The sequence below is a fragment of the Microlunatus kandeliicorticis genome, from assembly GCF_014137855.1.
Classification (GTDB): Bacteria; Actinomycetota; Actinomycetes; order Propionibacteriales; family Propionibacteriaceae; genus Microlunatus; species Microlunatus kandeliicorticis.
On record NZ_JACGWT010000003.1, the window covers coordinates 631633 to 689303 of the forward strand.

Annotated in this window: 51 protein-coding genes (2 of these 51 only partly in view); 32 read left to right on the forward strand and 19 right to left on the reverse strand. The window is 73.2% G+C overall.

Features of this window, described 5'->3' with window-relative positions:
* The 5 genes from xdhB to FHX74_RS12050 form a co-directional block, all read left to right on the forward strand.
* Positions 1-311 carry the 3' portion of a xanthine dehydrogenase molybdopterin binding subunit gene (xdhB, locus tag FHX74_RS12030; protein ID WP_182560339.1) on the forward strand. 2167 nt of this gene lie to the left of the window's left edge, so the window shows 311 of its 2478 coding nt (coding positions 2168-2478); the start codon falls outside the window, past its left edge; it ends in the stop codon at positions 309-311.
* Positions 312-321: 10 nt separating this feature from the next.
* Positions 322-1326, forward strand: coding sequence for a xanthine dehydrogenase accessory protein XdhC (xdhC, locus tag FHX74_RS12035; RefSeq protein ID WP_182560340.1), 1005 nt, complete (start codon positions 322-324; stop codon positions 1324-1326).
* Positions 1323-2675: a guanine deaminase gene (guaD, locus tag FHX74_RS12040; RefSeq protein WP_182560341.1), complete on the forward strand. Its 1353-nt coding sequence runs from the start codon at positions 1323-1325 to the stop codon at positions 2673-2675. Before xdhC ends, guaD begins: the two co-directional genes overlap by 4 nt.
* On the forward strand, positions 2672-4075 hold the full coding sequence (locus FHX74_RS12045; protein WP_182560342.1) for an NCS2 family permease: 1404 nt from the start codon (positions 2672-2674) through the stop codon (positions 4073-4075). The genes guaD and FHX74_RS12045 overlap by 4 nt, the downstream gene beginning before the upstream one ends.
* A 187-nt stretch (positions 4076-4262) precedes the next feature.
* Positions 4263-5123 (forward strand): DUF559 domain-containing protein, encoded by an 861-nt coding sequence (locus FHX74_RS12050; protein WP_182560343.1) that lies wholly within the window; start codon positions 4263-4265, stop codon positions 5121-5123.
* An 80-nt stretch (positions 5124-5203) separates the two neighbouring features.
* Here FHX74_RS12050 and FHX74_RS12055 read toward each other — a convergent pair whose 3' ends face one another.
* The 3 genes from FHX74_RS12055 to FHX74_RS12065 are packed head-to-tail and all read right to left on the reverse strand — an operon-like array spanning position 5204 to position 8128.
* Positions 5204-6085, reverse strand: coding sequence for an alpha/beta fold hydrolase (locus FHX74_RS12055; RefSeq protein WP_182560344.1), 882 nt, complete (start codon positions 6083-6085; stop codon positions 5204-5206).
* Between the two features lie 22 nt (positions 6086-6107).
* Positions 6108-6947 carry a sugar phosphate isomerase/epimerase family protein gene (locus FHX74_RS12060; protein WP_182560345.1) on the reverse strand — a complete coding sequence of 280 codons (840 nt, stop codon included), beginning with the start codon at positions 6945-6947 and terminating at the stop codon, positions 6108-6110.
* A complete protein-coding gene (locus FHX74_RS12065; protein ID WP_182560346.1) occupies positions 6944-8128 on the reverse strand; it encodes a Gfo/Idh/MocA family oxidoreductase in 1185 nt (394 codons plus the stop codon). Before FHX74_RS12065 ends, FHX74_RS12060 begins: the two co-directional genes overlap by 4 nt.
* A 134-nt stretch (positions 8129-8262) precedes the next feature.
* On the opposite strand from FHX74_RS12065, the gene FHX74_RS12070 reads away from it, so the two are divergent.
* On the forward strand, positions 8263-9300 hold the full coding sequence (locus tag FHX74_RS12070; RefSeq protein WP_182560347.1) for a LacI family DNA-binding transcriptional regulator: 1038 nt from the start codon (positions 8263-8265) through the stop codon (positions 9298-9300).
* Positions 9301-9507: 207 nt separating this feature from the next.
* On the forward strand, positions 9508-11670 hold the full coding sequence (locus tag FHX74_RS12075; RefSeq protein WP_182560348.1) for a sensor histidine kinase: 2163 nt from the start codon (positions 9508-9510) through the stop codon (positions 11668-11670).
* Here FHX74_RS12075 and FHX74_RS12080 read toward each other — a convergent pair.
* A complete protein-coding gene (locus FHX74_RS12080; protein ID WP_182560349.1) occupies positions 11624-13531 on the reverse strand; it encodes a vWA domain-containing protein in 1908 nt (635 codons plus the stop codon). The genes FHX74_RS12075 and FHX74_RS12080 overlap by 47 nt on opposite strands.
* A gap of 151 nt (positions 13532-13682) precedes the next feature.
* On the opposite strand from FHX74_RS12080, the gene ykgO reads away from it, so the two are divergent.
* Positions 13683-13805 carry a type B 50S ribosomal protein L36 gene (gene ykgO, locus FHX74_RS12085; protein WP_182560350.1) on the forward strand — a complete coding sequence of 41 codons (123 nt, stop codon included), beginning with the start codon at positions 13683-13685 and terminating at the stop codon, positions 13803-13805.
* Between the two features lie 81 nt (positions 13806-13886).
* On the opposite strand, the gene FHX74_RS12090 is transcribed toward ykgO, so the two are convergent.
* From FHX74_RS12090 to FHX74_RS12100, 3 genes are read right to left on the reverse strand one after another with little or no spacing between them, the layout of a single operon-like run.
* Positions 13887-15056, reverse strand: coding sequence for a glycine C-acetyltransferase (locus FHX74_RS12090; RefSeq protein ID WP_182560496.1), 1170 nt, complete (start codon positions 15054-15056; stop codon positions 13887-13889).
* 13 nt (positions 15057-15069) lie between these two features.
* A complete protein-coding gene (gene tdh / locus FHX74_RS12095) occupies positions 15070-16098 on the reverse strand; it encodes an L-threonine 3-dehydrogenase (RefSeq protein WP_182560351.1) in 1029 nt (342 codons plus the stop codon).
* 55 nt (positions 16099-16153) lie between these two features.
* Positions 16154-17494 carry a lactate racemase domain-containing protein gene (locus tag FHX74_RS12100; RefSeq protein WP_182560352.1) on the reverse strand — a complete coding sequence of 447 codons (1341 nt, stop codon included), beginning with the start codon at positions 17492-17494 and terminating at the stop codon, positions 16154-16156.
* A 110-nt stretch (positions 17495-17604) separates the two neighbouring features.
* Between FHX74_RS12100 and uxaC the strand changes: the two genes are divergently transcribed.
* Positions 17605-19041: a glucuronate isomerase gene (uxaC, locus tag FHX74_RS12105; protein WP_182560353.1), complete on the forward strand. Its 1437-nt coding sequence runs from the start codon at positions 17605-17607 to the stop codon at positions 19039-19041.
* Positions 19038-20417, forward strand: coding sequence for a mannitol dehydrogenase family protein (locus tag FHX74_RS21120; RefSeq protein ID WP_328823785.1), 1380 nt, complete (start codon positions 19038-19040; stop codon positions 20415-20417). The genes uxaC and FHX74_RS21120 overlap by 4 nt, the downstream gene beginning before the upstream one ends.
* 23 nt (positions 20418-20440) lie before the next feature.
* On the opposite strand, the gene FHX74_RS12115 is transcribed toward FHX74_RS21120, so the two are convergent.
* Positions 20441-21442 (reverse strand): LacI family DNA-binding transcriptional regulator, encoded by a 1002-nt coding sequence (locus FHX74_RS12115; RefSeq protein ID WP_182560354.1) that lies wholly within the window; start codon positions 21440-21442, stop codon positions 20441-20443.
* A 94-nt stretch (positions 21443-21536) separates the two neighbouring features.
* Here FHX74_RS12115 and uidA point away from each other — a divergent pair, with 94 nt between their 5' ends.
* From uidA to FHX74_RS12165, 10 genes are all read left to right on the forward strand, one after another.
* Positions 21537-23345 (forward strand): beta-glucuronidase, encoded by a 1809-nt coding sequence (uidA, locus tag FHX74_RS12120; RefSeq protein ID WP_182560498.1) that lies wholly within the window; start codon positions 21537-21539, stop codon positions 23343-23345.
* 40 nt (positions 23346-23385) lie between these two features.
* Entirely contained in the window at positions 23386-24030 is a 645-nt protein-coding gene (locus FHX74_RS12125; protein WP_182560355.1) for a trimeric intracellular cation channel family protein, read from the forward strand.
* A gap of 131 nt (positions 24031-24161) precedes the next feature.
* The gene (locus FHX74_RS12130) at positions 24162-26336 is read left to right on the forward strand and encodes an ArnT family glycosyltransferase (RefSeq protein WP_182560356.1); all 2175 of its coding nucleotides are present in this window, start codon (positions 24162-24164) and stop codon (positions 26334-26336) included.
* A 138-nt stretch (positions 26337-26474) separates the two neighbouring features.
* Positions 26475-28325 (forward strand): family 43 glycosylhydrolase, encoded by a 1851-nt coding sequence (locus FHX74_RS12135; protein ID WP_182560357.1) that lies wholly within the window; start codon positions 26475-26477, stop codon positions 28323-28325.
* A gap of 61 nt (positions 28326-28386) precedes the next feature.
* A complete protein-coding gene (locus tag FHX74_RS12140; protein ID WP_182560358.1) occupies positions 28387-29784 on the forward strand; it encodes an L-serine ammonia-lyase in 1398 nt (465 codons plus the stop codon).
* A gap of 127 nt (positions 29785-29911) precedes the next feature.
* On the forward strand, positions 29912-31003 hold the full coding sequence (locus FHX74_RS12145; protein WP_182560359.1) for an ABC transporter ATP-binding protein: 1092 nt from the start codon (positions 29912-29914) through the stop codon (positions 31001-31003).
* Positions 31004-31091: 88 nt separating this feature from the next.
* Positions 31092-32468, forward strand: coding sequence for a DUF4032 domain-containing protein (locus FHX74_RS12150; RefSeq protein ID WP_182560360.1), 1377 nt, complete (start codon positions 31092-31094; stop codon positions 32466-32468).
* A 67-nt stretch (positions 32469-32535) separates the two neighbouring features.
* The gene (locus FHX74_RS12155; protein WP_182560361.1) at positions 32536-33480 is read left to right on the forward strand and encodes a beta-ketoacyl-ACP synthase III; all 945 of its coding nucleotides are present in this window, start codon (positions 32536-32538) and stop codon (positions 33478-33480) included.
* Positions 33481-33640: 160 nt separating this feature from the next.
* The gene (locus tag FHX74_RS12160; protein ID WP_182560362.1) at positions 33641-34444 is read left to right on the forward strand and encodes an LLM class F420-dependent oxidoreductase; all 804 of its coding nucleotides are present in this window, start codon (positions 33641-33643) and stop codon (positions 34442-34444) included.
* A gap of 23 nt (positions 34445-34467) precedes the next feature.
* Positions 34468-35475, forward strand: a complete 1008-nt coding sequence (locus FHX74_RS12165; RefSeq protein ID WP_182560363.1) for a DMT family transporter — start codon at positions 34468-34470, stop codon at positions 35473-35475.
* Here the strand turns inward: FHX74_RS12165 and FHX74_RS12170 are convergent.
* The 4 genes from FHX74_RS12170 to FHX74_RS12185 form a co-directional block, all read right to left on the reverse strand.
* Complete coding sequence (locus FHX74_RS12170; RefSeq protein WP_182560364.1) at positions 35360-36583, reverse strand: anhydro-N-acetylmuramic acid kinase; 1224 nt, start codon at positions 36581-36583, stop codon at positions 35360-35362. The two genes, FHX74_RS12165 and FHX74_RS12170, sit on opposite strands and share 116 nt — an antisense overlap.
* A gap of 108 nt (positions 36584-36691) precedes the next feature.
* A complete protein-coding gene (locus FHX74_RS12175; RefSeq protein ID WP_182560365.1) occupies positions 36692-36970 on the reverse strand; it encodes a Fe-S cluster assembly protein HesB in 279 nt (92 codons plus the stop codon).
* A 103-nt stretch (positions 36971-37073) separates the two neighbouring features.
* On the reverse strand, positions 37074-37847 hold the full coding sequence (locus FHX74_RS12180; RefSeq protein WP_182560366.1) for an SDR family NAD(P)-dependent oxidoreductase: 774 nt from the start codon (positions 37845-37847) through the stop codon (positions 37074-37076).
* The gene (locus FHX74_RS12185) at positions 37828-39039 is read right to left on the reverse strand and encodes an acyl-CoA dehydrogenase family protein (protein WP_182560367.1); all 1212 of its coding nucleotides are present in this window, start codon (positions 39037-39039) and stop codon (positions 37828-37830) included. Before FHX74_RS12185 ends, FHX74_RS12180 begins: the two co-directional genes overlap by 20 nt.
* Positions 39040-39227: 188 nt before the next feature.
* On the opposite strand from FHX74_RS12185, the gene FHX74_RS12190 reads away from it, so the two are divergent.
* The 6 genes from FHX74_RS12190 to FHX74_RS12215 all read left to right on the forward strand — a co-directional run bounded on the left by FHX74_RS12190 (position 39228) and on the right by FHX74_RS12215 (position 46073).
* A complete protein-coding gene (locus FHX74_RS12190; RefSeq protein ID WP_182560368.1) occupies positions 39228-39854 on the forward strand; it encodes a TetR/AcrR family transcriptional regulator in 627 nt (208 codons plus the stop codon).
* A gap of 57 nt (positions 39855-39911) precedes the next feature.
* Complete coding sequence (locus FHX74_RS12195) at positions 39912-40331, forward strand: MarR family winged helix-turn-helix transcriptional regulator (protein WP_182560369.1); 420 nt, start codon at positions 39912-39914, stop codon at positions 40329-40331.
* A gap of 76 nt (positions 40332-40407) precedes the next feature.
* Positions 40408-41838: a cysteine--tRNA ligase gene (cysS, locus tag FHX74_RS12200; protein WP_328823786.1), complete on the forward strand. Its 1431-nt coding sequence runs from the start codon at positions 40408-40410 to the stop codon at positions 41836-41838.
* Between the two features lie 2 nt (positions 41839-41840).
* Positions 41841-42812: a 23S rRNA (guanosine(2251)-2'-O)-methyltransferase RlmB gene (gene rlmB / locus FHX74_RS12205; protein WP_182560370.1), complete on the forward strand. Its 972-nt coding sequence runs from the start codon at positions 41841-41843 to the stop codon at positions 42810-42812.
* Positions 42813-42905: 93 nt separating this feature from the next.
* Entirely contained in the window at positions 42906-44552 is a 1647-nt protein-coding gene (locus tag FHX74_RS12210; protein ID WP_182560371.1) for an APC family permease, read from the forward strand.
* 54 nt (positions 44553-44606) lie between these two features.
* Positions 44607-46073 (forward strand): glycine hydroxymethyltransferase, encoded by a 1467-nt coding sequence (locus tag FHX74_RS12215; protein ID WP_182560372.1) that lies wholly within the window; start codon positions 44607-44609, stop codon positions 46071-46073.
* A 317-nt stretch (positions 46074-46390) separates the two neighbouring features.
* Here the strand turns inward: FHX74_RS12215 and FHX74_RS20335 are convergent, their stop codons facing one another.
* Together FHX74_RS20335 and FHX74_RS12225 are read right to left on the reverse strand one after the other, a co-directional pair.
* Entirely contained in the window at positions 46391-47164 is a 774-nt protein-coding gene (locus FHX74_RS20335; protein ID WP_182560373.1) for a TrmH family RNA methyltransferase, read from the reverse strand.
* Positions 47165-47245: 81 nt separating this feature from the next.
* Positions 47246-47689, reverse strand: a complete 444-nt coding sequence (locus tag FHX74_RS12225) for a DUF4188 domain-containing protein (RefSeq protein WP_220483779.1) — start codon at positions 47687-47689, stop codon at positions 47246-47248.
* Between the two features lie 115 nt (positions 47690-47804).
* Between FHX74_RS12225 and FHX74_RS12230 the strand changes: the two genes are divergently transcribed.
* The 3 genes from FHX74_RS12230 to FHX74_RS12240 all read left to right on the forward strand — a co-directional run bounded on the left by FHX74_RS12230 (position 47805) and on the right by FHX74_RS12240 (position 50543).
* Positions 47805-48428, forward strand: coding sequence for a MerR family transcriptional regulator (locus FHX74_RS12230; protein ID WP_182560375.1), 624 nt, complete (start codon positions 47805-47807; stop codon positions 48426-48428).
* Positions 48429-48529: 101 nt separating this feature from the next.
* On the forward strand, positions 48530-48913 hold the full coding sequence (locus FHX74_RS12235) for a hypothetical protein (protein ID WP_182560376.1): 384 nt from the start codon (positions 48530-48532) through the stop codon (positions 48911-48913).
* 100 nt (positions 48914-49013) lie between these two features.
* Positions 49014-50543, forward strand: a complete 1530-nt coding sequence (locus FHX74_RS12240; protein ID WP_182560377.1) for a hypothetical protein — start codon at positions 49014-49016, stop codon at positions 50541-50543.
* A gap of 12 nt (positions 50544-50555) precedes the next feature.
* Here FHX74_RS12240 and FHX74_RS12245 read toward each other — a convergent pair whose 3' ends face one another.
* Together FHX74_RS12245 and FHX74_RS12250 are read right to left on the reverse strand one after the other, a co-directional pair.
* The gene (locus tag FHX74_RS12245) at positions 50556-52022 is read right to left on the reverse strand and encodes a cryptochrome/photolyase family protein (protein ID WP_182560378.1); all 1467 of its coding nucleotides are present in this window, start codon (positions 52020-52022) and stop codon (positions 50556-50558) included.
* A gap of 48 nt (positions 52023-52070) precedes the next feature.
* Positions 52071-53837: a DUF2207 family protein gene (locus FHX74_RS12250; RefSeq protein ID WP_182560379.1), complete on the reverse strand. Its 1767-nt coding sequence runs from the start codon at positions 53835-53837 to the stop codon at positions 52071-52073.
* A gap of 131 nt (positions 53838-53968) precedes the next feature.
* Here FHX74_RS12250 and FHX74_RS20345 point away from each other — a divergent pair, with 131 nt between their 5' ends.
* Together FHX74_RS20345 and FHX74_RS12260 are read left to right on the forward strand one after the other, a co-directional pair.
* On the forward strand, positions 53969-55003 hold the full coding sequence (locus tag FHX74_RS20345; RefSeq protein ID WP_182560380.1) for a neutral zinc metallopeptidase: 1035 nt from the start codon (positions 53969-53971) through the stop codon (positions 55001-55003).
* A 119-nt stretch (positions 55004-55122) separates the two neighbouring features.
* Positions 55123-55275 (forward strand): hypothetical protein, encoded by a 153-nt coding sequence (locus FHX74_RS12260; RefSeq protein WP_182560381.1) that lies wholly within the window; start codon positions 55123-55125, stop codon positions 55273-55275.
* A 56-nt stretch (positions 55276-55331) separates the two neighbouring features.
* Here the strand turns inward: FHX74_RS12260 and ispF are convergent, their stop codons facing one another.
* The 3 genes from ispF to FHX74_RS12275 form a co-directional block, all read right to left on the reverse strand.
* Positions 55332-55808, reverse strand: coding sequence for a 2-C-methyl-D-erythritol 2,4-cyclodiphosphate synthase (gene ispF, locus FHX74_RS12265; protein ID WP_328823787.1), 477 nt, complete (start codon positions 55806-55808; stop codon positions 55332-55334).
* Positions 55801-56514, reverse strand: a complete 714-nt coding sequence (gene ispD / locus FHX74_RS12270; RefSeq protein WP_182560382.1) for a 2-C-methyl-D-erythritol 4-phosphate cytidylyltransferase — start codon at positions 56512-56514, stop codon at positions 55801-55803. The genes ispF and ispD overlap by 8 nt, the downstream gene beginning before the upstream one ends.
* A gap of 86 nt (positions 56515-56600) precedes the next feature.
* Positions 56601-57086: a CarD family transcriptional regulator gene (locus tag FHX74_RS12275; protein ID WP_182560383.1), complete on the reverse strand. Its 486-nt coding sequence runs from the start codon at positions 57084-57086 to the stop codon at positions 56601-56603.
* Positions 57087-57292: 206 nt separating this feature from the next.
* On the opposite strand from FHX74_RS12275, the gene FHX74_RS12280 reads away from it, so the two are divergent.
* Positions 57293-57671, forward strand: partial view of a hypothetical protein gene (locus tag FHX74_RS12280; protein WP_182560384.1) — the 5' portion only. The gene runs 203 nt beyond the window's last position; the window shows 379 of its 582 coding nt (coding positions 1-379); the start codon lies at positions 57293-57295; the stop codon falls past the right edge of the window.

The following is a 57671-nucleotide window of genomic DNA, read 5'->3' on the forward strand; positions in this document are numbered from 1 at the left end:
ACCTGTTCGAGCGGGCCACCGAGTCGGGGGTGGTCTACGGCTCGAAGGCGGTCGGCGAACCGCCGCTGATGCTGGCCTTCAGCGTCCGCGAGGCGCTGCGGCAGGCGGTGGCCGCGTTCGGCCCGGGCGGGATCGAGGTCGACCTCGGCAGCCCGGCCACCCCGGAGGCGGTGTTCTGGGCGGTCGAGGCGGCCCGGCGCGGACGTCCCGAACCGGCACTGGCCGCCTCGGCGGCCTCCGAGGCCTACGCGGCCGGCAACCACTCCGGTGCCGAGGTCAGCGCCGTCTCCGGCTCGTACGCGCAGGCCTGAGGAGGCGGCGATGGACTGGCTGAGCACCGTGCAGCAGCTGCGGCGCGAGAACGTCCCCGGCGTCCTGGTCACCGTCGTCGAGGTGCGCGGGCACGCCCCGCGCGACCCCGGCACCAAGATGGTGGTCGGCACCGACCGCACCTGGGGCAGCGTCGGCGGCGGCAACCTCGAGGAGACCGCGATCGACCGGGCCCGGTCGATGATCGCGACCATGATCGACACTGGCGCGACGGCTCCGGTGACCTGGCGGTCCGCGCTCAACGAGCACGCCCGCACCGCGCACGGCCGGCAGTGCTGCGGCGGGGTGGTGACCCTGCTGTTCGAGCCGCTGCCGATTCGTCCGACGGTGGCCGTGTTCGGGGTCGGCCACGTCGGCTTCGAGCTGGCCCGGATCCTGTCCCGGCTGGAGATCGCGCTGCACCTGGTGGACAGCCGGGACGAGCAGCTCGATCCGCTCCGGCTGGCCGAGATCACCGACGGCGCCGCCGACGTCACCGTCCACCGCACGCCGCTCGGCGAGACCGTGCTCGAGCGGCTGCCGGACGACGCCCAGGTGTTGATCATGACCCACGACCACGCCGAGGACTACGCGCTCTGCGACGCCGCGCTCCGACGGATCGCGGCCGGTCACCGGCTCGGTCTGGTCGGGCTGATCGGCTCGCGGGCCAAGTGGGCGCGCTTCCGTGCCAAGCTGCTCGCCGACGGGCACACTGCCGACGTGGTCACCCGGATCTGCTCACCGATCGGGCTGCCCGCGCTCACCGGCAAGGAACCGGTGGTGATCGCCGTCGGCGTCGCCGCCCAGCTGATCGAGCGGATCCAGACCCGCCGAACAGAGCCCGTCGGAGCCCCGCCCCCTGAGCTCGTCGATGGGCCGCGCCTTGAGCCTGTCGAAGGGCCTGAGCCTGTCGGGACGCTCCCTGAGCCTGCCGGGACGCGCCCTGAGCCTGCCGGGACGCGCCCTGAGCCTGCCGGGACGCGCCCTGAGCCTGTCGAAGGGCGGGCCCGGCGATGACCCTCTACCGCGCCACCGTCCTCGACGTGCCCGGCGACCCGTTCACCGACGGCCCGGACGCGCTGCGGGCCGAGACCGACGCCGGGCTGCTGGTCCGCGACGGTGTGATCACCGCCCGCGGTCCGTACGCCGAGCTCCGCGCCGCGCACCCCGGCGAGCCGGTCGAGGACCTGACCGACGGCGTCCTGCTGCCCGGGTTCGTCGACACCCACGTGCACTACCCGCAGGTCCGGGTGATCGGCGGGCTCGGGATGCCGCTGCTCGACTGGCTCGAACGGTGTGCGCTCCCCGAGGAGGCACGGCTGGCCGACGACCGCTACGCCGCCGCGGTGGCCGAGGACTTCCTCACCGGCTTGGCCGCGGCCGGCACCACCACCGCGCTGGTCTTCGGCGCGCACTTCGCCACCGCGACGGACGTCTTCTTCGCGGCCGCCGAGCGGTCCGGCCTGCGGATCACCGCCGGGCAGGTAGTGAGCGACCGGGTGCTCCGCGACGAGTTGCTGACCGACCCGGACCGGGCGCTGACCGAGGGCCGCCGGCTGATCGAGCGCTGGCACGGACGCGGTCGGTTGCGCTACGCGGTGACCCCGCGGTTCTCGCTGTCGACCAGCGACGACTTGCTCGCCGTCTGCGGCGAGCTCCTCGAGGCGGCCGACGGGGTGGCGTTCACCTCGCACGCGAACGAGAACCTCCGCGAGGTCGACCGGGTGCGCGAGCTGTTCCCCGGCAGCGACGACTACCTCGACACCTACGACAAGCACGGGCTGCTCGGCCCGCGGAGCGTGATCGCGCACAACGTCCACGTCACGGACGCCGAGCTCGACCTGATGGCCCGGGTCGGTGCCTGGTCGAGCCACTGCCCCACCAGCAACGCCTCGCTGGGCAGCGGGCTGTTCCCGCTGCGCCGGCACGCCGAGCACGGCGTCGGGGTGGCGATGGGCAGCGACGTCGGGGGCGGCACCGGGTTCTCGCTGGTCAAGGAGGGGCTGCAGGCCTACTTCGCCCAGCAGCTGCTCGGGCCCGACGGTCTGCCGCTGACCAGCACCCACCTGCTCTACCTGATCACCCGGGCCGGCGCCCGGGCCCTCGGGCTCGACGACCGGGTCGGCGACCTGGGGGTCGGGAAGCAGTTCGACGCCAGCTGGCTGCGTCCGAGCCCGGGCAGCACCTTCGCCACGAACCTGGCCCACGCCGAGGACGCCGCCGACGCGCTGGCCAAGATCTTCACCCTGTCCACTCCGGGCGACGTGGCCGCGGTGTGGGTCGGTGGTGACCTGACGACCGCCTCCGGTGGGCGTCCCCGCAACCCATCCACCGCACCGTCATCCCGCCCCAAGGAGGCCGCATGACCGCGACGCAAGCCCCGCCGGCCCGGACCCCGCTCGCCAAGGTGTCCGGATTCGACCGCTACTTCGGCATCACCGCCGCCGGGTCCACGATCCCGCGCGAGCTGCGGGCCGGGTTCACCACCTGGCTCACCATGAGCTACGTCCTGTTCGTCAACCCGCAGGTGCTGTCGAGTGCGATCAAGGTGCCGAACGGGTTCACCCAGCTGGTGATCACCACCTGTCTGGCCGCCTGCTTCGGTTCGCTGGTGATGGGTCTGGTCGCCCGCTACCCGTTCGCGCAGGCCCCCGGCATGGGGCTCAACGCGTTCTTCGCCTACAGCGTGGTCCAGGGGCTCGGCTACCCCTGGCAGACCGCGCTGGGCGCGGTGTTCGTCTCCGGTGCGCTGTTCGTGGTGCTCAGCGTGATCGGGGCGCGGCAGGCGATCGTCCGGGCCATCCCGACCGGGCTGAAGTACGCGATCACCGCGGGCATCGGGCTGTTCCTGGCCTTCCTCGGGCTGAAGAGCGCCGGCATCGTGGTGGCCAACGAGGCGACCCTGATCGGGCTCGGGTCGCTCAAGAGCCCGACCGCCTGGGTGGCGATCATCGGCCTGATCATCACCGCCGTGCTGATGCGGCTGCGGGTCAAGGGCGCGATCCTCTTCGGCATCCTGGTCACCTCGATCATCGCGATCGTCAGCCGGGCCAAGGTGTTCAGCGGCGCGGACAACGCGCTGGTGGCCTTCAACGGCTTCTCCGGCGGGCTGCCGTTCGCGCTCCCGGTCTGGCCGACCGACCTGATCGGGCACCTCGACATCGTCGCCGCGCTCGAGCTCGGCGCGCTCAACGTGATCTTCACCTTCTTCTTCGTCGACTTCTTCGACGCCACCGGCACCCTGACCGGGCTGGCACAGCGGGCCGGCTACCTGGACGCCAACGGCGACATGCCGCGGGCCCGGCTGACCTTCTCGATGGACGGTCTGGCCGCGATGTTCGGCGCGCTGATGGGCACCTCGACCACCACCGCCTACGTCGAGAGCGCCTCCGGCATCGAGGAGGGTGGCCGGACCGGCGTGACCGCCGGCTTCGTCGGGATCCTGTTCGCCGCCTCGATGTTCCTCTGGCCACTCGCCGGTGCCGTGCCCGGCGCGGCCACCGCCCCCGCACTGATCATCGTCGGCGCCCTGATGGCCGAGGGGCTCAAACACATCGAGTGGGAGGACATCAGCGTCGCCGTCCCGGCCTTCCTGACCGTGATCGCGATGCCGCTGACCTTCTCGATCGCCAACGGCGTCAGCTTCGGCGTGATCAGCTACTGCCTGATCAAGCTGCTCAGCGGACAGCCGCGCAAGGTGCACCCGATCCTCTACGTGGTGGCCCTGCTGCTGATCGCCCGGTACGTCTTCCTCGCCGAGGGCTAGCCGCGCAGGAGTCCGCCCCTCGATCCGGACCGGCGCAGCCGCTGAGCGTGGCCGCCGGTGTCGTCCGGGATCGAGGGGCGGATTCTCGCGTCTCCGGCCGTCCACAGTCCGCCCGAACCGCGGAGCAGCACCCACAGCCCACCGGCGGCGACGGCCCGAAACCGGGCCACCGGCCGAGGGTGCCGATGTGGACACCACCGTGCGGCAGGCTCTCGACGAGGTGGGCGGGATGCTCCGGCGACGCGACCACCCCGAGCTGGCGACCCGGTTGGACCGGGCCCGCGCCCGCGGGGAGCTGGTCAGCCCGCTGCCGGGGGTGCTGGCGGCCGGCGAGCTCCTCGATCCCGAGGCGCGGATCCGGGCCGGGGCGCTGTGGGCCGGTCCGGACGCCGTGGTCTGCGGCCTGGCCGCGGCCCGGCTGACCTTCTGGCCCGAGGTGTCGGTTCCGGTCGTCGAGCTCGCCGCACCGGTCCGCGGCAAGAGCCGGCCGGGCTGGGTCGTTCACCGGCGCACCGTCCCGCCGGAGCTGATCCGTCGCCGCGGCGGTCTGCCCGTGACCGCTCCGGCCCTCACTGCCGTCGACCTGGCAGCCGGCCCGGTCGGCGGCGAGGCCATCGACCGGGTGCTGCGCAGTCGGACGGCGACGCTGGACCACCTGTGGGAGGCCCTCCGCCTGAATCCGGGGCGCCGCGGGAACGTCCGACGCGCCGAGCTGCTGACGGACTCCCGCGACCAACCGTGGTCGGAGGCGGAACGCCTTGCCCACCGCCTCCTCCGTGCAGCGGGGCTCAGGGGCTGGCGGACCAACGTGCCGGTCGGGCCCTGGTTCGCCGACGTGGTCTTCACCGCCGCACGGGTGATCGTCGAGATCGACGGGTTCGAGACGCACGGGGCTCGTGCCGCCTTCGAACAGGACCGCTACCGCCGCGACGAGCTGGTGCTGGCCGGTTACCTGGTCCTCAACTTCACCTGGCGCCAACTCACCGAGCAGCCCGACTGGGTCCTCGACTGCATCCGTCGAGCGCTGGGCACGGGCACTCGGCGCTGAGGATCCGCCCCTCGATCCCGCGCGGTCCGGCCGCTGAGCGCACACGCCGGCGATGGTCAGGATCGAGGGGCGCATTCCTGCTACTGGTCGAGTGCAGCGAGGAAGGGGACGACCTCGGTGAGGAAGGCGTCCGGCGCCTCGACCGGGAGCCAGTGGCCGCAGTCGGGGACGGTCACCAGCCGGGCTTGCGGCATCCGGTCGGTGGCGGCGCGGGAGTCGGCCGGGGCGACCAGCCGGTCGTCCTCGCCGTGCAGCAGCAGCGTCCGCACGGTGATCCGGTGCACCACCGGGAGCAGGTTGTTGCGCATCCGCCGCGGGCCGAGGGTGGCCTGGTTGTAACGGGCGTAGCCGCGACCGCCGTCGGAACGCCGGGCCTCGGCCCGGAAGCCGTCCCGGACCGGCGGAGGCACCCGCCGCCGGTCGCGGACCACCCGGCCCAGCGCGACGTCGGCGAAGCGGCCGGCCACCCGGCTCAGCCCGAAGAGCACCGGATCGGGCAGCTGGGCGGCGACCCAGGCGGCCCGCTGCACCGCGGGCGAACCGATCCGCTCGGTCAGCCCGCCGGCCGCGACCAGCACCAGACCGGCCACCGCCCCCGGGTGCCGCAGCGCGAGGTGCAGGGCGACGTCGCCGCCCATCGAGATCCCGACCACCGCGAACCGCGGGTGCCCGAGCCCGCTCACCACCTCGACCAGCAGGTCGGCGAGCCGGTCGGCGTCGCCGGTGACCTCGACCCCGGTGGTGCCACCGAATCCCGGCAGGTCGGGCGCCAGGACCGGGCGGTGCCGGGCCAGCGGCTCGAGCACCCGGTACCAGGACAACCCGGCGTGGTCGTAGCCGCCGCCGTGCACCAGCAGCACCGGCAACGACGCGCCGAAGCCCGGTCCGGCTCTGAGCACCCGGACCCGCCCGCCGCCGTGGTCGACCCAGGTCGCGGTGGCCCCGGGCGCGACGAGCGTCATCCGACCGTCCGCGGCCGACGGATCAGAGCAGCGAGCGGAGGTAGGCCAGGTCGTCGGCCAGCCGCTCGGTCTGCGGGAGCTCGGTGGAGAAGTCCTCGCAGGTGATCCAGCCGTCGTAGCCGTGCTCCTTGAGCGCGTCGACGTAGTCGGCCACGTCGGCGATCCCGCCGCGCAGGGTCGCCCAGCCGTGCTCCCAGTGGGTGACGCCGGCCTCGTCGGTCCCGGTCGGCCGCCACACCCCGTTCTTGACGTGGACGTGCGCCAGGTAGGGCCCGAGCAGGTCGAAGGCCCAGCGCGGGTTCTCCTGGCCCTCGAACAGCAGGTTGCCGAGGTCGTGGATCACCCCGACCGCCTCCGGGTCGAGCCCGTCGAGCAGCCGGAACGCCGCACTCGCCGAGGCGGTGATGGTGCCGTGGTGCAGCTCGACCAACGCCTGGACGCCGAGCTCGCCGGCCCGGTCGGCCACGAACGCGTAGTCGTCGCGGGCCCGAGCGAACACCTCGCGGTAGCTCTCCCCCGGCTGGACGCCCGGGACGGTCACCCGCACCCGCGGCGCGCCGAGCTTCGCGGTGGCCGAGAGCATCCGCTCGACGCCCTCGTGGTCGGTGCAGCGGACGTAGCCGCCGATCCCGGAGATCTCCAGCCCGGCCGCGTCGGTGATCCGGCGGATCTCGTCGAGCGAGTCCTCCAGCCCGGTCAGCGGCCAGGTGGCCCGGTTGCCGGCCCAGAACCCGGGCTGGTCGGCCGGGCGCTGGTCGGTGACCCGCCACTCGACGCCGTCCCAGCCCTGCTCGGCGAGCAGCTGGGCGGTGGGCTCGGGCTCGAGGTCGGGAGCGGCCGCGGTGAACAGCGAGAGCTTCACGCCACACCGCCCTTCTCGGCCATCACGTCGTCGTGCTTGCCGGCGAGCACGTCCTCGAACCGGACCGGCTGGCCGAGCGTGGCCGACACGTAGAGCGACCGGACCAGGGCCAGCGAGAGCAGCGCCTCGTCGACGGTGACGCCGGGCGCGCGGCCGGTGGCCAGCGCGTCGGCGAGGTCGTCGTACTGCCGGTAGTGGCCCTCGATGAAGTTCTCGGCCGGCTTGGGGCTGCTGGCCAGCTGCTCCACCGGCACCTGCTCGGCGGCCTGGTTCTCGACCTTGACGCCGCTGTGGGCGCTGAACCCGTGGGTGCCGAACTCGTCGGCGTCCGGGGCGGCGAAGAAGTACTCGAGCCGGTCCTCGTCGACGATCGCCGACCCCTGGGTGCCGTGCACCTGGATCCGGGTCCGCAGCCCGGGGAACGCGGCGGTGGTGGCGTGCAGGGTGGCCAGCGCGCCGCCCTCGAACCGGATGACCGCGACCGCGGTGTCCTCGACCTCGATCCGCTCGTGCGCGAGCCGACCGGTGAACGCGGAGATCTCCTCGGGCCGGCCGAGGAACCAGCGGAGCAGGTCGACGGTGTGGACGCACTGGTTCATCACCGCGCCGCCGCCGTCCCAGGCCCAGGTGCCGCGCCAGTCGCCCTGGTCGTAGTAGCCCTGGCTGCGGTACCAGGCCATCGAGGCCAGTGCCGACGTGAGGGTGCCGAACCCGCCGCCGTGCGCCCCGGCAGCGATCGCGGCGTTCGCCGGGTCGAACCGGTGCTGGCTGATCACCGAGACCAGCTGGCCGTTCTCGGTGGCCGCCCGGGCCCGCTCGGCGAAGACCCGGCCGCGCTCGGCGGTGACGTCGAGCGGCTTCTCGATCACCACGTGCCGACCGTGGTCGAGCACCTCGGTGGCCTGTTCGGTGTGCATCCCGCTCGGGGTGCACAGCACGGCGAGGTCGACCTCGCCGCTGTCGCAGGCCGCGGCGATCGAGTCGTAGACCACCGGCTCGGGCGCACCGGCGTCGGCGAGCACCCGGCGGGCGCCCTCGACGGCCTCGGGCAGCGGGTCGACCAGGCCGGTGACCACGAAGGCCGGGTGCCGACTGATCACGGTGGCGTGGTGCTTGCCGATGATCCCGCAGCCGACGATGGCGACGCGGGTGGGACGGCCGGTCTCGGCCGGAGTGCTCATCTCTGGTCAGGCTCCTGGTTCGACGGCGACGACGACACAGGGACGTGGCACCTGCGCCGGGTCCCACACAAGCAGCCCGCTGCCGCCCCGGCAATCGGTTGCCAGATCTTGCCATCGCGTGGTTCGCTGACCGGGTGCCCGGCCCCACCCCGACCGGCGGCTCCCGACCGACCACGCTGGCCGACGTGGCCGCCCGCGCCGGCGTCGCGGTCTCCACCGTGTCCCGGGCGCTCTCCAACCCGACCCGGGTCAACGTCCGCACCCGCGAGCGGGTCGAGCAGGCCGCCCGCGAGCTCGACTACACCGCGAACCCGTCCGCCCGCGCGCTCAGCTCGGGACGCACCGGCGCGGTCGCCGTGCTGGTCTCCGACGTCACCAACCCGTTCTACTTCGACATCATCCGCGGCAGCCAGCAACAGCTGAAGAACGCCGGGGTCACCCAGCTGCTGGTCGACACCGAGGAGTCGGCCGAGGTCGAGGCCAGTCTGCTGGCCACGCTGCAGCGCTCCTGCGACGGCGCCATCCTCACCTCGACCCGGCTGTCGGACAGCCGGCTCGACCAGCTGGCCGCGAGCATGAACCTGGTCACCATCAACCGGCCGCGGCGCGGCATCGGCAGCGTCGTCCTCGACACCGCCCAGGGCATGGAACAGGCGGTCGAGCACCTGGTCTCGCTCGGCCACCGGCGGATCGTCTACGTCTCCGGTCCGAAGGGGTCGTGGTCGAACGAACGGCGCTGGCGGGCCGTCCACCGCGCCGCCCGACGGCTCGGCGCCGACGTGGTCCGGACCCGCGACTTCCCGCCGCGCAGCGACTCGGGCACCGGGGCCGCCGACGCGGTGCTCAACACCCGCGCGACCGCCTGCATCGCCTACAACGACGTGGTGGCGATCGGGATGCTGGCCCGGCTGGCCGAGCGCGGCGTGGCGGTACCCGAGGACCTGAGCGTGGTCGGCTGCGACGACATCTTCGGCGCCGACTTCTGCCACCCGCCGCTGACCACCGTCACCGCGCCGGTCGAGCACGCGGGCCGGGTGGCCACCTCGATCCTGCTCTCCGGCTCGGCCAGCGGCGGGCCGGCGACCGCGGGTCGCACGCCCGGGTCGTCGGCGGTGCTGCCCACCCACCTGACCGTCCGGCGGAGCACCGGGGCGCCGCGCGCCGCCCGCTGAGGCCACCGCCGCGGGGTGGCCGTCGGGGTCTCTGGATGATCACCTGGCGTCGGGGATGGTGATTTCGCCGGGTTCGTCGGTTACCGTCGGTGCTGGTGGAAGACCCCCCGATCCACTGACGCAAGGACCGACCGTGTTGCACACGTCCGCGCCCGTCGCCGCCCCCCGCAGCGCTGGGCCGCTCCCCCGACCCCCGGCGGCGACGCCATGACCACGATCCCCCGCCCCTGGCTGCGGGCGCGTCCCGCCGCGAAGCCGACCGCCCTGGCCGCCGAGCGCGCGCCGGCCCCGCCGCGCTCGATCCGGACCAAGATCGACGCGATCATCCGCAGCGCCCTGATCACGCTGGTGCTGCTGAGCGTGACCGGCCTGGGCGCGATCGGCGTCCTCACCGTGGTGCTGGTCCAGCTGACCCACGACGTCGGGCCGGCCGAACGGGCCAACATGACCGTGCGGCAGCGGATGACCGACAGCGAGACCTCGCTGCGCGCCTACCAGCTGACCCGCGACCCGATCTTCCTGCAGACCTGGCAGAACGCGCAGCAACCGCTGCAGGAGGCGCTGGCCACCCTGCGGACCAAGGTCGGTGACGAGCCGGGGGTCGCGGATCTGGTGGCCCGCCAGGAGACCCTGGTCACCCAGTGGCTGCGCTACACCGCGCCGATCGCGAGCAACCCGGCCGCGCTGACCGACGCCCCGAGCCAGGCGACCGCCAAGTCCTACTTCGACGCCTTCCGCGGCGGCAACGCCCAGGTCGGGGTCTGGCTGGCCAACGACCGGGAGACCCTCACCACCGTCGCGCTGGTGGTGGCCGCGCTGTCGGCGGCGGCGTTCATCGCGGTGGTGGTCCACGGGGCCACCCGGGGCCTGCGTCCGGCCCGCCGGGCCCGGTCGGGCGTCGCACCGCCGCTCGAGGACCTGCACCGGGTGGTGACCCGGCTGCACGACGGCGACCGGTCGGCGCGGGCCGACCCGCACGCCGGCGTGCTCGAGATCCGGGCGGTCGCCGAGGCGGTCAACGACCTGGCCGAGCTGCAGCAGCGCAGCGAGCAGCGGATCGCCGACGAGCTGCGGCTGACCGCGTTCGAGCGCGACTGGGCGGTGGGGCTGCACTCGCTGGACGGCCTGCCCCAGCTGCTCGCCGAGCGCGCCGCCGCGCTGGCCGGGGCGATGGGCGCCTCGGCCGTCTTCGTCCGGACCCTCGACAACGAGGGCGAGGACGGCCTGACGATCATCCACCCGCCGATGCCGGTCGAACAGCGCGCGCCGTCGACGCTGGTCCGCGCGGTGTTCGAGGTCGCCCAGCTGTGCTGGCGGCTGCAGGAACCGCTGACCTTCTACGCTTCGACCGCCAAGCAGGCTCCGGACACCAACCGCCAGGTGCTGACCACCGACCGGCTGGTCCCGGTCGCGCTCCAGCACCGGATGCTCGACTACGTCGCCACCCTCGGCGCCGACTCGATCCTGTTCGCCGCCTTCGGCGCCGCCGACCGCCCGCTCGGCTACGTCGGGCTGGTCCGGCCGGTGGGCTCGCCGGTGTGGGCCGACACCGAGCTGACCGCGATCCAGCGGATGGCCCGCGACGTCGGCCGGGCGGTCGCGCTGGAACGCGCCTACCGACGCGAGCAGCGGCTGGTCTCGGAGCTGCAGGCTCTCGACACCCAGAAGAACGCGTTCGTCTCGATGATCTCGCACGAGCTGCGGACGCCGTTGGCCTCGATCTCGGGCCACCTGGAGATCGTCCGGGCCGGCGACCTCGGGGTGATCGAGCCGCTGGTCGACCGTTCGCTCGAGGCGATCGAGCGCAACGCCCGGCGGTTGACCACCCTGATCGGCGACCTGCTGCTGCTCTCGCGGATCGAGGAGGGCGAACGACCGGTCACCATGGTCCCGGTCGACCTCGGCCCGGTGATCGAGGAGTGCGCGGCAACCCTGCGGCACCAGGCCCAGCGCGCGGGCGTGGCCTTCGACCTCGTCCTGCCCGACCGGCCCGCCCCGACCCTGGGCGACCCGCAGGAGATCGAGCGGGTCTTCGACAACCTGATCAGCAACGCGGTCAAGTTCAGCCCGTCGGGCAGCCGGGTGCGGATCGGCCTCGAGGTCACCGAGACCGACGCGGTGATCACGGTCACGGACCATGGTCTGGGCATCTCGGTGGAGGACCAGGGCGCGCTGTTCACCCGGTTCTTCCGATCCACCAACCCGGCCGCGCTGAACATCCCCGGCACCGGGCTCGGGCTGGCCATCTCCAAAATCATCGTGGAACGGCACCGCGGCCGGATCGCCGTGGACTCGGCGCTCGGCCGCGGCACCACGATGACCGTCACCCTGCCGCTGCGTCTCCCCGCCGCCGTCGGCGCCGCACGATGACCGCCGTGACGCCCGCCCCGAGCAGCACCGCGACCGCGACGACGATCCCGATCACCGTGCCCGTGGTCACCCCGCCCGAGCGGCTGCCCGGGGCGGGGACGGGGGTCGGGCTCGGCGGGGCCGGCGCAGGCGTCGGGTTCGCCACGTAGTCGGGCGCGCCGCTGCTGCGGCCCCGGACGTCCAGGTTCAGCAGATAGGGCACCACGTAGTTCTGGTTCTGCGGGTCGGCGCTCAGCGAGACGACCACCGCGTACGACCCGGGCAGGTAGCTGCTCGCCCGGGTCACGTCCTGGCTGCGGTTGAGGTAGCGGACCGGGGTGCTGGACAGCCCGAGCACCAGCCGCTCCTTGGTCAGCACGTTCTCCTGGCCACCGGCGTTGGTGGTGGCCGGGCCGCGGTTCGGGCTGAACATCGTGATGTTGGCCCGGACCTGCCCGTTCCCCAGCTGGGAGGCCAGCTTCCCGCTAGCCCCGGGGAAGGTCAGCGTGGCGTCGACGCTCTGGCCCCAGGTCTGCTTGACCAGGAACACCTGGGTCTCGCCGGGCACCAGGTTCGAGCTGTAGGCCCCCTGGCCGAGGGTGGGCGCGTCGTCGAAGGAGCTGCCGCCGACCACCGGCTTCGTCGAGCCGCCGAACTGCGGGACGAACTTCCCCGCGGTGGCCGGCTTGGGCAGTCCGGCCACCCCGCTCACCGGGCGCTCCTCGATCACCTGCAGCGAGACCTGGTCGGTCTGCTTGCCGCCGTAGACCGGGGTGCCGTCGACCCGGTCGGCGTGCCGGACCGCGACGAGGAGGTCGTTGCTGCTGGTGCAGGCCGCCACCGGGGCCTTGCCCGCCCGCGGCCCGACACTGACCGCCGCGGACAGCAGGTTCGACCCGAACGCGTCGGCGCGGAAGGCGCTGCTGGTGGCGCAGAGCTGGCCGGACGGGGTGCGTACCTCGAGGGCCACCGCGTCGGGCCGGCCGAGCCGGTTGATCGAGGCGGAGACGTGCAGGGTCGACCCGACGATATTGCGGTAGAGGTGGTACCAGCGGAGGTCCCCCGCACCGGTGGGCGGCAGCTCGTCGTTGTACTCGCCGGCGGTGATCACCGGGGCCTGCGCGGGCGCGGCGCTGCCGACCACCGGAGTGCCGCCGACCTGGAAGTTGCGCCGGGACCGCTGCACCAGCGTCTGCAGGCTGTTGGCCAGCGTCTCCGCGTCCGCGGCGTCGTAGTAGCTGCCCTTGCCGCGCGAGGCGATGCACTTGAGCTGGCTCTGGGCGCTGCCGTCGACGTTCAGCCCGATCACGTCGATCGCCAACCCGGTGCCCGACCGGGTCAGCGTGCTCGCCACGTCACACGGGTCGGGCTTGCAGGTGGACTCGCCGTCGGTGACCAGCACGATGGTCCGCTTGCCCGACGACCCCAGGTCCTTGGCGGCCTGCTGCAGGGCGTAGCCGATCGGCGTCTCGCCGTAGGGCTTGACGGCCTTGATCGCCGCGTCGAGCTGTCCCTGGTTGTCGGTGCCGACCGGGACCTTGAGCTGGGAGTCGGTGCAGGCGCCCTTGTCCCCGGCGTTGAACACGGTGGCACCGAAGACTCGGAAGCCGACGTTGACCGAGGCCGGCAGGCTGCCGACGGTCTGGGTCAGGGCCTTGCGGGCGGCGTCGATCTTCACCTCGCCCTGGCTCTTCTGCGCCATCGAACCCGAGGAGTCGAGCACCAGCATCAGCTTCGAGGTCTCCTCGGCGCGGGCCGGTCGGCTCAGCGGGCCGAGCAGGGCGCCGGCCGCCGCCAGCAGGACCGCCAGCGCCAGCACGACGACCGTCCGTCCCGGTCGACCGCTCCGGACGGGTGGTCGACGGTGCTCCGGTGCGGGCATGGTCGTCCCTTCGATCGGGTTCGGGGGCGTGTCCTCATCGTAGGGAGGTCGGCTGTGCGGACGCCCGACGCCGCGCGGCCCCGGGAAGAAGCAGCGCGGCGGCGGCGTTGAGGAGGCAGTGGTCGTCCAGACCGAGAGAAGGAGACGCACGATGAAGGTCCGCAACTCGTTGCGCGCGTTGAAGAACCGGCCGGGCTCGCAGGTGGTGCGCCGCCGCGGGCGGGTGTTCGTGATCAACCGGCGTGACCCGCGGCAGAAGGCCCGTCAGGGCTGAGCCGCCGAGAACCACCCCGAACCGCCGCGGTCCGTGACCGCGGCGGTTCGGCGTTCCCGGGAGCTCGGCGTTCCCGGAGTCTCAGGCGCGGGCGCGTTCGAAGGCTTCGACGGCGCGCTCCAGGTCGGACCGGCTGTGCGCCGCCGACATCTGGGTGCGGATCCGCGCCCTGCCGCGCGGGACCACCGGGAAGCTGAACGCGCGGACGTAGATCCCCATCGCCAGCAGCCGGTCGGCCATCGCCGCCGCCTCGACCGCGTCGCCGATCATCACCGGGACGATCGGGTGGTCGGAGGTGGGGATCTCGAAGCCCCGGGCGGTCATCTCGGCGCGGAACCAGGCGGTGTTGTCGCGGAGCCGGGCCAACAGGTCGCCCGAGGTCCGCAGCAGCTCGAGGGTCGCCAGCGCCGCGGCGGCGATCGAGGGTGCCAGCGAGTTCGAGAACAGGTAGGGCCGGGACTTCTGCCGCAACGTCTCGACGATCTCGGCCCGGGCCGCGGTGTAGCCGCCGGACGCGCCGCCGAGGGCCTTGCCCAGGGTGCCGGTGACGATGTCGACCCGGTCCTGCACCCCGAACAGCTCCGGCGTGCCCGCCCCGGTCTCGCCGACGAAGCCCACCGCGTGCGAGTCGTCGACCATCACCAGCGCGTCGTAGCGCTCGGCGAGCTCGACGATCCCGTCGAGCGGGGCGACGTAGCCGTCCATCGAGAAGACGCCGTCGGTGGCGATCAGCCGGTGCCGGGCGCCGGAGGCAGCCCGCAGCTGGGCCTCGAGGTCGGCCAGGTCGCGGTTGCGGTAGCGGTAGCGCTGCGCCTTGCACAGCCGGACGCCGTCGATGATCGAGGCGTGGTTGAGCTCGTCGCTGATCACCGCGTCCTCGGGGCCGAGCAGCGTCTCGAACAGCCCGCCGTTCGCATCGAAGCAGGAGGAGTAGAGGATCGTGTCCTCGGTGCCGAGGAACCCGCTGAGCGCGGCCTCGAGCTCCTTGTGCAGCGCGGTGGTGCCGCAGATGAACCGCACCGAGGCCATCCCGAAGCCCCACCGGTCGAGCGCCTCGGCGGCCGCGCTGATCATGGCCGGGTGGTCGGCGAGGCCGAGGTAGTTGTTGGCGCACAGGTTGAGCACCTGCTGCCCGCCGTCGCCGTGCTCGACGCCGATCTCGGCCGCCTGCGGGGTGGTGATCACCGCCTCGGCCTTGAACAGCCCCTCGGTCCGCAGCTGGTCGAGATCGCCCGCCAGCCGCTGCTTCATGGTCCCGTACACGTCAGTCCTCCCAGCTCATGATCACCTTGCCGCTGTCCCCCGACCGGGCCACCGCGAACGCCTGTTCGTGCTCGGTGTGGTGGAACCGGTGGGTGATCACCCCGGAGATGTCGAGGCCGCTCTGCAGCAGCACCGACATCGCGTACCAGGTCTCGAACATCTCGCGGCCGTAGATGCCCTTGATGGTCAGCATGTTGAGCACCACGGTGGCCAGGTCGATGCTCACCTCGTCGCCGGGCAGTCCCAGCACGGCGATCCGGCCGCCGTGGGTGAGGTTGTCGATCATCTCGCGGAGCGCGGCCGGGCTGCCGGACATCTCCAGTCCGACGTCGAAGCCCTCGCGCATCCCGAGCCGGGCCTGCGCGTCCCGGACCGTCGTGCCCGACGCGTCGACCCCGAGGGTGACGCCGAGCCGCTCCGCCAGGGCCAGCCGGGGCCGGCTGAGATCGGTGATCACCACGTGCCGGGCACCGGCGTGCTTGGCCACCATCGCGGCCATGATCCCGATCGGTCCCGCCCCGGTGACCAGCACGTCCTCGCCGAGGCTGGGGAAGGTCAGCGCGGTGTGCACCGCGTTGCCGAACGGGTCGAAGATCGCCGCCACGTCCCAGCCGATCGGGGCCGGGTGCACCCAGACGTTGCCGGCCGGGATCACCACGTACTGGGCGAACGCCCCGTCGACCTGCACCCCGATGCCCCGGGTGTGGATGCACAGGTGCCGGCGACCGGCCCGGCAGTTGCGACAGCGGCCGCAGACCAGGTGGCCCTCGCCGCTGACCGCGTCACCGACCCGCACCTCGGTGACCGACGCGCCGACCTCGACCACCTCGCCGGAGAACTCGTGGCCGACCACCACCGGCGGGGCGACGTGGCCCTGGGCCCAGTGGTCCCAGGCCTGGATGTGCAGGTCGGTGCCACAGATCCCGGTCTGCCGGACGGCGACCAGCACGTCACCGGGCCCGCAGACCGGGTCGGGTACGTCGGTCAGCACCAGCCCCGGCTCGGCGGCGGGCTTGATCAGCGCCTTCACGGCGCCACCGTACCCAGGTCGCCGCACCCGGCCGGAACGGCCGACCCGGCTCCGCTCAGCCGCGCAGCCGGTAGAGCACCTCGCCGGCGTGCGGTTCGACGAAGGTGTCCGGGTCGGCCGCGTAGGCCTCGACGTCGACCTCGGCCGGGTCGAGGTAGTGCAGGTTGACCGCCTCGACGACCTCGCGCGGGATGCCGGTGGCCAGGGTGACGGTGACCCGGTTGCGCTCGCCGTGCTCCGGGTCCCAGGTGCCCTGGCCGCGCAGGTGGGTCGAGTGCGCCAGGTCGCCCCACGGCTGGTGCCGGAACCGCTCCCACTGCCCGAGGAAGTAGTCCCGGTTGTGATAGCCGATCTCGGTGATGTGCGGGTGCATCACCGAGACCTCGGTGATGTGCGGGGCGTAGATGATCAGCTCGCCCCCGTCGGCCACGATCGGCTCGAGCTTGTAGAAGCCCTTGGCCGCCGTCCAGATGTCCTCGTAGCGTTCCGGCATCACCGACAGCACCCGCCGGTAGCTGCGGTCGAGGTAGGTGACGTGGGTCTGGGCGGAGATCCCGGCGCAGGCGGCCCAGGCGTCCTCCGGGGTGCCGAACGCGGCGGCGTGCAGCGTGTCGGTGCCCGAGGCGACCACCAGGCAGAGGGCCAGCCGCCGGGTCGGGATCATCGCGGCGGCCTCGTTGACCAGGGCCCGCACCGGCGTCACCCCCGACGTGCCGATCATCTCGGCGCTGGTGATCAGCGCGCCGACCCAGTGCGAGACGTCGATCAGCTCGGGACCCGAGACGCCGGGGAAGAAGTACTTGTTGCCACCGGAGAAGCCGACCACCTCGTGCGGGAAGACCGGCCCGACCACCACCGCGACGTCGGCCTCGGCGACGTGCCGGTTGACCCGGACGTCCACGGCGGTGTCGGTCATCAGCCCGCCGGTGAGCTCGGCCATCCGGTCGGTCTCGATCCGACCGAGCGGCAGGAAGGTCTCCGGGCGCCACGACTCGTGGTTGAGCACCGTCCAGCCCGGATAGGTCGCCTCGAGCGCACCGGGCTCGTAGCCGAGATGGGCGGCCAGGTGCTCCTCGCTCATCCCCTGGTGGGTGCCGAGCGCGATCACCACGGTCACCGCCAGTGCCCGGTCCCCGATGGCCCGGTGCGCGGCCCGCAGCAGCAGCGGCAACGGGCAGGTCCGGGTGCCGTCGGGCACCACCAGGCAGACCCGGCGGCCGTCCAGGTCGGCGCCGGCGAAGGCCTGTTCGACGAATCGGCTGACCTGCTCGGGATCGAGCCGCTCCCCCGCGCCGCCGACCAGCGTCGCCCGCGCCGGGTCGCCGGGCTCGGTGCCGTAGCCGTCCTCGCGACCGGGGCGGGTGGCCGGGATCGTCGACCCTGGGGTGGTGGTCATGCCGCCACTCTGCTGCGGGCGGCCGGGCCCGGCAACCCCGGGGGCGGCGGTGACGGCAACTTGCGGCAAACGGTGGCCGCCGGCCGGCCCCGACCGCCGATGATGGGCCCATGGTTCCCGCACCGACCGTCCCGACCGCGCGGCCGTTGGCCGCCGACCCGGACCGGCTGTTCCCGGCGGACCCGTCGCTGCGCCCGCTGGCCCGGCAGCTCTACGAGCGGGTGGCCGACCTGCCGATCATCTCGCCGCACGGGCACGTGCCGGCGTCCTGGCTGGCCGAGGACACCCCGTTCACCGACCCCACCTCGCTGCTGATCACCCCCGACCACTACGTCACCCGGCTCCTGCACGCGCACGGCGTCGGGCTGGACGCGCTCGGGGTCGGGCAGGGCCCGCTGTCCGAGCCGGACGCGCGGGCGGCGTTCCGGATCCTCTGCGGGCACTGGTCGGTCTACCGCGGGACCCCGGTCCGGTACTGGCTGCAGGCGCAGCTGACCGGGATCTTCGGCGTGGACGTCCGGCCGAGCGCGGAGACCGCCGACGCGATCTACGACACGGTCGCGGCCGCGCTGGCCACCCCGGCGTTCCGGCCGCGGGCGCTGTTCGAGCGGTTCCGGATCGCGGTGCTGGCCACCACCGACGACCCCTGCGACGACCTGTCCGCGCACCGCGCCCTGGCCGACGACCCGACCTGGACCGGCCGGGTGATCCCGACGTTCCGTCCCGACCGCTACCTCGAGGTCGGCGCCCGCGGCTGGCGGACCGACGCCGACCTGCTGGCCGAGACCGCGGGCACCGAGGTCGGCGACTACGCCGGGTTCGTGGCCGCGCTGGAAGCCCGCCGCGCCCACTTCCGCGCCCACGGCGCGGTGTCGGCCGACCACAGCCACGCCGACGTCCGCACCGACCGGCTGAGCCCCGCCGAGGCGGAGCGGCTCTACCGGCTGGCCCGGTCGGGCGACCTGACCCCCGACGAGGCGGTCGCGCTGCGGCGGCACCTGCTGTGGGAGATGGGCCGGATGTCGTCCGAGGACGGGCTGGTGATGACCCTGCACCCGGCGGTGGCCCGCAACCACCACCGGCCCACGTTCGAGCGGTTCGGCGCCGACGTCGGCGCGGACGTCCCGGTCACCGCCGAGTACGTCCGCGCGCTGGCGCCGCTGCTGTCCGACTTCGGCACCCACGAGAACTTCCGGATGGTGCTGTTCACCATCGACGAGACCACCTTCAGCCGCGAGATCGCCCCGCTGGCCGGCTTCTACCCGTCGGTGTTCGCCGGGGCCCCGTGGTGGTTCCTCGATGCCCCCGAGGCGATCCGCCGCTACCGGGCGGCGGTCACCGAGACCGCCGGGTTCGGCAAGACCTCGGGCTTCATCGACGACACCCGCGCCTACTGCTCGATCCCGGCCCGGCACGACATGGCCCGTCGGCTCGACGCCGGCTACGTCGCCTCGCTGGTCGCCGACGGCCGGCTCGAGGAGGACGAGGCCGTCGAGGTGGTCGAGGAGCTGGTCACGGTCAACCCGCGCCGGGCGTTCCGGCTGTGACCGCGCCGCGGCTCGACCGGGACGCACCCGGGCGTCCGACCGCCCCGCCGGTGCGGATCGTCCACCTCGGGGTCGGCAACTTCCACCGGGCCCACCAGGCCTGGTACACCGCGCACGCCGCCGACGCCGACGGCTGGGGCATCGCCGGGTTCACCGGCCGCCGCCCGGACGCCGCCGAGGCACTGGGGCCGCAGGACGGGCTCTACACGCTGATCGTCCGCGGGCCGGACGGGGACGCCTTCGAGCTGGTCGGGTCGCTGGCCGCGGTCCACCCGGCCGCCGACCACGCCGCCCTGCTCGACTACCTGCGCCGGCCGGAGGTCGCGGTGGTCACCCTGACCGTGACCGAGGCCGGCTATCTCCGCGGCGCCGACGGTCGGCTCGACCTCGAGCGCGCCGAGGTGCAGGCCGACCTGGAGACCCTCCGCACCGACGCCGGGGCCGCGGTGACCACGGTGCCCGGGCGGCTGGTCGCCGGGCTGGCCGCCCGCCGGGCCGCCGGGGCCGGCCCGCTGACCGTGCTCAGCTGCGACAACCTGCCCGAGAACGGCGCCGCGACCGCCGCGGTGGTCGGCGACCTGGCCCGCGCCCTCGACCCCGGTCTGGCCGACTGGATCGCCGCCGAGATCGACTTCGCCACCTCGATGGTCGACCGGATCACCCCGGCCACCACCGCCGAGGACGTCGACCTGGTGGCCCGCAGCCAGGGTTGGACCGACGCCGCGCCGGTGCCGACCGAACCGTTCGCCGAGTGGGTGGTGGCCGGCCGGTTCCCGGCCGGGCGTCCGGACTGGGCCGGCGCCGGGGTGGCGCTGGTCGACGACGTCACGCCCTACGAGCAGCGGAAGCTCTGGCTGCTCAACGGCTCGCACTCGCTGCTCGCCTACGCGGCCAGCCAGCGCGGCCACCGGACCATCGACGCCGCGATCGCCGACCCGGTGGCCCGCGGCTGGGTGGAGACCTACTGGGACGAGGCGGTCGGCCACCTCAGCCTGCCCGGCGACCAGGTGAGCGCCTACCGCGCCGCGCTGCTCGACCGGTTCGGCAACCCGCGGGTGCGGCACCAGCTGGCCCAGATCGCCGCCGACGGGTCGCTCAAGCTGGCGGTCCGGATCGTCCCCGTGACCCGCGCCGAGCGGGCCGCCGGCCGGCTGCCGACCGGTTGCTCCACCGCGCTGGCGGGCTGGGTCCGGCACCTGCAGGGGCACGGCGTGCCGGTCACCGACCCCAACGCGGACCGGGCCCAGGAGGCCGCGAGCGCGGCGGACCCGCGCGCCGCGGTGCACGGCGTGCTGGCCACCCTGGCCGACGACCTCGCCGCCGACGAGGCGTTCGTCGACCTGGTCGTCGCCCGGCTGGACGCGCTCACCGCCTGAGCCGGGCGGGCCCGACGTCCGGATCAGCGCGGGCTGGGTCCGGTGGAGTCGCGCAGCACCAGCCTCGCCGGCAGCAGCACCGGCTCGGCCCGCGCGTCGTCGGGGGCGGCGCCGCGTCGCCGGACCAGCGCGGCGATCGCGGTCGACCCGATGCTGACCAGCGGCGCGGCGATGGTGGTCAGTCCGGGCTCGACCAGTCCGGCGTCGACGATGTTGTCGAAGCCGATCACGCTGACGTCGTCGGGCACCCGGCACCCGGCCGCCTGCACCGCCTGCACGAACCCGATGGCCATCAGGTCGTTGTAGCTGATCACCGCGGTGCTCCTTCGGGTCAGCCAGGTCTCCGCGGCCTGCGCCCCGCCCCGGATGGTCGGCGGGTACGGGCCGAGCCGGCGGACGTGCAGCGCGAGCTCGTCGCCGGCCTCCTTGAGCCCCCGCCAGCGCATCCCGTCGGCGAACGACGCCTCCGGACCGGCCAGGTAGCAGACGGACCGGTGACCGAGCCCGGCCAGGTGCTCGGCCGCCTTCTTGATCGCCTGGACGTTGTCGCTGACCACCGAGGCCACCTCGGCCACCGTCCGGTTGAGCACCACCACCGGTCGGCGCTTGACCAGCGCGCGGATCGCGGTGTCGGGCAGCCGCGAGGAGCTGAGGATGAAGCCGTCGACGGTGGCGGCCAGCCGCTCGACCGCCCGGCGCTCGGCCTGCTGCGACTCCTGGGTCTCCACGATGGCCAGCGTCAGCCCGTGCTCGGCCGCCTCCCGGTCGGCGCCACGGATCATCCCGACGAAGACCGGGTTGGCGATGTCGGCGACGATCAGCGCCACCACCCCGGTGCCGCGGGTCGGCACCACGGTCTCCATCCGCCCGGTCCGGTAGCCCAGCTCCTCGGCCACCCGCCGGACCTTCTCGGCCGTCCGGAAGCTGACCCGTCCGGGCTTGGCCAGCGCGCGCGAGACGGTCGAGGGCGCCACCCCGGCCGCCCGGGCGACGTCGTAGATCGTCGGCCCCTGGTCCTCGCTCATCTCGCCTCCCGGAGCTCAGCAACTTACGACAACAACTCGCGCCCGGCGGGTCACGGGTGGCTCAATGGCCACCCGGACCGACCAGGAGGAGCCGATCATGCTGCGTCCGCAGGACACGAGCACCCGGGAGCGGAAGAACCTCGACGGTCTCTGGCGGTTCGCGCTCGACGGCGACCGCCGCGGCCGCGACGCCGGCTGGTTCGCCCGCCGGCTGGACACCGACCGCGAGCTGGCGGTTCCCGCCAGCTACAACGACCTGACCGCCGAGGCCGAGGTCCATGATCACGTCGGACCCGTCTGGTACCAGCGCGAGGTCTGGGTCCCGGCCGGCTGGGCGGGACGGCGGGTGGTGCTGCACCTCGAGTCGGCCACCCACCGGGCCACCGTCTGGGTGGGCGATGCCGAGGTGGTCTCGCACGAGGGCGGGTACACGCCGTTCGAGGCCGACGTCACCGCGCACGTCACCCCTGGACAGCCGGTGCGGATCAGCGTCGAGGTCGACAACACCCTGACCTTCCGGTCGATCCCCCCGGGCGAGGTCGAACAGACCGCGCACGGCCCGCGGCAGCGCTACTGGCACGACTTCTTCAACTACGCCGGGCTGCACCGCTCGGTCTGGCTCTACGCGACCGACCCGGCCCACCTCACCGACGTCACCGTGACCACCGGGTTCGCCGGCACCGACGGCCACGTCGACTACCGGGTGGGCTGGGAGTCCGGGCCGGCCGACGGTGCGCCCGACGGAACCGGCGGAGCCGACCCGGACGTCGCGGTGGTGCTCCGCGACGCCGACGGCGCCGAGGTGGCCACCGGCCGCGGCGCCACCGGCCGGCTGACCGTCCCCGACGTCCACCTGTGGGCGCCCGGCGACGGCTACCTCTACGACCTCGAGCTCCAGCTGGTCCGCGACGGCACCGTGCTCGACAGCTACCACCAGAGCGTCGGCGTCCGGACGGTGCGGGTGGACGGCGCCCGGTTCCTGATCAACGAGCAGCCGTTCTACTTCACCGGCTTCGGCAAGCACGAGGACCTCGCGGTGCTCGGCAAGGGGCACAGCCCGGCCCACCTGGTGCACGACGTCGCGCTGCTCGAGTGGATCGGCGCCAACTCGTTCCGCACCTCGCACTACCCCTACAGCGAGGACGTGCTCGACTACGCCGACCGGCGCGGGCTGGTGCTGATCGACGAGACCGCGGCGGTCGGGCTCAACCTCGGCATGTTCGGCCGGCGGGACCAGCCGACGTTCTCGCCCGACACGATCGACGATCAGACCCGCGAGGTGCACGCCCAGGCGATCCGCGAGCTGGTCGCGCGCGACCGGAACCACCCGTGCGTCGTGCTGTGGAGCATCGCCAACGAGCCCGAGTCGCGGACCGCGGAGGCGGAGGCGTACTTCCGGCCGCTGTTCGACGTGGCCCGCGAGGCCGACCCGACCCGGCCGGTGGGCTTCGTCAACGTCGGGCTCGCGCCGCACGGGCAGTGCCGGGTCTCGCAGTTCTGCGACGTGATCATGCTCAACCGCTACTACGGCTGGTACAGCTACACCGGCGACCTGGCCGCCGCCGAGGACGCCTGGGAGGCCGAGCTGCGCGACTGGGCCGGCGAGGGCAAGCCGATCATCGTCACCGAGTACGGCGCCGACACCTACCCCGGCCTGCACGCCACCACCCCCACGCCGTGGACCGAGGAGTACCAGGTCGCCTATCTCGACATGAACCACCGGGTGTTCGACCGGATCGCCGAGGTGGTCGGCGAGCAGGTGTGGAACTTCGCCGACTTCGCCACTACCCCGGGGATCATCCGGGTCGGCGGCAACAAGAAGGGCGTGTTCACCCGCGACCGGCAGCCCAAGGCGGCCGCGCACACCCTGCGCGCCCGCTGGCGCGGCCGGGTCGCCGGCTGAGGGGTCGCGCCGGAGGTCGGCGGTGCGGTAGACCCGGTGCGTGTTCTCCTCGCCGGTCCTGTTGCTGGTGCTCGACCTGCTCGGCACGTTCGCCTTCGCGCTCAACGGCGCGCTGACCGCCGTCCGGGCCGCCCGGCTCGACGTGGTCGGGGTGGTGGCGCTGGGCTCGGTCACCGCGCTCGGCGGCGGCATCATCCGCGACGTGCTGCTCGGCACCCTGCCGCCGCTCACGTTCTCCGACTGGCGCTATCTCGCGGTCGCGGCGGGTGGCGCCCTGGTCGCCTTCCTGTTCAGCCGGGCGCTGACCCGGCTGAACCGGCCGATCGTGGTCCTCGACGCGGCCGGGCTGGCGCTCTTCGCGGTGACCGGGGCCGGCCGGGCGCTCGACCACGGGGTGGGCCCGGCGCAGGCGGTGCTGCTCGGGACGATCACCGCGGTCGGCGGCGGGACGATCCGCGACCTGCTGATCCAGCGGCTGCCCAGCGTGCTGAGCAGCGGGCTGTACGCGATCCCGGCCATGCTCGGCGCCGCGGTCGTCGTGGTCGCCGCGAGCGCGGGCGTCGGGGCGGTGCTCGGCGTGCCGGTCGCGGTCGGGGCCGCCGGGCTGGTGTTCGCCGTCCGGATCATCGGGCTGCGGTTCCGGCTCGACGCGCCGCGACCGCCGGGCGCCTCGCGCAGCTCGTGACCTGGGCCGCTTGATCGTGATCATGATCAACACCGCGTCCGCTGACCGGTCGCCGCACTCACAGAGACCCCACAGTCCGGGCACGGCGCCGGACCCGGCCCGGCACAGCGACTCCGTCGAGGCTGAACCGCATGTCCGAGACCACACTCCGCGCGGGACGCCGTCCGTCGGCGCCGTCACCGTCCGACCCGGGTGCCGCGCGCGCGGTCCCGGCCACCACGACCGACCGCGAGCACGCCGTCGGCCTCGCCCCTGCTCCGGGCGTCGACCATGATCATCACTCGGTCTTCGGGCGGACCGGCCGGCTGCGCCGGCTCTGGCGCGGCGCCGAGGACCAACCGGCCTGGGCCCGCCCGGCACTCTGGCTGCTGCTGGCGGCCACCGCCGCCCTCTACCTGATCGACCTGACCAGCTCCGGCTACGCCAACGAGTTCTACGCCGCCGCGGTGAAGTCGGGCACCGAGTCGTGGAAGGCCTGGCTGTTCGGCTCGCTCGACTCCGGCAACGCGATCACGGTCGACAAACCACCGGGCGCGCTCTGGCTGATGGTGCTGTCGGCCCGCCTGTTCGGCTTCTCCTCCTTCTCGCTGCTGCTGCCCCAGGCCCTGCTCGGCGTCGGGACGGTCGCCCTCGTCCACGCCGGGGTGAAGCGCTGGTACGGCGCCTCCGCTGCGCTCGTCGCCGGGCTCTGCGTCGCCGTGACCCCGGTCGCGGCGCTGATGTTCCGGTTCGACAACCCGGACGCGATGCTGGTGTTCCTGATGACCGCCGCCGCCTACGCGGTCATCCGAGCGGTCGACGCGGCCCGGCTCCGGGCCGACGGGCTGGGCCGCGCCAGGGCCGCCCACCTCTGGATGGCGCTGGCCGGCGCGGCGATCGGCTTCGGGTTCCTCACCAAGATGGGTCAGGCGCTGCTGGTGCTGCCCGGGCTGGTGCTGGTCGTCCTGATCTGCTCGCGCGCTCGGCTCGTGACACGACTGCTGCACCTGCTGACCGCCCTGGTGACCATGATCGTCTCCGCCGGCTGGTTCATCGTGCTGGTCGAGCTCTGGCCGAGCGCGGCCCGGCCCTACATCGGCGGCTCGACCAACAACTCGCTCTGGGAGCTGGCCGTCGGCTACAACGGGCTGGGCCGGTTGCTCGGTGGCAGCGGCAACGGCGGTGGGGGCATGGGCGGCGGCCAGAACGCCTCGTTCGGCGGCACCGCCGGGCTGACCCGGATGTTCAACAGCGCCTTCGGCACCGAGATCTCCTGGCTGCTCCCGGCCGCGCTGCTCGGGATCGTGGCGCTCGCGGTGATCACCCGCCGCGAACCGCGCACCGGGACCGGTCGGGCCGGCGTCGTGCTCTGGGGTGGCTGGCTGGTGGTCACCGCCCTGGTGTTCTCCTTCATGTCCGGCACCATCCACCCCTACTACGCGGTCGCCCTGGTGCCCGCGATCGGTGCCCTGGTAGGAATCGCGACCACCCGGCTGTGGTCGCTCCGCGGGGACCACCTGGCCCGCGGCGTGCTGGCGGTGACGATCACCGGGACGGCCACCTGGGGCAGCTACCTGATGCTCACCCGGGCCACCGGTTGGCTGACCGGGCTGGCGTGGGCGGCGATGGTCGGCGGTCTGCTCGGCGGTGTGCTGCTGGCTCTCGGTGCCGGGCGGCTCCGCAAGCTCGCCGTCGCCGGGATCATGATCGGCGCGCTGTCCGCGCTGGCCGGCACCACCGCGTTCACCCTGGCCACCGCGGCCAGCGGGCACAACGGGTCGATCCCGACCTCCGGCCCGGCGGTCGTCTCGGCGAGCAGCGGGATGGGCGGCGGGATGGGCGGCGGTTTCGGCGGCGGCCCCGGAGGCCAGCCGCCCGGCCGGACCGGCACCACCCAGGGCTCCACCAGCGGCACCGGCTCCAGCAGCGGCACCGGCTCGACCGGCCAGACCCGGGGTGGGACGGCGGGCGACTCGGCCAGCAGCAGCGAACTGGTGGCCCTGCTGGACGCGACCAGCACCCGCTGGTCGGCGGCCGTCGTCGGCGACCAGAGCGCCGCCGGCTACATCCTGTCCACCGACACCGCGGTGATGGCCGTCGGCGGCTGGAGCGGCAGCGACGACGCCCCCACCCTCGCGCAGTTCCAGCAGTACGTGCAGCAGGGGAAGATCAGCTACTTCATCGCCAGTGGCCAGGGCGGCGGGGGCATGGGTGGCGGCCCTGGCGGGAACACCGACACCTCGGCCAGCCAGATCACCAGCTGGGTCGAGGCGCACTACACCGCGAAGACCGTGGGCGGGGTGACCGTCTACGACCTGACCAGCTGACCCCGCACCGATTCACTCGCCCCGACCCGGCCCGGCCGTCCTCCCGACGGCCGGGCCCCGGCGTCCTCCCCTCCGACCGGATCCGGCGCCGCGGGCAAGGGTTTACAACGTTGAAGGCCTGTGGTGAGAATCTGACCCATGGTGCGTCGACGTCGACTCCTGCCCGTGCTGCTGGCCGCGTTCGCCCTGGCGGGCCCGCTGGCGGCGAGCCCGACGGTCTCCACCGCGGCCGGGCCCCCGTCAGGCGCGAGCACCAGGACGCAGGTCACCCCGAGCGCCCGCCCGGCCGTCCGACCCCCGACCTACCGCAATCCGCTCGACGTGGTCTTCGACGGCGCCCGCGCCGCCAGCTGCGCCGACCCGGACGTGGTCCGCGATCCGGCCGGTGGCTGGTGGTACCTCTACTGCACCTCCGACGCGCTCACCAGCGTCAAGGACGCGAACGGAGACCTGACCACCCACCTGCTCCCGACCTACCGGTCCCGCGACCTCATCCACTGGACCTATCAGGGCGACGCGGTCAGCAGCCGGCCCGCGTGGGTGAAGAGCGACGCCGGGATGTGGGCACCGGACGTCGTCCACCGGAACGGCCGCTGGTACCTCTACTACGCCGTCCCGGACACGAACCTCCCCGGCGGCGGGTCGGCCATCGGCGTCCTCACCGGCCCCGGTCCCACCGGCCCGTGGACCGACGCCGGCGCGCCGGTGGTGCCGCCGGCCGACCAGGCCGGTCAGCCCGCCGGCACCAAGCGGTCGACCATCGACCCCGAGGTGATCGTCGTCGACGGGCGCCCGCTGATGTACTTCGGCAGCTACGGCGGCGGCCTCTTCGTCCGCCGGCTCGCCGCGGACGGGACCACCAGCGTCGCGGCCAGCGAGAAGCAGGTCGCGATCAGCGACCGCTACGAGGGTTCCTGGATCATCAAGCGGAACGGCTGGTACTACCTGCTCGCCTCGGCGACCAACTGCTGCAACGGGCCGCTGACCGGCTACACCGTCTTCGCCGCCCGCAGCCGCAGCCCGTTCGGACCTTTCCGCGACCAGCACGGCCGGTCGATCCTGGCCAGCCGGGTGGGCGGCAGCGTCGTGCTCGCCCAGAACGGCAACCGCTGGGTCGGCCCCGGGCACGTCACCGGCCTCACCGACTTCTCCGGCCAGTCCTGGCTGATCTACCACGCGGTCGACCGCCACGACCCTTACTACGCGGGCGTCCCCGGCTACACGAAGCGCCCGGCGCTGATGGACCCGCTCGACTGGCGCGCCGGCTGGCCGGTGGTCCGCGGCGGCGCCGGCCCGTCCGACCGGGTGATGCCCGGCCCGGCCGCCCAGCCGGGCGAGCGGACCGCCTACCGCCCCCGTTTCGTCCGGTACCCGGTCCCCGGCCGGACCCTCGCGTCCGACGGCTTCAACGGCCGGGTGCTGTCCTCGGCCTGGACCTGGGTGCGACCGCCGGCCGCCGACACGTACAGGGTCGGCGGCGGCCGGCTCACCTGGCAGACCCAGGCCGACGACATCCACCCGCCGAACACCCCGCTGGCCTCGGTGCTCACCCGACCCGCGCCGCGCGGGCGCTACGTGGTCCAGGCCACGGTGCGCACCAGCGTCCCCGGCGACGGGTCGGCCCACGACTACGTCCAGGGCGGGTTGCTGCTCTACGGCGGCGACGGCGACTACGTGAAGCTGACGGTCAGCTCGATCGGCGCCACCCGGCAGACCGAGTTCGGCCGCGAGCTCTCCCCGCACCCCGACGGCTACCCCGACTACGGCAACGCGGTGGTCGGACCGGTCGGCGACGGCTGGACCTGGCTGAGGGTGTTCGTCGACGGCGACCGCTACACCGCGGCGACCAGCATCGACGGCCGGCACTGGGACCACGGCGCCACCTGGGTGGCCGACCTGGGCAGCGACCCGCGGATCGGGCTGGTCTCGATGGGTGGCGCCGGGTTCACGACCAGCGTCGACGCGGTCCGGATCAGCCGGGTCCGCTGAAGCCAGGCGAGCAGGACACCGGAGAGGCACCGCGGCCGGTCGACGGGAGGACACTGGACGGGTGAGCGTCAGCGTGTTCGACCTGTTCAGCATCGGCATCGGACCGTCGAGCTCGCACACCGTCGGCCCGATGCGCGCGGCCGGCCGGTTCGCCGCCGAGCTCGGCACCCGGGGCCTGCTCGACCGGGTGGTCCGGGTCCGGGCCGAGCTCTTCGGCTCGCTCGGGGCGACCGGCCACGGTCACGGCAGCGAGGACGCCGTGCTGCTCGGGCTCGAGGGCGAGGACTGCGAGACCGTCGACACCGACCTCGGTCCGGTCCGGGCCCAGCTGGTCCGCGACACCGGTCGGCTGCGGCTGGCCGGCCGGCACGAGCTCGGCTTCGACGTCGACACCGACCTGGTGCTGCACCGGCGCCGCGCCCTCCCCGGCCACCCCAACGGGATGGTCTTCGCCACCTGGCTCGACGACGACGACCCGGCCGGTGAGCCGTCAGTGGCCCGCACCTACTACTCGGTGGGCGGCGGGTTCGTGCTCGGCGACGACGGCACCGGCCGGCCGGCGCTGGCCCCGGACCCGACCGTGGTGCCGTTCCCGTTCCGTTCCTCGGCCGAGCTGCTGGCCCACTGCGACCGCGAGGGCCGCTCGATCAGCGCGATCATGATGGCCAACGAGACCGCGCGACGACCCGAGCGCGAGGTGCGGTCGGGGCTGCTGCGGATCTGGCAGGTGATGGTCGACTGCGTCCACCACGGCTGCACCACCCCGGGCACGCTGCCCGGTGGGCTCAAGGTCCGCCGCCGCGCCGCCGAGCTCAACCGGTCCCTGCTGGCCGAGCGGAGCCGGTTCGCGCACCTCACCGACCCGCTGGCCGCGATGGACTGGGTGACCCTGTGGGCGCTCGCCGTCAACGAGGAGAACGCCTCCGGTGGCCGGGTGGTCACCGCCCCGACCAACGGCGCGGCCGGGATCATCCCCGCGGTGCTGCACTACGCGGTCAACCTGGTGCCCGGCACCGGCGAGGACGAGATCGTCGAGTTCCTGCTCACCGCCGGCGCCATCGGCGCGGTCTACCAGCAGACCGGGTCGATCTCGGGCGCCCAGGTCGGTTGCCAGGGTGAGGTCGGGACGGCCTGCTCGATGGCCGCCGCCGCGCTCGCCGAGGTGCTCGGCGGCACCCCGCGGCAGGTCGAGAACGCCGCCGAGATCGGCATGGAGCACCACCTGGGGCTGACCTGCGACCCGGTCGGCGGTCTGGTCCAGATCCCCTGCATCGAGCGGAACGCGATCGGCTCGGTCAAGGCCATCACCGCGGCCCGGCTGGCCCTGCGCGGCGACGGCGAGCACACCGTCAGCCTCGACCAGGTCATCAAGACCATGATGGAGACCGGCGCCGACATGAAGATCAAGTACAAGGAGACCTCGCGCGGCGGGCTGGCGGTCAACATCGTCGAGTGCTGACCGCGGCGCGTTCGCTGCAGTTCGGCAACGTTCGTTGCGGGGGCGGGTGTGGTCTGGAACACTCGGCCGGAGTACCTATCCACTACGGATCGTCGGGCACGTACCTGCCCGTGGAAGGAAGTGCGGCATGGCTGCCGTTTCGTTCGTCGACGCCACTCGGGTCTACCCGGGGGCCGACCACCCGTCCGTCGACAAGCTGAGCCTCGAGATCGGCGACGGGGAGTTCATGGTCCTGGTCGGACCGTCCGGCTGTGGCAAGTCCACCTCGCTCCGGATGCTGGCCGGCCTCGAGGAGGTGAACTCGGGCGCCATCCACATCGGCGACCGTGACGTCACCGACCTCCCGCCGAAGGACCGGGACATCGCGATGGTGTTCCAGAACTACGCGCTCTACCCGCACATGACGGTGGGCGACAACATGGGCTTCGCGCTGAAGATGGCGAACGTGCCGAAGGCCGAGCGCCAGCAGCGCGTGATGGAGGCCGCCAAGCTGCTCGGCCTCGAGGACTTCCTCAACCGCAAGCCGAAGGCCCTCTCCGGTGGTCAGCGTCAGCGCGTCGCCATGGGCCGCGCGATCGTCCGTCAGCCGCAGGTCTTCCTGATGGACGAGCCGCTGTCGAACCTCGACGCCAAGCTCCGGGTCTCCACCCGCACCCAGATCGGCGCCCTGCAGGCCCGGCTCGGGGTCACCACCGTCTACGTCACCCACGACCAGGTCGAGGCCATGACCATGGGCGACCGGGTCGCCGTCATGCGCGACGGCCTGCTCCAGCAGGTCGACACCCCGCTGGCCCTCTACGACCACCCGGAGAACCTGTTCGTCGCCGGCTTCATCGGTTCGCCGGCCATGAACCTGATCCCGGGCGAGGCCGCCGAGGGTGGCATCAAGGTCGGCGACTACGTCGTCCCGGTCGAGCGCGAGCGGCTGGCCCGCGCCGGTGACAAGGAGCTGACCCTGGGCGTCCGTCCGGAGAACCTCGACGTCACCGACGGCGAGGGCATCGGCATCGACGTCGCGGTGGTCGAGGAGCTCGGCGCCGACGCCTACCTGTACGGCACCCTGGCCGGTCTGAGCGAGGACGAGCGGATCACCGCCGCCCAGTACGTCGCCCGGATCTCGTCGCGGCGCCCGCCGTCGCGGGGCGAGCGGGTCCGGCTGACCGCCGACCCCGAGCACCTGCACATCTTCAACACCAAGACCGGCGCCCGGATCGACTGATCCCGGCTCCGGCCCGTCCGGAACACCGCCCCGAGGGGCTCCCGCTGCGTTGGGGGCCCCTCGCGGCGTTCGGTGCCAAGATGGTGCGGTGCCTCGCTTCGTCTCGGCCCGCACCGACTCGCGGCTGATCGTGCTGCCCTGGCCGGTGCCGCTCGAGGACTGGCCGACCGACAACCTGGTCGCGCTGCCCCGCGGCATCTCGCGGCACGTCGTCCGGTTCGTCCGGGTCGGCAGCGATATCTACGCGGTCAAGGAGGTGCTCGAGCACCTGGCGCTGCACGAGTACCGGCTGCTCCGCGACCTCACCCGGCTCGACGTCCCGTCGGTCGAGCCGGTCGGGGTGGTCACCGAGCGGTTCGATCCCGACGGCGTCCCGCTCGACCCGGTGCTGGTCACCAAGCACCTGCAGTTCTCGCTGCCCTACCGCTCGCTGTTCCACCGCGGCGTCCGCCGCGACACGGTCAACCGGTTGGTCGACGCGATGGTGGTGCTGCTGGCCCGGCTGCACCTGATCGGCTTCCTCTGGGGCGACGTGTCGCTGTCCAACACGCTGTTCCGCCGCGACGCCGGCAGCTTCGCGGCCTACCTGGTCGACGCCGAGACCGGTGAGCTGCACGACGAGCTGACCACCGGTCAGCGCGAGCACGACCTGCAGATCGCCCGGACCAACCTGTTCGGCGAGTTCTGCGACCTCGAGGCCGGCGGGCTGCTGGACGCGGCTCTCGACCCGCAGACCCTGGTCGAGACGATCGAGAACCGCTACCGCGAGCTGTGGGCCGAGCTGACCGAGGTCGAGGAGTTCGACGGGTCGGAGATGCACCGGATCGAGAGCCGGGTCCGCCGGCTCAACGCCCTCGGGTTCGACGTGGCCGAGCTCGACATCGTCACCGACTTCGGTGGCTCGACCATCCGGATCCAGCCCAAGGTCGTCGACGCCGGCCACCACTCGCGCCGGCTGCTCCGGCTGACCGGGCTCGACACCGAGGAGAACCAGGCCCGCCGGCTGCTCAACGACCTCGACTACTTCCGGGCCCGGACCGACCAGCAGAACGCCGACGAGGCGGTGGTCGCCCACCAGTGGCTGACCCAGCGGTTCGAGCCGGTGATCACCACCATCCCGGACGACCTGCGCGGCAAGCTCGAGCCGGCCGAGCTGTACCACGAGATCCTCGAGCACCGCTGGTTCATGAGCGAGGCGGCCGGCCGCGAGGTGGACATCGTCAAGGCCGCCGAGGACTACGTGGCCACCGTGCTGCGGACGCTGCCGGACGAGGCGGTGGCCGTCACCGACAACGAGTCGATGGAGCTGGCCAACCCGTTCGACCCGTCGCAGGGGTTCGTCGACGACGACTGGGAGAAGCCCTACGACCCCTGGGAGGACGGCGTCGAGGAGACCCCCGACGACGCCCCGGTGCGCGGCGACTTCCTCGACATCGAGGCGCTGCGGCGCAAGGCCCGGGGCTGACCGGACGACGTCCCGCTCACAGCCGCACCGTGGGATCGGGAGGGCCTCTGGTGGGATACTCGCGGCCATGACCGGTTCACGTCTCGTCGCCGTCGGCCACTTCCAGCCTGCTCGCGTGGTGCCGAACTCCGAGCTCGAGTCGATGGTCGACACCAACGACGAGTGGATCCAGCGCCGGGTCGGGATCCGCGAGCGCCGCTGGGCCGGACCGGACGAGACCGTCGACGTGATGGCCACCAAGGCGGCCCAGGACGTGCTGGCCAAGGCGGGCGTCGAGGCCGCCGAGGTCGACATGGTGATCGTGGCCACCTGCAGCGCCCTGGACCGGTCGCCCAACATGGCCTCCCGGGTGGCGCTGGCGCTGGGGATGACCAACCACCCGGCCACCCTCGACATCAACACCGCCTGCTCGGGCTTCCCGCACGCGGTGGCCATCGCCCAGCACGCCATCGGGGCCGGTGCGGCCCGGACCGCCCTGGTCATCGGCGCCGAGAAGCTCAGCGACGTGACCGACTACACCGACCGCACCACCTGCGTGCTGACCGCCGACGGCGCGGGCGCGTTCCTGCTCACCGCCGACCCGGACGAGCACATCTCGCCGGTGCTGTGGGGCTGCGTCCCCGAGATGGGCGACGCGGTCCGGATCGAGCGGGCCGAGGGCGACAAGTTCGCCCAGAACGGCCGCGCGGTCTTCCGCTGGACCACCTACGAGCTGCCGCAGATCGCCCGGGACGTGCTCGACCGGGCCAAGGTGGCCCCCGAGAACCTGGCCGCGATCGTGCTGCACCAGGCCAACCTGCGGATCATCGAGCCGCTGGCCCGCCAGATCGGCGCGGTCAACGCCCGGGTCGCCACCGACGTCGTCGAGTCGGGCAACACCTCGGCCGCGTCGATCCCGCTGGCCCTGTCCAAGATGCTCGAGAAGGAACCGCTGCCCTCGGGCGCCCCGATCCTGCTGTTCGCCTTCGGCGGCGGGCTCGCCTACGCCGGCCAGGTCGTCCTCGCGCCCTGACCCACTTTGGGTTTGCTCGCGCACGCCGCGGTTGCCTGAGCGCCGACCCGACCACGGTTCCCCGAGCACCCACCCGGCCACGGTTCCCTGAGCGCCCACCCGGCCACGGTTCCCTGAGCCCGTCGAAGGGCCGCGGGACCCCGGGGGCATAGTGAGCCCCATGAGTGCATCGACCCCATCCACCCGGCCGTTCCGGGTCGGCGTCCAGCTCCAGCCGCAGCACGCCAGCTACGCCGACCTCCGCCGTGCCGTCGACCGCGCCGAGGAGGCCGGGGTCGACATCGTCTTCAACTGGGACCACTTCTATCCGCTCTCCGGGCCCGAGGACGGGCCCAACTTCGAGTGCTGGTCGATGCTGGCCGCCTGGGCCGAGCAGACCAGCCGGGTCGAGGTCAGCGCGCTGGTGACCTGCAACAGCTACCGCAACCCCGACCTGCTGGCCGACATGGCGCGCACCGTCGACCACATCAGCGACGGGCGGCTGATCCTGGCCATCGGCGCCGGGTGGTTCCAGAAGGACTACGACAGCTACGGCTACGAGTTCGGCACCGCCGGGCGGCGGATCGACGCGCTCGGCGAGGCGCTGCCCCGGATCGTCTCCCGCTGGGAGCAGCTCAACCCGGCCCCGACCCGGAAGATCCCGGTCATGATCGGCGGTGGCGGCGAGAAGAAGACCCTCCCGCTGGTGGCCCGGTACGCCGACATCTGGCACGGCTTCGGTGACCTCGACACGCTGAGCCGGAAGAACGGCATCCTCGACGGCTACTGCGGTGAGCTCGGTCGCGACCCGCACGAGATCGAGCGCTCCACCGCGGTCCAGGCCTCGCCCGACGAGCTCGGCGACGGCCTGCGCGAGCTCGGCGTCACCTTGGTCACCACCGACTGCGACGGCCGGTCGGGATACGACCTCGGCTTGACCAAGGAGTGGATCGCCTACCGCGACGAGGTCAACGGGCGCGGCTGAGCCACCAGCACGGGGACGAAGCCGTGAACCACACCGGAGCCGGCCGGGCCGATCCGCGGCCGGTGCTGGCCGTCGTCGTGGTGCTGCTGCTCTGGGCCTCGGCGTTCATCGGCATCCGGGCGGTCGCCGGACAGCTGTCCCCGGGGCCGCTGGCGCTGGGCCGGCTGGCGGTGGCCGCGGCGGTGCTCAGCCTGCTGGTCGGCCGGGAGCGGCTGCGCGGCCGACGCCTCCCGCTCCCCCGTGGCCGCGGCTGGTGGCCCGTGCTCGGCTACGGCGTGCTCTGGTTCGCCGGCTACACCGTCGTGCTCAACGCCGCCGAACACCACCTCGACGCCGGCACCGCGGCGCTGCTGGTCAACGTCGGTCCGCTGCTGGTGGCGATGGCGGCCGGCCTGCTGTTCGGCGAGGGCTTCCCGCGACCGCTGGTGATCGGGATGCTGGTGGCCTTCGCCGGGGTGCTGGTGATCGCGCTCGGCGGCGTCGGCGCGCACAGCGACGGGCTCGGCATCGTCCTGGGGCTGGTGACCGCAGTGCTCTACGCCGGGGGCGTGCTCACCCAGAAGGTCGCGCTGGCCCGGCCGGTGGCCGACGGCGGGACCGACGCGCTGACCGCGACCTGGCTCGGCGCGGTGATCGGCACCGTCGCGACGCTCCCCTTCGCACCGGCCGCGGTCGGTGAGTACGCCCGGGCCTCGACGGGCGCGGTGCTGGCCGTGGTCTACCTCGGCGTCTTCCCCACCGCCGTCGCCTTCACCCTCTGGGCCTACGCCCTGCGCCGGACCAGCGCCGGGCGGACCGCCACCTCGACCCTGGCGGTGCCGGCGATCGTGGTGCTGCTCTCCTGGCTGCTGCTGCACGAGGTGCCGACCGGCTGGGCCGTGGTCGGCGGGGTGCTCGCGCTCGGCGGGGTGGCGATCAGCCGGCGGCGCGGAGCCGCAGCGACCGCGGCGCCACCGGCGGCTCCCCTGCCCGAGACCCCTCTCGCGCCGCCGGGACCAGCAGCGCCGGTGCGCCCGGCCGACCGGGGGTGAGCGACCCGAGCACGCTGGCGTGGCGGGCCCCCGTGCAGGACGGGACGGTGCCGGGCAGCCCGTGCGCGGTGAGGAAGGCCAGCACCGCGAAGGCGTAGGCCTCCTTGTCCTGGGCACCCAGGCCGAGCTCGTCCGAGGTCCGCAGCGGCACCGTCCCCAGCCGGGCTCGCAGCTGCCGGACCAGCTCGGGGTTGCGCACCCCGCCGCCCGAGGCGATCACCTCGGTGGCGCCGTGGCGGTGCACGGCGTCGGCCACGGTCACCGTGGTGAACGCGGTCAGGGTGGCCAGCAGGTCCGGGTCGTCGACCGCCGGCAGCCCGGCCAGCGCGGCGTCGAGATAGCCCGCGTGGAACAGCTCCTTGCCGGTCGACTTCGGGGCCGGGCGGACGAAGTAGGGGTGGTCCAGCAGCCGGTCGAGCAGGTCGTCGCGGACCCGGCCGGCGGCGGCCAGCCGTCCGTCCACGTCGTGCCCGAGGCGGCCGCCGGTCACCCGGGACGCGGCCAGGTCGAGCAGGGCGTTCGCCGGACCGGTGTCGAAGGCCACCGGCGGCCCGCCCGGCCCGGTGCCGGCGTCGCCCGGGACGGTGACGTTGGCGATGCCGCCGAGGTTGAGCGCGACCGGCCGCCCGGGACGGCCGGCCAGCCAGAGCAGGTCGAGCACGCTGACCAGCGGCGCGCCCTGGCCGCCGGCGGCGACGTCGCGGGGGCGGAAGTCGGCGACCACGGGCAGCCCGGTGGCCTCGGCGATCCAGGCGGGCTGTCCGAGCTGGAGGGTGCCGGCCACCCGGTCGTCGCGGACCCAGTGGAAGAGCGTCTGGCCGTGGGAGCCGACCAGCTCGGCGTCGCCGCCGCAGAGCTCCTCGTCGGCCCGGACGGCGAGCGCGCCGAATGCCTGCCCGATCAGCGTGTCCAGCCGGCAGACGGTCTCGAGGTCGGTCGCCGCCGGCGGCAGCGCCCCGGCGATCGCGGCCCGCAGCTCGTCGTCGTAGGCCGCGCTGACCGATCCGAGCGGCGTCAGCTCCAGGACGTCGCCGTCGAGCCGCAAGTCGGCCGCGGCGGCGTCGATGCCGTCGTAGGAGGTCCCCGACATCAGCCCGATGACGATCACCGGCTCATCCTGCCCGCACCCGGTCCCGGAACGGACCGGCGCCCCGCCAGCGACCCCGGACGGGGTGCTGACGGGGCGCCGGGCGAGCTTGCGGGGCAGGTGCGCGGGTCAGGCCTGCTGCCCGAGCGCGAACGAGACGGCACCGTCGCCGCCGATGCTCGCGTCGAGCACCTTGTCCTCGAGCACCCCGGCCGCCGACTCGGCGACGTAGACCTTGGCGCCGTCGCGTTCGACCACCTGGTCGGCCGGCTCGGCGCCGTCCACCGCGGTGACCGACAGGTTGCCGTCCCCGGCGGTGTCGATCCGCAGTCCTCCGTCCGCGGTGCCCAGCTGGGCCTCGGTGATCTGGTTCACGACCGTGGCCGCTCCCTCGGTGAGGTCGAGCATGTTCGTCCTTCCGACGAGTGACAGGAGCCCTCCACCGTTCCCGCCGACCATGATCAACACAAACCGGGCGTCCACCCACCAAGATCGCCGAGGCGGCGCGGCCTCAGCGCGGCGGCATCCGCAGCGCGCCGTCGAGCCTGATCACCTCGCCGTTGAGCAGCGGGTTCGCGGTGATCTGCTCGACCAGGAGGGCGTACTCGTCGGGACGCCCGAGCCGGGCCGGGTGCGGCACCAGCGCCTCGAGCGTCGCCTTGGTGTCCCCGGGCAGACCAGCCATCATCGGCGTCTCCATCACCCCGGGGGCGATGGTCATCACCCGGATCTGCTTGTCGGCGAGGTCGCGCGCCGCAGTGATCGTCAACGCGGCGATCCCGCCCTTGCTGGCGGCGTAGGCGGCCTGCCCGATCTGGCCGTCGTAGGCGGCCACGCTGGCCGTCATGATCATCACTCCGCGGTCGCCCCCGGGCTCGTCGGCCGGCTCGTTGTCGATCATGGCCGCCGCGGCCAGCCGGACGACGTTGAAGGTGCCGACCAGGTTGATGTCGATCACCGTCCGGAAGTCCTCGAGCCCGAGCACGCCGCGCTTGGAGATGATCCGTCCCGGGGTGGCCACCCCGGCGCAGTTGACCACCAACCGCAGGGTGCCGAGCTCGCGGGCCGCGTCCACGGCCGACCGGACGTCCTCCTCGGAGCGGACGTCAGCGGCCACCGCTCGCACCTGCGGACCGAGCTCGCCGGCGAGCTGCGCGGCCGGGGAGCCGGCCAGGTCGGCGAGCACCAGCCCGGCGCCGGTGCCGGCCAGCCGGCGCGCGGTGGCGGCCCCGAGCCCGGACCCGCCACCGGTGATGAGGACGGCGTCAGCCTCGGTCAGTCGCACCCGCGCGCTCCTTCGTGCTCGTCCGGTCGTCCTGGTTCATCCGGACCCGGGGTGACAGCAGCCGGCGGGCGATCACCAGCCGCTGGATCTGATTGGTGCCCTCGAAGATCTGGGTCACCTTCGCCTCGCGCAGGTAGCGCTCGGCCGGGAAGTCGCGGGTGTAGCCGTACCCGCCGAGCACCTGGACGGCGTCGGCGGTCACCTTCATCGCCGCGTCGGTCGCCACCAGCTTGGCCACCGAGGCCTCGCGGGTGAACGGCCGTCCGGCATCGCGCTTGCGAGCCGCCAGCAGATAGGTCGCCCGGGCGCTGTCCACCGCCGCCGCCATGTCGGCGAGCAGGAACTGCAGCCCCTCGAACTCGCCGATCGCCCGGCCGAACTGCCTGCGCTGGCCGGCGTAGTCGACGGCGAGGTCGAGCGCGGCCTGCGCCAGCCCGGTGGCGCAGGCGGCGATCCCGAGCCGTCCGGAGTCGAGCGCCGAGAGGGCGATCCGCATCCCGTCACCCTCGGCGCCGATCAGCCGGTCGTCGGCGACCGGCACCCGGTCGAAGTAGAGCGCCGCGGTGGTCGAGGCGGTGAGGCCCATCTTGCGTTCCGGGGCCCCGAAGGACAGCCGCTCGGCGTCGCCGGGGACCAGGAAGCAGCTGATCCCGTGCTTCGGGTCGTCACCGGTCCGCGCGAAGGTGGTGTAGTGGTCGGCCCGGCCGCCGTGGGTGACCCAGGCCTTGGTGCCGTTGATCTCCCAGCCGTGGTCGGCGCGCTTGGCCTTGGTGATCATCCCGGAGATGTCCGAGCCGGCCTGCGGTTCGGACAGCGCGTAGGCGCCGAGCCGCTCGCCGGCCAGGATCGCCGGCAGCAGCGCGTCGCGCTGGGCGGGCGTGCCCCAGGTGGCCAGTGGATAGGCCGACATCACGTGCACCGAGACCCCGACGCCGACGCTCATCCAGGCCGTGGCGATCTCCTCGACCGCCTGCAGGTAGGTCTCGTAGTCGAGCCCGAGCCCGCGCCACTCCTCGGGGTAGGGCATGCCGAGCATCCCGGCCTCCGCGAGCAGGTCGAACGCCTCGCGCGGGAACGCCCCGGCCTCCTCGGCCTCGGCGGCGCGCGGCGCCAGCTGTTCCTGGGCGATCTCCCGCACCAGTCCGACCAGCTCCTCCGCGTCACGACGGGGGAAAATCCGATCCGCGGGCATGTCACCGTCCTCTCGATCCGTCCTCTCGATCCGTCGACTCGATCCGTCGATCGGCCGACGACCGCGGACCCCAGCGGCCCGCGTCCGTCCGTGTTCGCCGCAGCGAGCCTCAGGATGCGTCCCACCAAGTGGTGATCTCGCACCGCTGCGTCCCTGAGCGGTACTCCGAGCAGTACTCTAGTACCGCCATGGTACGCACGATCGTCGAGCGCACCCGACTCGGCGACGACGACGTCGTCCGCGAGCCGGGCCGTCGGCTCACCGAGCGCCAGCTCGCCCTCCGCGACCAGCTGGTCGACCTGGTGCTGGCCGAGGGGTTCCTGCACCTGACCGTGGACGACATGGCGGGGCGGCTCGGCTGCTCGAAGCGCACCCTGTACGCCCTCGCGGACAGCAAGGAGCAGCTCGCGGTGGCCGCCGTCCGGCAGTTCTTCCGTCGCTCGACCGTCGCCGTCGAGGCAGCCATCGTCCGCACCCGCACCCCGGCCCGGCGGCTCACGCGCTATCTCGAGGCGGTGGCGGAGGCCCTGCGTCCGACCTCGCGCGCCTTCCACGCCGACGTCGCCGCGTTCCCGCCGGCCCGCGAGGTCTACGAGGCCAACACCCAGGCCGCTGCCGCCCGGGTCCGCGAGCTGATCGAAGAGGGCGTCGCGGCCGGAGCCTTCCGCACCGTGCCCGGTGACTTCGTGGCCGAGGTGGTGACCGCCACGATGTTCCGGATCACCGGCGGCGAGGTCGGGCTGGCCACCGGGCTGACCGACGCCGAGGCCTACACCGAGCTGGCCCGGCTGGTGCTGGCCGCGGTCCGCCGCTGAACCACCGGCCGCGTTCGAGCCCGGTCACATCGGGTCGCTATCCACTAGCCTGGGCCAATGGCAGACGACCTGCACGACCTCGGTGAGGACCTCATCGCCACCACCGCCCGGGTGGTGCGCTGGGCGCCCTCGGAGGGCAGTCGGATCAGCGTCGCGTCCGCCCGGGTGATGGCCCGGCTGCAGGACGCCGGCCAGCTCAAGATCAGCGACCTGGCCCACGCCGAGCGCAGTTCGCAGCCCACCATCACCAACCACGTCAAGCGGCTCGAGGCGATGGGTCTCGTGCAGCGCCACAGCGACCCGCGGGACGGGCGGGTCTCGTTGATCTCGCTGACCGACGCCGGCCGCCAGGAGCTGCGGGCGCTGCGCGACCTGATCGGGACCGCGCTGTCCCCCCGGCTGGCGGAGCTGAGCGAGGAGGAGCGGGAGGCGCTGCGCCGCGGGCTCGAGGTCATGCGGCACCTGCTCGGCCGCTGACCCGCCCGATCGGCGGGCGGTCGGCCGGGGCGGTCGGCGGGCGGAACCCGGTCGCGGTTCCTCGTAGGATCGGCGGGTGACGTTCCGGCTCCACGACAGCATGCGACAGCAGGTGGTCGACCTCGATCCGGTCATCCCGGGTCAGGTGTCGATCTACCACTGCGGGCTGACCGTGCAGTCGGCCCCGCACGTCGGGCACCTGCGCAAGGAGGTCGTCTTCGACGTCCTGCGCCGCTGGCTCAGCCACCAGGGCCTGCGGGTGACGGTGATCGCCAACGTCACCGACATCGACGACAAGATCCTCACCAAGTCCGCCGAGGCCGGGGTGCCCTGGTACGCCCACGCCTACCGGTACGAGCGCGAGCTGCACGCCGCCTACGCCGCGCTCGGCTGCCTGCCGCCGACCTACGAGCCGCGGGCCACCGGCCACATCCCCGAGATGCTCGAGCTGATCGCGATCCTGATCGAGCGCGGCCACGCCTACCCGGCCACCGACGGGTCCGGTGACGTCTACTTCGACGTCGCCTCCTGGCCCGACTACGGCAGGCTCAGCCACCAGCGGATCGAGGACATGGAGCCGGCGCCCGACGCCGACCCGCGGGGCAAGCGCGACCCCCGCGACTTCGCGCTGTGGAAGGGCCACAAGCCCGGGGAGCCGGAGACGGCGTCCTGGCCGACGCCGTGGGGCAAGGGCGGCCGCCCCGGCTGGCACCTGGAGTGCTCGGCGATGGCCGGCAAGTACCTCGGCGACGAGTTCGACATCCACGGCGGCGGGCTCGACCTGCGGTTCCCGCACCACGAGAACGAGCTCGCCCAGTCGACCGCGGCCGGGCGTCCGTTCGCCCGTGTCTGGATGCACAACGCGCTGGTCACCGCGGCGGGCGAGAAGATGAGCAAGTCGCTGGGCAACGGGCTGCTGGTCAGCGAGGTCACCCGGACCTACCCGCCGCGCGCGGTCCGGTTCTCGCTGCTCGCCCCGCACTACCGCTCGGTGATCGAGTTCTCCGACGCCTCGATGCAGGAAGCCACCACCGCCCTCGAACGGATCGACAGCTTCGTGGCCCGCGCCACCGAGCTGGTCGGGGAGGTGCCGTCCCGGCCGTCCGACGGCTTCGCCGCCGCGATGGACGACGACCTCGGCACCCCGGCGGCGCTGGCCGACGTCTACACCGCGGTCCGCCAGGGCAACGCGGCGATCGAGGCCGGCGACCGGGCGACGGTGGCCGACCGGCTCGGCGCGGTCCGGGGTGCGCTGGCGGTGCTCGGGCTGGCCGCCGACGCCCCGGCCTGGGCCGGCGGGGACCAGAGCGGGCTGACCGAGGTGGTCGACGGCCTGGTCGGCGAGCTGCTCCGCCAGCGGCAGGAGGCCCGGGGCCGCAAGGACTACGCCGCCGCCGACGCGATCCGGGACGCGCTGGGCCGGCTCGGCGTCGAGATCGCCGACACCCCGAGCGGTCCCCGCTGGACCGTCCGTCCCGCCACCGCCCCGACCGCCGGAAGAAGTTGATCATGCCAGGGAACAGCCAGCGCAAGGGCGCCGTCCGCAAGACCGGCAAGGGGGTCGGGCAGGGCCGGACCGCCGGGTCGGGCGGCCGGGTCCGGCGCGGTCTCGAGGGGAAGGGCCCGACGCCCAAGGCCGAGGACCGTCCCTACCACGTCGCGCACAAGCGGAAGCAGGCCGCGACCCGCCGTGGCCGGCCGAGCACCGGCTCGCGTGACAGCCGGCCGAAGACCGGCCGGCCGGGCTCCGGCCCGGAGTGGGTGGTCGGCCGCAATCCGGTGGTCGAGGCGCTGCAGGCCGGGATCCCGGTGCACGCGGCCTACGTCGCCGAGGGGGCCGAGCGCGACGACCGGCTGCGGGAGATCTTCCGGATCACCGCCGAGACCAAGATCACCGTGCTGCAGACGCCGCGGGCCGACCTCGACCAGCTGACCGGCGGCGCGGTGCACCAGGGCGTCGCCCTCCAGCTGCCGGCCTTCGACTACGCGCACCCCGACGACCTGCTGGCCGAGGCGACCACCGCCGACGCCCCGGTGGTCGTGGCGCTCGACTCGGTGACCGACCCGCGCAACCTCGGCGCGGTGGTCCGCTCCGCGGCGGCCTTCGGCGCGGTCGGCGTGCTGATCCCCGAGCGTCGTTCGGCGGGCATGACCGCCGCGGCCTGGAAGACCTCGGCCGGGGCGGCGGCGCGGGTGCCGATCGCCCGCGCCACCAACCTGACCCGCACCCTCAAGGCCTTCGCCGAGGCCGGGTTCGCGATCGTCGGGCTCGACGGGGAGGCCGAAACCACCGTCGACGCGCTCCCCTACGCCGACGACCCGGTGGTGCTGGTGGTGGGCAGCGAGGGGGACGGGCTCTCCCGGCTGGTCCGCGAGAGCTGCGACCTGCTCGCCGCCATCCCGATCGGTGACCGGGTCGAGTCGCTGAACGCCGGCGTGGCCGCGGGGATCGCGCTCTACGAGCTGTCCCGCCGCCGCTGACGTCCGCGCCGGCCCGGCGATCACCGGAGCCGGAGCGGAGGGCGGCGTGCGGCCGCCGATTGGCCGCGCCGTCGCGGGGTATAGGACAGGGACGTGACCAGCACCACGGACCTCGACCAGCAACAGCAGGCGGAGGAACAGGACCAGCACCTGTCCCGGAGCCTCGGCTTCTGGTCGCTCACCGCGGCCGGGATCGGCAGCGTGATCGGCTCGGGCTGGCTGTTGTCGGCCAACTCGGCGGCCAACGCGGCCGGGCCGGCGGCGTTGATCTCCTGGGTGATCGGCGGCGGGTTGATGCTGATGATCGCCCTGGTCTTCGCCGAGCTCGGGATGGTGCGCCCGGAGTCGGGCGGGCTGGTCCGCTATCCGCTCTACTCCAACGGGCGGCTCGCCGCCAGCGTGGTCGGCTGGGCGATGTGGTTGACCTACGTCGGCAACCCGCCGACCGAGGCCTCCGCCGTCGTCCAGTACGCGTCGATCTGGCTGCCCGGCGTCTTCGACGCCCGTGCCGAGAAGCTGACCGTGGTGGGCATCCTGATCGCCGTCGCGCTGATGGCGCTGTTCGTGCTGGTCAACTGGTTCGGGGTGAACCTGTTCGCGAAGTCGAACAACGTGGTCACCGCGATCAAGATCTTCATCCCGGTGATCACCGTCGTGCTGCTGCTGGCCAGCGGGTTCGACGGCCGCAACCTCAGTGCACCGCAGACCGGCGGGTTCGCGCCGTTCGGGGTGACCGCCGCGCTGGGGGCCATCGCCACCGGTGGGTTGATCTTCGCCTACACCGGCTTCCGCAACGTGATCGAGCTGTCCGGTGAGGCGCGCAACCCGCGCCGGGACATCCCGCGAGCCATGATCGGCACGATCCTCTTCACGATCGTGCTCTACCTCGGCCTGCAGATCGCCTTCCTCGGCGCCGTCCCGCACGACGCGCTGGCCAAGGCCGGCTGGCACGGGATCAACTACAGCTCGCCCTTCGCCGACCTGGCCAAGCTGCTCGGACTCACCTGGCTGTCCTGGCTGCTGATCGCCGACTCCTCGCTCTCACCGTCCGGGTCCGGCATCGTGTTCACCGCCGCCAACAGCCGCAACGTGTTCGGTCTGGCCAAGAACGGCTTCCTGCCCCGCGGGATGATGAAGGTCGACACCCGCCGGCGGGTCCCGGTGCGGGCGCTGGCGCTGAACTTCGTGATCGGGCTGGCCTTCCTGCTGCCGCTCCCCAGTTGGCAGTCGATCATCGAGGTGACCAGCGTGCTGATCGCGCTGACCTTCTCGATCGGCTCGGTCTCGGTGATGGTGTTCCGCCGCACCGGGCTCGGCGAGGCCGGCACCCGGCTCCGCGGGATGACGGTGATCGCGCCGCTGGCCTTCATGGTCAGCTCGCTGGTCGCGTTCTGGGAGGACTGGTCGCTGCTGCTGCGGACCATCCCGATCGTGGCCATCGGGGTGATCTGGTACGTGGTCCGGAGCATCCAGGGGCACGGCGAGCGGCGTGACATCCGGGCCGGGCTGTGGCTGCCGGTGCACCTGGTCTTCCTCTACGGGATGGCCTCGATCAGCTCCTTCGGCGGCGCCGGGCTGATCCCGCAGCCGTTCGACTCGATCGTGGTCGCGGTCGTCTCGCTGGTGTTCTACGTCTGGGGTGTCCGCAGCGGCACCGGCTACCTCGGCAACGACGCCAAGCTGCTCGACCTGCTGCGGCACCGCGACACCGATCCGGCCGAGGCCGTCGCCGAGCACTGATCCGGTGCGGAACGACCCCGGACCGGCCCACCGGGCCACGGTAAAGTCGCTGCCGTGACCGACACGCTCGCTCCCGGAACCGCTGCCGACGTCGCCACCACCGCCTCGCGCGCGTTCCGCGACGCGCTCGAGGTGATCGAGTCGGTGGAGCCCCGGATCGCCGCGGCGACCCGGGCCGAGCTCACCGACCAGCGCGCCTCGCTGAAGCTGATCGCCAGCGAGAACTACGCCTCGCCGGCCGTGCTGCTGACCATGGGCAGCTGGTTCTCCGACAAGTACGCCGAGGGCACCGTCGGGCACCGGTTCTACGCCGGCTGCCAGAACGTCGACACCGTCGAGGCGCTGGCCGCCGAGCACGCCCGCGAGCTCTTCGGCGCCGAGTACGCCTACGCCCAGCCGCACTCGGGGATCGACGCCAATCTGGTGGCGTTCTGGTCGATCCTGGCCCACCGGGTCGAAGCCCCCGAGCTGGCCGAGCACGGCGTGAAGAACGTCAACGACCTCTCCGAGGACCACTGGGAGGTGCTCCGCAAGAAGTTCGGCGAGCAGCGGATGCTCGGCATGAGCCTCGACGCGGGCGGGCACCTGACCCACGGGTTCCGGCCGAACATCTCCGGCAAGATGTTCCACCAGCGCTCCTACGGGACCGACCCCGAGACCCAGCTGCTCGACTACGACGAGGTCGCCCGGGTCGCCCGCGAGTTCAAGCCGCTGGTCCTGATCGCCGGCTACTCGGCCTACCCGCGCCGGGTGAACTTCGCGAAGATGGCCGAGATCGCCGCTGAGGTCGGGGCGACCTTCATGGTCGACATGGCCCACTTCGCCGGGCTGGTCGCCGGCAAGGTCTTCACCGGCGACGAGGACCCGGTGCCGCACGCCGACCTGGTCACCACCACCACGCACAAGTCGCTCCGCGGCCCGCGCGGCGGCCTGGTGCTGTCGAAGGAGGCCTACGCGGCCGACGTCGACCGCGGCTGCCCGATGGTGCTGGGTGGTCCGCTGGCCCACGTGATGGCGGCCAAGGCGGTCGCCCTGGCCGAGGCCCGCACCGCCGAGTTCCGCGCCTACGCCCAGCGGGTGGCCGACAACGCCCAGACGCTCGCCGAGGGGCTGCAGCGCCGCGGCGTGAAGCTGGTCACCGGCGGCACCGACAACCACCTGGTGCTGCTCGACGTCTCCGGCTTCGGCCTCACCGGCCGGCAGGGCGAGTCCGCGCTGCTCGACGCCGGGATCGTCACCAACCGCAACGCGGTGCCCAACGACCCGAACGGTGCCTGGTACACCTCGGGCGTCCGGATCGGCACCCCGGCGCTGACCACCCGCGGCTTCGGGGCGGCCGAGTTCGACACCGTGGCGGAGCTGATCGTCAACGTGCTGAAGCAGACGACCCCGACCACCACCGCCTCCGGCGCCCCGGGCAAGGCCAAGTACACCCTGGCTCCCGGTGTCGCCGAGGCGACCAAGGCCGCCGCGGCCGAGCTGCTCGACGCCAACCCGCTCTACCCGGGCCTCGAGCTCTAGGAACCGTCCGCACCTGCCAGCACCCCGGCATCACCCCGGAGCGGCAGCCCGCACGCAGTGCGGTGCCCGGCCACCCACCCAGGACCGCGACGCGACCACAGAGTCGCCCGGGGCGGGGAGGGGTGTCGGGGTGTGGTCGGGCGTTCCGAGCGGAGCGGTCGTGGACTGCGTCGCGGGCACACTGGTGAGCCGCTCCGCGAGGTGGGCGGGACACCCCTCCCCGCTCCGGGCGACGGGGGCGACGCCAGCACTTCGACAAGCTCAGTGCGCGTACGCCCCGCACTTCGACAGGCTCAGTGCACGGCTCAGTTCACGGCTCAGTGCACGAGACCTCGCCGCACCAGCTCGAAGCAGACCACCGCGCCCGCGCTGGCCACGTTGAGCGACTCCACCGCTCCCGGCATCGGGATCGACAACCACCCCGTGAGCCGCTCGGCCACCGCGGGCGTCACCCCGTCGGTCTCGCTGCCGAGCACCAGGGCCAGCGGCGCCTCCAGCGGGGCGTCGAACAGCGACGTGTCCGCGTCGCCGCGGAGCCCGAGCACGGCGTAGCCGCTCTCCACCAGCCGTTCGACGGCGTCGAGGCTGGTGTCGCTCCGCAGCACGGGGGCGTGGAACGCCACCCCGGCCGAGGCCTTGACCACCAGCGGGTCGATCCCGGCGGTGCCCCGGTGCGGCACCACCACGCCGCCGACCCCGGCCGCGGTCGCGGTCCGGAGCAGCATCCCGACGTTGGCCGGGGTCCGCACCCCGTCGAGCACCAGCACGGTGCCGGGCCGCCGGTAGGGCGGCTCCTCGAGCGCCGCCGCGAGCGTCCGCATCCGCGGCGCGACGACGTCGGCCAGCACGCCGTTGTCGTGCTTGCCGTTGCCGGCCAGCACCTTGACCCGCATCGGCGGGACCCGGCGGACCGGGACGTCACGGCGCCGGGCGGCGGCCTCGATCTCGCGGACCGATGGGCTCCGCGAACCCTCCGCGATCAGCACCTTGTCGACCTCGAGGGCCGCGTCGTCGAGCGCGGCGAGCACCGGCCGGAACCCGTAGACGGTGACGAACCGGTCCCGCGGGGACTCCTCGGCGTGCGCAGCCACCCGACGACCGTACCGACCCGCCCACCTTTGCGCCCCGCAACGGTCGAGGATCGGAGTGGGCGCGGCGGAAACCCGGGCGGCTCAGGCGATCCGGTCGCGGGCCCGGTCGAGCCGCGCGGTGACCGGGACCATCTCGGTGGCCCGGGCCAGGCCGTCGGGCTCCATCCCGACGTAGACGGACTCGGCGCGGTCGACCACGAAGGTCTCGTGCCAGACCCCGACCGCGTCCGGGTGCCGGCGGGCGCGCCGGTTGTAACGGCTCCAGGCCGGGCGGTGCTGGGCGTCGGGCTGTGAGGCGTAGGCGTAGAGCTTGTCCACCGAGCTCCAGTACTGCACCAGCCACGGACCACGGGGGTCGAAGACCATCCGCGAACCCAGCAGCCCGCTGTCGGGGTCGCGGGCCAGCTCGGCCAGCATCTTGGGCATGTCGCCGAAGACCGGCAGCCACAGGTCGGGCCGCCACGGCTTGCGGATCCGCATGCCGATCAGGAACACCACCAGCTCGCCGTCGTGGTGGTGCGTCATCCGTGTCGGCCGCCTGGCCGATCCCCCCGTGCTGCTCATCCCGACTCCTCGACACCCGTTGATTGGATAGTGCTTCTCCCCAATATTGGAGAGTGCCACTTGCTAATGTCAAGCGGTGCGGATCTCCGAGCTGTCGCGGCGCGCGGACGTGCCGGTGGCGACGGTCAAGTTCTATCTGCGGGAGGGACTGCTGCCCCCGGGCGAGCTCACCTCGGCCACCCAGGCGCGGTACGCCGACGCCCACCTGGAGCGCCTCCGACTGGTCCGCGCGCTGGTCACCGGCGTCGGGCTGTCGATCGACTCCACCCGTCAGGTGCTGGCGCTGATCGACCACCCACCCGGCGAGGTCGCCGAGGTGTTCGGTGCCGTCCAGCAGCTGCTCACCCCGACCGACGCCGTCGACCCGGCACGCGAACGGAGCACCCGCACGCTGGTCGAGCAGTGGGGGTGGACCTGCGAGGAGGGCTACGACGCCCCGCTGCGCCGGCTGGCCGGCGCGCTGGCCGCGGTCGACGCGGCCGGGTTCGAGATCCCCGACGGCGTCCTCGACCGGTACGCCGCGGCGATGCACGCGGTCGCCGAGATCGAGATCGCCCACGTCCCCCGGACCTCGCTGTCCGAGGCGGTCCGCTACATGGTGCTCGGGTCGGTGCTGATGGAGCCGGTGCTGCTGGCAGTCCGGCGGTTGGCCGAGGCTCAGGTCGCGACCGCGAGCGAGGAGAACTTCCGGCCCGGCTGAGTGCCCCGGCGTCTGGGACCTCCCTGGGACCGCCCTGGGTCGCCCCTGGACCCGCCGGTCGAGGCTGTGGACGCCCGGCGCCGGCTTCCTACACTCGAGGAATGAACTCGCTCGGGCTGCGACGGACGATCGGAGCGCTGGTCGTCGCGGTCGGGGTGACCGCGGCCGTCGCCGGGTGCGCCTCGACCGGCGGCACCGGCGACACCGGTACCGGCAGCGGGCTCACCGCCGCGGACGCGTACCGGCTGGGCTGCCCGGCCGTCGACGCGGTCACCGCGGGCGGCTCGATCGCCAACCAGGCCGCCGTCGCCGGGCTCGAGGGGCTCAAGCAGAACGTCCGGCTCGACGCCGACAGCACCCGGTTCGTCGACGCCGCGCTGGGCCTGCTCCGGTCCGACCGCCCGTCCGAGGCGTCCGCCGACACCAAGAAGCTGATCATCGACCAGTGCCGCGAGCACGGCTACCGGCTGCAGAACCTGCGCTGAGAGCCATCGCTCGCGTCCGACGGTTCTCAGCGACCTCCCCGTAGCCTGAGGTCCCCGACCACGCCGCCCGACCGAACGGCGGCGCCGAGGAGACCCTCACGTGACGACGATCCCGGCCGCCGCCGCCGCGCCGGCCGACCCAGCCGGTCCGCGGTACCTCCGCCGGCCCTGGCCGGCGATCCTGTTGGCCGGGCTGGTGGGGACGCTGGCTCCGATGATCGGCGACCTGCGCAGCGGCGGCCTGCTCGGGGTGGGCATGTACGACGACGGGGTCTACTTCGCCGCGGCGTCCGGCCTCGTCCACGGCCGCTTGCCCTACCGCGATTTCCTGCTGCTGCACCCGCCGGGAATCGTGCTGACCCTGAGCCCGTTCGCCCTGCTCGGCTCGCTGACCAGCGACAGCACCGGGTTCCTGGTCGCCCGCCTCTTCTGGTTCCTGCTCGGCGGGGTCGCGGCCGGTCTGGTGGTGGCGATCCTGTGGCGGCTGCACCGGATCGGGGGACTGGTCGGCGGGCTGTTCGTCGCGCTGTACTACCCGGCGGTCACCGCCGGGCACACGCTGGTGATCGAGCAGACCCAGACCGTGCTGCTGCTGGTCGCGGTGCTGATCGTCAGCCGGCAGCCGACCCGGCCGCAGGTGCTCGGCTGGCACCGCCCGGTGCCGTGGCTGGCCGTCGGCGTCGTGCTCGGCCTGCTGCCGACCCTCAAGATCTGGGGCGTGGTGCCGCTCGGGCTGGTCGGGCTGTGGGTGCTGTTCCGGGCCGGTGTCCGGCGGGCCGTGCTGGTGGCGATCGGGATCACCGTCGCCGGCTGCGCGGTCTATCTGCCCTTCTTCCTCCAGGTGCCCCGGCTGATGTGGCGCTACGTCGTGCTCGACCAGACCGGCCGGAACCCGTTCAACACCTCGCTGCTGCTCCGGTTCGGTGACCTGGAGGGTCTCGGCGCTGTGCCCGGCGGGGCCCCGGTCCCGCTGGTGGTGCTGGTCGGGCTCGCCTGGCTGGTCGCCCTCGCGCTGGCCTGCCGGCTGCCGTTCGGCCGGGTGGCGGCGATCGGACACCTCGCCCTGGTCGTCTTCCTGCTCAACGTGCCGAGCTGGATCTCGCACTACCCCGCCCTGGTGGCCCCGACCGCGGCGCTGGTGATCGGCACCGCCACCGCCTCGGCGCTCACGCTGTCCTCCCGGGTGCTCCGCCGCACCGGCGCGGCGGTCGCCGGGCTCACCGTGGTCGCGATGATCGCCGGTCAGGCGCCGGTCACCTTCGGCAGCACCTTCCCGTCGCGCGCGCTCGAACCGGTGCGTGCGGTCGGGGGCTGCGTGACCGCCGACGACCCGACGACGCTGATCATGCTCGACCGGCTCAGCCCGGACCTCGAACGCGGCTGCCGACTGGTCGTCGACCTCGGCGGCTACACCTACGACCGGCTGGTGAACGGCAGGCAGCGGGCGCGGATCAACAACCCGGCCTGGCAACGGATCGCGCTCGACTACCTCGGCTCCGGCGAGGTGGCGGTGATCAGCCGGTTCACCACCAAGCGCTACGCCAGCTTCACCGCGAAGAGCCGCAAGGTCGTCGACAGCTGGCCGGTGCTGGCCCGCAGTCGCAGCTGGGTGGCCCGCCAGCCGCGCTGACGGGGCACGTCCTCAGCCCTCGGCGAGCAGCTCGTCGAGGTCGGAGAGCCGGTCGAGCCCGCGGATCGCCTGGGCCATCCGGTGATTGCCGGCGAACCGCTCACGGTGCTTGTGCAGGAACCGCCAGTAGCCGCCGGTGAACGGGCAGGCGTCCTCCCCGACCCGCTTCTTGGGGTCGTACCGACAGCTGCCGCAGAAGTCGCTCATCTTGTTGATGTACGAGCCCCCGGACAGGTAGGGCTTGGTGGCCAGCTGGCCGCCGTCGGCGTGCTGGCTCATCCCGATCACGTTCGGCACCATCACCCAGTCGTAGCCGTCGACGAAGCTGCGGTGGAACCAGTCGAGCACCGCCTGCGGCTTCCAGCCCTGCTGCAGCGCGTAGTTCCCGAGCACCATCAGCCGCGGGATGTGGTGCGCCCAACCGGTCTCGGCGACCGAGCCGACCGCGTTCTGCAGACAGGCGGCGTCGGTGCCGCTCGGGTCGAGGTCGGCGAACCAGTCGGGAAGCTGACGGCGCTGGTTGAGCTTGTTCCGGTCACGGTAGTCCTCGCCGAACCACCAGTAGAGGTTCCAGATGTAGTCGCGCCAGCCGATCAGCTGACGGACGAACCCCTCCACCGCCGCGATCGGCGCGTGGCCCTCGCGGTAGGCGTCCTCGGCGGCCCGGACCACCTCGAGCGGGTCGAGCAGCCCGAGGTTCAGCGGGGCGGACAGCATCGAGTGCGACATCCACCGGTCCTCCCGGAGCATGGCGTCCTCGTAGGTGCCGAAGGTCGGCAGCCGGTGCTCGACGAAGTCGTGCAGCGCGGCCAGCGCCTCGCGCCGGGTGGCGGCGAACGTCCGCGGGGCGTCCTGGCCGACGAAGCTCACCGACCCCTCGGCCTCCCAGGCGTCGAGGTCGGCGCGGACCTCGTCGTCGATCGCGTCCTCGGTCGGCCAGTACGGCTCGGGCAGCCCGAGCGTGTCGGCCCGGGGCGGCGGTTCGCGGTTGTCGTGGTCGTAGTTCCACTGCCCGGTCACCGGCTCGCTGCCCTCCATCAGCACGTCGAGCCGCGCGCGGGCCTCGCGGTAGAAGTCCTCCATCAGCAGCCGCTTGCCCTGGCGCCCGTCGGCCCAGGCAGCGAAGTCCTGCCGGGCGGTGGCGAACCCGCGGGCCGGCAGCCGTTCGAGGTCGCGCTCGGTGGCCAGCTGGTCGCAGAAGTGCAGTGCGGCCCACGAGGTCGGCTGGCAGACGTCGAGCGGCTCGTCGATCCTGTCGAGCGCCTCGCGGAAGGTGTCGGTGCGCCGGTAGTCGCAGCGCCGGCCCAGCTCGTCGGCACGGTGCCGCATCGCCGAGAGGATCAGGTGCGCCTTCTGCCGGTGGAAGCGGCGGCGCGCGAACACCCGCTTCGACTCGATCATCAGCACCTTCTGCCGGGTGCCGTCGAGGAAGTGCGGCCCGAGCTGATCACCGAAGAGCCACCGCCTGCGCTGAGCCATGCAGCCATCTTCGCGATCGGCGCCGTCGGCCGATGCGCCGGGCGGGGGTCAGCGGGAGAACAGGCTCCCGGTCACCGTGGTGACGAAGTTGCGCAGCGACTCGGGCAGATGGCGCAGGTGCCAGGTGTCGGGTCCGTGGTACCAGCTGAGGTCCTCGGGGTCGGCGTCCGCGTCGTCGTCGGCGGCGACGATCGCGTCGAGCCAGCGCTCGGCGCCGCCCAGCACCACCGCGTACGGCAGCACCTCGGACAGCTCGCGGAGCTCGCGACCCTTCGGCATCTGGTTGGTCGGGTGGGTGAGCAGGTCCGAGCGCAGTGCGCCGAGCCCGGCCAGCAGCGCCGCTCCGCGGGCGGTCCGGGCCGGCATCTCCTGGCCGACGAAGACCAGGCCGAGGGCGAGCACGATCAGCACGATGCCGGTCAGGCCGAAGGTGGTGAACGCGGCGAGCAGCACGGTGACCACCACGGCGGCGACGATGGCGGCGATGCCCCACGTGGTCCACCGGCTGCGGGTGGCGTCCGGGCGGCGCTCGTACCAGCCGTTGGCGACCACCTCGTCGTAGAGCGCGTCCTGGACCGCGCCGACCGAGCCGTGCACCCGCGAGCCGATCTCGGAGACCCGGACCTCGTCGCCGCGGGCGACCGTCGCGTCGAGCAGGGTGCTCTCGAACGGCCGCAGGTCGTCGGGGCCGTCGAGCCGGCGGAGCAGCCAGTCGGTGCGGCCGTACTCGCTCTCGCGCGGCAGCTCGGTGATCAGCAGGTGACCGCGGACCGCGAGGTCGAGCAGGCTGGCCGTGATGTCGATCGGGTCGACCCGCTCGTCGACCACGGTGCCGACGTGGCCGGGCCGGATGTCGCTGAGCACCCGGAACTCGCTCTCGCCCGCCCCCACCGGAGCGAATTCCCCGGCCCGGACGACGTCGCCGCGGGCGCTCGCGTCCCGGCCGGCGCGCCGGTGCAGCAACACCAGGGCGAGACCGCCGAGCACCAGCAGCCCCAGCGCCAGACCGAGCGGGAGCGGCTTGACCGAGAACGCGCGGGCGACGGTCCAGCGGTAGGTGATCTTCTCGTTGACGCTGACCGCGTTGGTCGGGAACCCGATCTCCACGGCCAGCACCTGGCCCTGACCCAGGGTCGTCTCGCCGAACGTCGGCGTCTGCGAGTCCTCGGTGCCGCCGGCCGCGGTGTCGCACGGCACGGTGGAGTTCGGGGCGCCCGCGGTGCAGCGGACGAAGGTCGGCGTGGTGGGGATCCGGACGTTCGCGGTGACGTTGGACGCCGGGACCGACAATCCCTGCAACGCCCGCCAGTGCAGCGTCGGGCCGTCGGCGGTGCTGATCACCGCGCCCACCGTGGTGTAGCTGATCACCACCGGACCGCTGACGCCGGCGGTGTCGACCGTGATCGTCGAGTACTGCGCGGTGTCGTCGGTGCGGACCGTGAGCTGCTTGCCGCCGGAGGTGGCGGTGACGCCGCTGACCGTCTGGACGTAGCGGCGGTCACCGAGCAGGTTCTCGCGGTTCTCGAACCGCTGGCTGAGGGTGTCGGGGGCGGTCCCGTCGAAGGTGATGGTCTCCTTGGCGGTGACCGTGCCGTCCTTGGCCACGCCGGCGTCGACCGCGACCGCGCTGGCCGCGGGGGCCGCCTCGGCGGGCAGGGCGGTGAGCAGCGGCAGGGCCGCCGCACCGATGATCATGGCTCCGGTGGCCGCGGTGCGACCGAGCACCGAGCGCCGGGTACGTCCCGCGCGGCCGGGCCGGGCGTCGGCGGCCGGGCTGAGCGGGCCGCGGGAACGGTCGTCGGCGACGTGCTGCACGAGGAGCCTTTCTGTCCCGGCCGGGAGGGCGGGTCGGCGCGGACGCGGTCATCTTGTCACAGCGGGGTCCCAGGCTCGGGTCGATCCGCGCCGCCCTGGCGTGGCCCCGACCGGAGGTTATGGTTACGCGCGTGAGCCAGCAGTGGGGATCAGGTGGCGGTTGGGGCGGCGGTGGCTACCGCCCGCAGCAGCAGCCCGGCTGGCAGCCGGCCTGGTCCGGCGGACCCGGCGCTCCCCCGCCGCGGCGACGGCAGAACCCGCTCCAGCGGGTGCTCATGGTGATGGTCTCGCTGGCCGTGCTGGCCATCGTCGGCTGGGTGATCACCAGCTTCAGCACCGGCGGCAGCTCGAACGACGTCGCCTACCAGAACGACAACTACCAGCCGCCGCCCCCGGACAAGGACCCGCCGCCGCTGCCCGAGCCGCAGACCTACAGCGAGGCCCGCGCGCTGGTCAGCCAGAACCCGTTCTACGCCCAGACCGCGCCGATCCCGGTGCGCTGCGACACCACCCCGATCAGCGACATCGACGCGCAGTCCGACGCCCAGCTCAAGAGCCACTTCGAGGACCTGATGGGCTGCCTGATGCGGGTCTGGAACCCGCCGGTGACCGCCGCGAAGTGGACCCTGGTGCGCCCGACCGTGACGATCTACTCGACCTCGATCACCACCAAGTGCGGCAAGTCGGGGATCAACGCCTTCTACTGCGGTGCCGACCAGCAGGTCTACTTCAGCAACAAGCTGGCTGAGGGCGTCCCCGCGGTGAAGAAGACCCGCTACGGCCCCGACCTGGTGATGGCGCACGAGTTCGGTCACGCCCTGCAGGCGCGGACCGGGATCCTGATCTCGGCCAAGGCGCTCGGCCAGCAGAGCGGCGACGAGTCGACCGACCTGCAGTACAGCCGCAACCTCGAGACCCAGGCCGACTGCTTCTCCGGGATGTACCTGCGCGCCGTGTCCGAGTCGCAGAAGATCAAGCAGGCCGACGTGCCCGACATCGAGGCCACCTACGTGGCCATCGGCGACGACACCCTGAGCGGCAAGCCGAACATCGTCGGCAACCACGGTCTGGCCGCCAGCCGGCTCTATTGGGGCAAGGTCGGGCTCGGCACCTCCGAGGTCGGCAAGTGCAACACCTTCACCGCGAGCCCGCGGCTGACCCGCTGACCCGGTAGATCCTGCGGCTCGACCGCCCGACCGAGCCTCCGGGGCCGGCTTCGAGTGATCGAGCCGCACTATTTCCCGGTCGGCGCAACCCGGCTGCCCGGCCGGCCGTAATGACTCGCATGGCTGAGACCAAGGGCAAGGGCAGCAAGACCGCGAAGAAGGCGAACGCCAAGGCGGCCAAGGAGGGCAAGAAGAACCCCCGTACGTCGTCCGCCGCGCAGTCCGAGCTCGGCAAGAAGGGCGCCAAGAAGAACAAGAGCAAGAAGAAGTAGCTCGCACTCCGGCGCTCAGGGCTCAGGGCACCGACCCGGGTTCAGGGCAGCGACCCTCAGTCGCGGTGGATCAGCGCGGTGGCGATGGCGGCGATGCCCTCGCCGCGTCCGGTCAGGCCCAGGCCGTCGGTGGTGGTGCCGCTGACCGAGACCGGGGCACCGACCGCGGCGCCCAGGGCTGCCTCCGCCTCGGAGCGACGCGGTCCGATCTTGGGGCGGTTGCCGATCACCTGAACCGCCGCGTTGTCGATCACGAAGCCGGCGGCCGCGACCAGCCGGGCCGTCTCGACCAGAAAGTCGACGCCGGGACGACCGGACCACTCGGGCCGGTCGGTGCCGAACACCGCGCCGAGGTCGCCCAGCCCGGCGGCCCCGAGCAGGGCGTCGCAGACCGCGTGGGCCGCCACGTCCCCGTCGGAGTGCCCCTCCGGCCCCGAGGTCTCGTCGGGGAACCGCACCCCGGCCACCACCATCGGACGTCCGGCGACCAGCCGGTGCACGTCGACGCCGATCCCGGTCCGCAGGTCAGCCACGGACGTCTCCCACGCTCTGCTCGCTCTCGGTCGGGATGTTCGCCCGACGGGCCAGCAGCGCCTCGGCCACCAACACGTCGAACGGATGGGTGATCTTGAGCGCGTCCGTCGAGCCGTCGACCAGCGCCACGGGGTGTCCGGCCAGCTCGCACAGCGTCGCGTCGTCGGTCACCGGGGTCGCCGCGTACCGTCGGTGCGCCCCGACCAGCGTGACGCGATCGAACCCCTGCGGGGTCTGGACCGCACGCAGCCGGGACCGGTCGAGCAGCTCCGACGTGTCGCCGTCGACCCGGCGGACGGTGTCGGTGACCGGCACCACCGGGATGACCGCGCGCGCTCCGGCCTCGACCGCACCCACCACCCGCTCCACGACGTCCGGCGGCACCAGCGGACGGGCCGCGTCGTGGACGAGAACCACTGGCGGCGCCGGATCCGTGATCGCGTCGAGGCCGGCGAGCACCGACTGCTGCCGCTCCGCCCCGCCGTCGACCAGCGTCACGGCCCGTCCACGGAGCGCCGCCGCGAACTCCTCGCGGTGCGCGGCGGGCACGACCACCACCACCGGGTCGGCCCCGCACTCGGCCATCAGCGCGACCGCCCGGTCGACCAGCGCTCGGCCGCCGAGCTCGAGCAGAGCCTTGGGCGCCACCGCACCCAACCGGGTGCCGGACCCCGCCGCCACCACCACTGCGGCGAACCGCGCCACCGCGTCCCGGGGACGCGAAACACCCTGGGCCCGTCGGGACCCAGGGTGCTCGGTGCGATCGTCTGCCGTGCGGCGGACCGGCTGGCTCAGGAGGCGAGAACTTCGTCGAGCAGCACCTCGGCCTTGTCCTCCTCGACGCGCTCGGCCAGCGCGAGCTCGGAGACCAGGATCTGCCGCGCCTTGGCCAGCATCCGCTTCTCGCCGGCGGACAGGCCACGCTCGCGCTCCCGGCGCCACAGGTCGCGCACGACCTCGGCCACCTTCATCACGTTGCCCGAGTGCAGCTTCTCGAGGTTCGCCTTGTAGCGTCGCGACCAGTTGGTCGGTTCCTCGGTGTGCGGGGCGCGCAGGACGCCGAAGACCCGCTCGAGTCCGTCGGCGTCGACGACGTCACGAACGCCGACCAGATCCAGATTGCACGCCGGTACGCGAACCACCAGGTCGTTCTGACCGACGATGCGCAGTACGAGATAGAGCCTGTCCTCGCCCTTGATCTGGCGGGTTTCGATGTCCTCGATGACGGCCGCCCCGTGATTGGGGTACACCACCGTTTCGCCGACTGTGAAGGTCATATGTTGTTCTACCCCTTTCGAGGGAACCAAGTTTAGCACGCTCTCAGGGTCTTCCCTGAGGCTCGCGACGGGCCCCCGGAGCCGCTTCCGGGTCCCGGTTCACGGGTCGGAACTACGTCCAGTGTGCGCTACTCGCTAGGCTGCCAGCGAGCCCAGAACGCGGGACTGCGAGAACCGCAGCCCAGGCCGGTGAGGAGTCGACCACGGTGATGCAGACCATGCGCGCGGAGCGCAGCCGACCGGTCCGTCGGTTGACCCGGCGGGCCGCCCTGCTGGCGTCCGGCCTGACGCTGCTCGCCGCCGCCGCCTGCGGTTTCGACGCCCAGACCCTGCAGCCGTACACGCCCGCCGAGGGGGTCAACACCGACGTCGGTCTCGGCGCGAACGGCCAGCCGGACAACGACACGGTGCTGGTCCGCGGCCTCATGGTCATCAGCCGCCAGGACGGCTCGGGCTTCCTCTCGGCCAGCCTGCAGACCGGCGGCTCGGACGCCCTGACCGGTGTGACCGGGAAGGTGGTGCTGCCCGACGGCTCCGACGGCAGCGCGATCACCGCCACGATCAGCGACCCGGTGGCCTTCGCCA

What these genes read in the sequence shown, in the direction of transcription:
- xdhC (WP_182560340.1), top strand. Translation starts at nt 322, where the DNA reads ATGGACTGGCTGAGCACCGTGCAGCAGCTGCGGCGCGAGAACGTCCCC.
- guaD (WP_182560341.1), top strand. Translation starts at nt 1,323, where the DNA reads ATGACCCTCTACCGCGCCACCGTCCTCGACGTGCCCGGCGACCCGTTC.
- FHX74_RS12045 (WP_182560342.1), top strand. Translation starts at nt 2,672, where the DNA reads ATGACCGCGACGCAAGCCCCGCCGGCCCGGACCCCGCTCGCCAAGGTG.
- FHX74_RS12055 (WP_182560344.1), bottom strand. Translation starts at nt 6,085, where the DNA reads ATGACGCTCGTCGCGCCCGGGGCCACCGCGACCTGGGTCGACCACGGC.
- FHX74_RS12065 (WP_182560346.1), bottom strand. Translation starts at nt 8,128, where the DNA reads ATGAGCACTCCGGCCGAGACCGGCCGTCCCACCCGCGTCGCCATCGTC.
- FHX74_RS12075 (WP_182560348.1), top strand. Translation starts at nt 9,508, where the DNA reads ATGACCACGATCCCCCGCCCCTGGCTGCGGGCGCGTCCCGCCGCGAAG.
- FHX74_RS12080 (WP_182560349.1), bottom strand. Translation starts at nt 13,531, where the DNA reads ATGCCCGCACCGGAGCACCGTCGACCACCCGTCCGGAGCGGTCGACCG.
- ykgO (WP_182560350.1), top strand. Translation starts at nt 13,683, where the DNA reads ATGAAGGTCCGCAACTCGTTGCGCGCGTTGAAGAACCGGCCGGGCTCG.
- FHX74_RS12090 (WP_182560496.1), bottom strand. Translation starts at nt 15,056, where the DNA reads ATGAAGCAGCGGCTGGCGGGCGATCTCGACCAGCTGCGGACCGAGGGG.
- FHX74_RS12100 (WP_182560352.1), bottom strand. Translation starts at nt 17,494, where the DNA reads ATGACCACCACCCCAGGGTCGACGATCCCGGCCACCCGCCCCGGTCGC.
- uxaC (WP_182560353.1), top strand. Translation starts at nt 17,605, where the DNA reads ATGGTTCCCGCACCGACCGTCCCGACCGCGCGGCCGTTGGCCGCCGAC.
- FHX74_RS12115 (WP_182560354.1), bottom strand. Translation starts at nt 21,442, where the DNA reads ATGAGCGAGGACCAGGGGCCGACGATCTACGACGTCGCCCGGGCGGCC.
- FHX74_RS12130 (WP_182560356.1), top strand. Translation starts at nt 24,162, where the DNA reads ATGTCCGAGACCACACTCCGCGCGGGACGCCGTCCGTCGGCGCCGTCA.
- FHX74_RS12135 (WP_182560357.1), top strand. Translation starts at nt 26,475, where the DNA reads ATGGTGCGTCGACGTCGACTCCTGCCCGTGCTGCTGGCCGCGTTCGCC.
- FHX74_RS12145 (WP_182560359.1), top strand. Translation starts at nt 29,912, where the DNA reads ATGGCTGCCGTTTCGTTCGTCGACGCCACTCGGGTCTACCCGGGGGCC.
- FHX74_RS12155 (WP_182560361.1), top strand. Translation starts at nt 32,536, where the DNA reads ATGACCGGTTCACGTCTCGTCGCCGTCGGCCACTTCCAGCCTGCTCGC.
- FHX74_RS12160 (WP_182560362.1), top strand. Translation starts at nt 33,641, where the DNA reads ATGAGTGCATCGACCCCATCCACCCGGCCGTTCCGGGTCGGCGTCCAG.
- FHX74_RS12175 (WP_182560365.1), bottom strand. Translation starts at nt 36,970, where the DNA reads ATGCTCGACCTCACCGAGGGAGCGGCCACGGTCGTGAACCAGATCACC.
- FHX74_RS12185 (WP_182560367.1), bottom strand. Translation starts at nt 39,039, where the DNA reads ATGCCCGCGGATCGGATTTTCCCCCGTCGTGACGCGGAGGAGCTGGTC.
- FHX74_RS12190 (WP_182560368.1), top strand. Translation starts at nt 39,228, where the DNA reads ATGGTACGCACGATCGTCGAGCGCACCCGACTCGGCGACGACGACGTC.
- FHX74_RS12195 (WP_182560369.1), top strand. Translation starts at nt 39,912, where the DNA reads ATGGCAGACGACCTGCACGACCTCGGTGAGGACCTCATCGCCACCACC.
- rlmB (WP_182560370.1), top strand. Translation starts at nt 41,841, where the DNA reads ATGCCAGGGAACAGCCAGCGCAAGGGCGCCGTCCGCAAGACCGGCAAG.
- FHX74_RS12225 (WP_220483779.1), bottom strand. Translation starts at nt 47,689, where the DNA reads ATGACGCACCACCACGACGGCGAGCTGGTGGTGTTCCTGATCGGCATG.
- FHX74_RS12235 (WP_182560376.1), top strand. Translation starts at nt 48,530, where the DNA reads ATGAACTCGCTCGGGCTGCGACGGACGATCGGAGCGCTGGTCGTCGCG.
- FHX74_RS12245 (WP_182560378.1), bottom strand. Translation starts at nt 52,022, where the DNA reads ATGGCTCAGCGCAGGCGGTGGCTCTTCGGTGATCAGCTCGGGCCGCAC.
- FHX74_RS12260 (WP_182560381.1), top strand. Translation starts at nt 55,123, where the DNA reads ATGGCTGAGACCAAGGGCAAGGGCAGCAAGACCGCGAAGAAGGCGAAC.
- FHX74_RS12275 (WP_182560383.1), bottom strand. Translation starts at nt 57,086, where the DNA reads ATGACCTTCACAGTCGGCGAAACGGTGGTGTACCCCAATCACGGGGCG.